A 53,189-nucleotide genomic window follows, 5' to 3' on the forward strand; every position below is an offset into this window, starting at 1 on the left:
TTGGGTTTTTTGGGGGGTTCGGAAGAGGGGGGCGGGGGGGGAAAGGGGCTCGACACCCCTCTCCCCCCCCCACGACCCCTTGGTGGAATTGCCCATTCGGTCGCAAATCGGACATCCGGTCAGTGCCAGGTGTCCACAGTGGACGCCTGGCACTGGTCGGCTCCCATCAGTCAGGGCAACCAAGCATGTGACCTGCGACAATCATCACCAGCGGTGATCAAGATCTGCCCAAGATCAACTTAAGCTACGTGGCATTGGGTTATAATAGAACCGTCCTTACCACTCACGAGAGTGAATCGAAGGACGTCGGTCAGCATTCCGGCGGCGGCGAATCGGTCGGCCACGCGTCGGGGCGCGAATAGTGACCTTGTTGCGTGCCAAGCGCGCGGACCTGTAAATAGCGTGTCAGGGTCAGAGCAGGTCCAGGGCGCGCAACACAAAGAACCCGGCAACGCCCAGGACCAGGACGCCGATCACCACGAGCGCGACGATTCCCGGGCCACGCGAGGGTATCGGCTGGGGGTGCGACAGGCCGGAGGTCTGCCCGGCGTCGGGCGGGACGTCTCCCGGTGGCACGGAGCCACCCGGTTCGAGGCCAGGGACGTCTTGGGGTTCAGGGCCAGGTGCGGTCATGTCTTCCCCTTGCCTGATCGAGCATGGTGGTGGCAATGGGGCCGGCCCCTCCTAAGAGCGACCGGCCACATCTGTGCAGACGGCCTGGGCCGGAAGGACCGGCCGCCGACCTCACCTTTGTCGTCGGGCAACGACCCTGTGGTGGTGAGGCTGTCCGGGGTTCAGGATTGCGGCGACCGGGGGACGTCACCGCGCCAAGCACCGGTCTCGGCACCGTCGCGGTTCTCGAGGAACGTCTTGAACCGGTCCAAATCACCCTGGACTCGACGATCGAGGATGCCGAGCTTGTCGGCGACGTTTTCCACGAAGCCCTCGGGGTCGATGTCCATCTGCGCCGTCACGCGGGTGTGGTGCTCGTCGAGCCGGTGCACCGTGACGACTCCGGCGTGGGTGGGCCCGGTGTCGGAAGTCCAGGCGACGCGTTCGTCCGGGTGCTGTTCGGTGATGGTGGCGTCGAACTCCCGGGTGACCCCGCCGATCTTCACCTTCCAGTGGGTGTGGGTCTCGTCGAGCTGGTCTATCCGCTCGACTCCTTCCATGAACCGGGGGAAGTCGGCGAACTGGGTCCATTGGTTGTAGACGTCGCTGACCGGGGCCTCGACGTCGACGGATTTGGTGATCGTGCTCATCCCTTGCCTCCCTCGTGCGGGTCTACTGCGCGTCCGTCGTCCGGATACCCCGCCTTCCCCTCTTGAAACGACCCACAAGACCCGCTCTGCCTAGCCTTGATCGGAACACTTGACGGACGACATCGGCCGTCCTCACCTGTTCGTGACGGCGCCAGGGCTTGTCTCCAGGGTTTCGCCAAAGACGCGTTCGCACTCTCGGGTACGTCGGACAGGAATCCATGGGGTCACGGCAGCTCGACGGGTATACCGATTTACATTCGTTCCCGAGGAAAGCAGGCTTCCGTGACACGACCAGGAGAACAACACTCAGCATCCGAAACCGGTTCGCTTGGACAGCCTGGGGCGACACAGGGGCGAGGAAAGCTTCGAGCCGGAGGGGCGACCGAGGTAACCGGTACTCGATCAGGGAAGAGTCGCGGCTGGATCTGGTTGGCGCTACTGGCCTTGGTCATCGTCGCGGCCCTCATCTTGGGCCTGACTCAATGCGGGAGCAACCAGACGGCAAGCAACGACCAGAACACCAACGGTGTCATGCCGCCGGCCAAATCGACACCGGCCGCTTCCGAAGGAGCCGGTCGGCTCACCGCCGACGGTCGCGATGTGTTCCCTCTCCCGCAAGGAGATCTCACCTCGTTCGTCGGCAAGCCCATTTCCGGCAACGCCGTACCGGTCCAGTCGGTGCCGGGTCCGGAAGGATTCTGGGCAGGGGACAACACCACCGACCGGGTGTGGGTGAAGCTGCTGCCCTCCGGTGATTCGCCCGTGGACGTCAAACCCGGCCAACTGCTCGATCTGGCAGGCACCGTCGTGGCGAACGGCGACGACTTCGCCGCCAAGGAACGTGTCGACGCGGCCAATGGCGCCGAACAACTCGATCAGCAGAAGGCACACGTCGAATTGCCCCATGACCAGCCACGAGTCGTCGGCACCCGGTGACGGTGCCCGGCCACCCGTACGGAAAGGATGCCGGATGGCGAACGGTGTCGTATGTGACCGTGTTGCCGAGGTATGGGCCACCGGCGATTACGAGCCGGCCGGGTCGGTGCGTGTTCTGATTGAATCGAGCCCTGAGTCACGGTCGCCGCTCTATTTGGCGCGGTGTCAACATGGCTGGCTGTGGGTCAAGGATCGGCGGCATTTGCTTTCGCTGCAGGTCACTCCTTTGTCCTGGCGATGGGCGCTCAGCGCCGACGACAGTGTGATCACCACCGTCCGTCGCCTGACCGAAGACGAAATGCGATTCTGGCTGGCCTGACGGACTCGCGATCATTCGAGAACTCTGCGTGTTCAAGCGAAAAACGTGCGGATGACGTAATCGTGCTGGACCTTGCCGAGGTCGCCTTTCTGAATTTCGCTGGTGTTCAAGTCCTGCATTCCGGCGTCGATCTGGCCGACGCGGATCGGGTCACGCTTCGGATCGCTTTGGGATCGCACGCCATCGTGCAACGCGCGTTGACAGCGACCGGTATGGCGGCGGTCCTGGATGTCTATCCGGACCGGCGCGCCGCGCTCGACGTGCCCGCGACCGGCGATTTCCTGCCGTTCGCATGGCCATTGTGAGCCTGACCTTCCGGTCAAGGAGGAAATGCTCACGGAATAGTCGTTGAAGTGCCGCGAGAATCAAACGCTGCCTTCAAGGCGAATACGCCCGAAAGTGCCTTCGACGGTACGAAAATCACGTTTCGGATTGCCGGTCCTCGGGTCTTGTCCGACACTGGGCGCATGGAAAGCACGGTGTCCGAAACCGAGGAAACGACGGAGTCCGACGTCCGATTCCCGATCGTCTTGCGTGGATACGACCGCCGCCAGGTCGACGAATATGTGCGGATGGCGGAGAAACGCGTGGATCGGCAGGAGAAAGCCCGGAGGACTGCTGAGCGCAGGCTCGCCAAAGCCCAGGTTCCAGCGCCTCGAACCGCCGGACCGGATCAGGCCAGCGGGTTGGGGAGGCGGATCGAGAAGATCCTCGCGGTGGCCAAAACCGAAGCCGGTGAGATCAAGGAACAGGCCCGTAAGGAAAGCGAGGCGCTGCTGGCGGCCGCCGAGAAATCGGCCGCAGACGCCGAGAGTGCCCGCGAGGAGATCGAACGCGGCGCGCATCACGAGGCACGGCTCATCGTCTCCCGTGCGGAAGAAGAAGCCGACGCCATCCGAACGGTCCATCGGGCGGTGCTGGCCGAACTCGGCCAAATCGCCCACTCCATCGATGAAGTGTGCAACCGTTTCGACGGCGAGGCCAAACCCGAAGGCCAGGCCGGGAAGGATCCCGCGACTTCGCCGACCGGCTCGGCCGACGGCGGTTGATTTCGGAATCTGTCGCGACAAGGCGGGCGAGCCGGTCCAGAACGATCTCGGTGGTCCGGCCTTCTCGAGCCTCGCTCGCCGGGATCACATGTGCGAGGTCATGGAACGGGGTAAGCGGTCGTCATAATCGATGTCAACGATGCGGAAGCAGCCGGACTCGATCATGCCCGCTCACGGTGAGGACGGACGGGACGGACTCCTGCTCGCCGCGGGTCCGCTGGAAACGGCCGAAGAACGGCGACCGGTGCCGTTCGCCGAGAAGGTGGAGTTGTTGTCGGGGCATCATCGTATCGTGGTCGAAGCGATGATGGTTCTTGATCAAGCGTTTCGAGGGAGGGGCGCGGGGTACGCGGAGATATGACCGACTACCGCCACACTGCCACGATCGAGATGCCCGCCGCCGAACTGTTCGCCTTCCTGCGCGAGCCGCGGAACCTGCCGCGCTACTTCCCGCAGATGACCCAGGCCGAACCGGAGGGCGGTGACGCCGTCCACGTCGAGGCCGATGTCCACGGTGAACACGTGGAAGGCGAGGCGTGGCTGAAGGTCGACGAGGACAACCACTCCTTGCGTTGGGGAGCCCAAGGGCCGCACGACTACCAGGGCGAATTGTCGATCGCCGACGACGGTCCGGCCGCCTCCCGCCTCACCGTGATCTTGCACAGCGTCCGCGACGCCGACGACGCGGAGGTCCAGCGCGGGCTGGAGGAGACCGTGGCCGCGCTGGCGCACACCGCGACCGCCGAGGCCGATGTCGACGCCGCCGAGCAGCAAGGCGGCTGGGCGGGGAACTGACGGCGGAGCCCGGACGGAGGTGGACGATGGCGAAGACCGGCTGAACGAGTACCGCGCGAAGCGTGACCACCCGGACCCCGGACGTTCGTCGTGCCGTACTCGTTGCGGGCGAAGCCACCCCGATCGAGTGGCGCGAAGCTCGGCAAAGCTTCCCCGGACGGCTGGAACCCGGCGAAGATCCGGCGGCGCCTGTCTCGAAAGGACGATCCTTGGCGGGAGATCAGTACGGATCCCGGATCGGCGGCGACCGCGCTCGCGAAATTCGGTTCGTGACGAAGAGGAGGTTTCATGGCCGGTCGTCCGGCCAGCGCGGTATCCGCCTTCACGGCTGTCGGCACAGCACTGGTCCTACTGGTGGGCCTGGTGGCGCTGATCCGTCATCGTGTTCCCGGCTATTTCGTTCTGGGCGGCTCGTGGTTCAGGGGAGGAGAAGAAATGACGAAACGTTTTCACAAGGGAGACAGGGTTCGCTGGAACAGCCACGGTGGGGAAGCCGTGGGCGAGGTGCTCAAGGAGATCACCTCGGACACCGAAGCAGCCGGTCGCACCGTCCGAGCGTCTCGTGACGAGCCTCAGTATCTTGTGCGCAGCGACAAGAGCGGCGGCGAGGCTGCGCACAAGCCCGAGGCACTGGAGAAGCTCTAGTCTCACTCTTGCAGGGAGCTGCGGGTTCGGTGAGGGCGCGAGGTAGCCGGGTTTGGCTGGAACACCCGGCGAAAGAGCCAGGGCTAGGCCCGACTTCCCGCCTGCTCCGCCGGGTTCACGCGGCGGGCGGACGCCATGGCGATGCCGAGCGAGGCCAGGCCGTGGAGCACGTTGTCGGCCCAGCCGAAGTTCACCGCGTCACCGGCCAAAGTCGTTGCTGCAGAAAGCACTCCGAAGGCCGCCAAGCCGAGAACGCCGGCGAAATTCCTGATGATGTCGAGCGTCCCCGTGGCGCTGAAGATCGTTTCCGCCGTCCGTTCATTCACGGGAAACACCTCCGGTTGTCACATCAGTCGCCGGTGATCTCGTCCGCCAGATCGTTGTCGAGCGCGACCCGGACGAGGTTTGCCGCGAGCGGAGCCAGATCCTTCGCGTCGGTGAGCCGGGCCAGGGCGTCCGCGTCCGCCGGAAGGCCGAGTCGTTTCGCGCCGTCGAGAGCCTTCTTGTCGAGGTAAGGCCGAAGTTCCGGCCACACGAGCTGTGCCTCACGACAGAAGATGTCCGCGCCGACCGGTCCGACTCTGGAGAACTTCCGAAGCCGTTTGGTGATCTCGGCCCGATCGCGGTCCGCTTCATCACGGAGCTTTCGGAGGTCACCGGAGTACTGGTCCAGCAAGGCCTCCGCGCTTTCGGCGAGCGCTGTCGCGGTCTGCTCGTCGTAGCGTTTGTAGTGAGCCCTGCCCAGTGCGTCCACGCGGTCTTGCCAGCGGGTGTCCGCCATGACGCGGGGTGTGGTCATTTTCGCCTTGGACAGCTCTTTCGCGGCGTCGACCGCGATGTCGGACTTGATCCGGGTCGACAGCAGCGTGGAAAGCACGAGCAGCCGAGTAGTCGCACGGGGTACCCGCCAAGGGATTCGGTTACACGACTTGGGTGAAATCGGACAAAGTGGGTAATTGGCGGATATGGCTGATGGTCGAGTGGCGGTGTTCGCGCCGTCTCCGCAGTTGACGGTGACGGTGGAAGAGATCGAGGGAGTGCCCGACGTTCATGTGCACGCCGGCGGGCAGGGGGTGTGGCAATCGCGCATGATCGACGCTCTGGGTGCACGGGCGATGTTGTGCTGCGCGCTCGGCGGTGAGACCGGGCGGGTGCTGCGGCATTTGCTCGGAGTCGACGTCGAGGTCAGGGAGGTCGCCGCGCGCAACGGCGCCTACGTGCACGATCGGCGGGACGGTCACCGCGACGAGGTGGTGCGGATGCCCGCCGACGTGTTGTCGCGGCATGAACTGGACGATCTCTACGAGCTGACCCTGGTGCAGGGGCTACGTGCGGAGGTCGCCATCCTCAGCGGCCCGGACGAGGACGACATGCCGGTGCCTCATTCGATGTACGAACGGCTCGCCCGCGATCTCGGCACCCAGGGCACTGAGGTGGTCGTGGATCTGTCGGGGGAGCGGCTGGCCCGGGCGATCGAGGGCGGGCCTGCGGTGATCAAGGTCAGCCACGAGGAGATGGTCACCGACGGTCTCGCCGATTCGGACTCGTTGCCCGATCTCGCGGCGGGATGTCGTGAGCTGGCTTCGTGCGGTGCGCGCGCGGTCGTCGTGTCCCGCGCGGCCGAGGAAACGCTCGCCCTCATCGAGGGAAAGCTGGTCCTGGTGGAGTCGCCCGACCTGACGCCGGTGGACACTCGCGGCGGCGGCGACTCGATGACCGCCGGACTCGCGACCGGTCTGGCACAGGGCAAGTCGCTGGAGGAGTCGCTCATACTGGGGGCCGCCGCGGGAGCGGTGAACGTGACGAGGCACGGTCTCGGCTCGGGGAGCGACGAGGCGGTGCGGGAACTCGCCGGACGAGTGCGTTTGAAGCCGTGGGAGGCATCCTGATGCGTGCGCTGATCACCAATGACGACGGCATCGACGCGCCGGGGCTGGCCGCGCTCGCGCGCGGCGCCGTGGAACACGGCTGGACCGTGGTCATCGCCGCGCCTGCCGAGGAAGCCAGTGGCACGAGCGCGGGATTGTCCGGCGCCGGTGAGGAAGGCCGCGTCACGGTCGAGCGGCGGGAGTTGCCCGACGTCCCCGGCGTGCAGGCCTACGCCGTCGCCGCGCATCCCGGCCTGATCGCGTTGGCGGCCGCTCAGGGAGCATTCGGTGAACCGCCGGACATCGTGCTGTCCGGGGTGAACCGCGGAGCGAACGTGGGCCGCGCGATCCTGCACTCCGGCACCGTCGGCGCGGCACTCACCGCGGCGATCAACGGCGCGCGGAGCCTCGCGGTCTCCCTTGACGTAGGTCTGGATCCTGCCCCGCGGTCGCACTGGGACACCGCGGTCGCCGTCGCCGCGACGCTGTTCGATCAGCTCGCGGACCTGCCGGAAGGGACGGTCCTGAATCTCAACGTCCCCGACCGCGCCGAGGCGGGCCCGCCGAAGCGCGCGGTGCTGGCCGAGTTCGGCTCCGTGCGCAGCCATGTCCAGAACGACGAGGACAGCACATTCACTCTCACCACCGTGACCGTGGAGGGCGAATTACCGCCGGGAAGCGACGCTCGTCTGCTGGCTGAGGGGCACCCGACCGTGACCGCGCTGCGTTCGGTCACCGAAGACCCCGACCTGGACCTGTGACCGCGCGACGCGCCGCGGCTTCGGCTGTCCGGCCGTGCGTGATTCCTGCGAACGTCGTATCGTTGACGGCAACCCGCTGGGTTCAACCAACCGTGCCCACAGGCCAGCGGTGATCATCCCGGACTGCAGCCGGGAGTCCCGCGCTTCAAGCGCCGCAGGCCAACCCGCTGGGGGAGAACTTCAGCTACGCCAAGGAGTTCGCCAAGCTCGACGTCGAGGCCCTCAAACGTGACATCACCGGGGTGCTCACCACGTCGCAGGACTGGTGGCCCGCGGACTTCGGTCACTACGGCGGGCAGCGATTCGCCCCGCTCAACAGCTGGCCCGACAACGCCAACCTCGACAAGGCGCGCCGTCTTCTGTGGCCGGTCAAGGAAAAGTACGGCCAGCAGGTCTCGTGGGCCGACTCGCTCGTGCTCGCGGGCAATGTCGCCTTGGAGTCGATGGGCTTCAAGACGTTCGGCTTCGGTTTCGGCCGTGAGGATCACCTGGGAACCCGAGGAGATCTTCTGGGGTCCGGAAGACACCTGGCTGGGTGACGAGCTACGCCAGTGATTCCGAGATGGTGCCCGACGTCGGCGCGACCGAAATGGGCCTCATCTACGTCAATCCCGAGGGCTCGCGCGGCAACGCGGATCCGGCCGCGGCGGCCCACTTCATCCGGGAAACCTTCGCCCGGATGGCGATGAACGACGAGGAGACCGTCGCGCTCATCGCCGGCGGCCACACCTTCGGCAAGACCCACGGTGCCGGCATCGCCGACGACCACGTGGGCCCGGAGCCGGAAGCCGCCCCGATCGAGGCACAGGGCCTCGGCTGGCTGAGCAGCCACGGCAGCGGCAAGGGCGGTGACGCGATCACCAGCGGCCTCGAGGTGACGTGGACCGATGTGCCGACGCAGTGGAGCAACCGCTTCTTCGAGATCCTCTTCGGCTACGAGTGGGAGCTCACCGAGAGCCCTGGCGGCGCCAAGCAGTATGTCGCCAAGGACGCCGAGGCGATCATCCCGGACGCTCACGACCCGGCCGAGAAGCACAAGCCGACCATGCTCACGACGGACCTGGCGCTGCGCGTCGACCCGACGTACGAGAAGATTTCGCGCCGTTTCCTGGAGAACCCGGACGAGTTCGCACTGGCGTTCGCCAAGGCCTGGTACAAGCTGCTGCACCGCGACATGGGCCCGGTCAGCCGCTTCCTGGGGCCGTGGGTGCCCGAGCCGCAGCTGTGGCAGGACCCGGTGCCGGACAGCGAACACGAGCTCGTGGGTGAGGCCGACATCGCCGCGCTCAAGGCGAAGGTGCTCGAATCCGGACTTTCGGTCGCCCAGCTGGTCGGCACCGCGTGGGCGTCCGCGGCGAGTTTCCGGTCCACCGACAAGCGCGGTGGCGCGAACGGCGCGCGGATCCGCCTGGAACCCCAGCGCGACTGGGAGGTCAACGAGCCGAAGCGGCTCGCGGGTGTCCTGGAGACCCTGGAAGGCATCCAGCGCGAGTTCAACCACGCCGGCGGCGCGAAGATCTCGCTGGCCGACCTCATCGTGCTGGCCGGTTCGGCCGCCGTCGAGAAGGCGGCGCGCGACGCGGGCACCGAGCCGGACTTCGTCGTTCTCGCCGATCCGGACGGCAACCGCTTCTGCGTCGTCGATCTCAGCAACGCGCCCTCGGGCGGCCGACCGTCGGGCGTGGCAGCGATGTGGCCGGTTCCTGGGCACGGAACCGGCCACATCTGTGCAAACGGCCCGGGTCGGGAGAACCGGCCGCCGACCTCACCCTGTCGTCGGGCAACGACCCTGCTTTGGGTGAGGTGGTCCTAAGGGGTCAGGACTGCCCGGGACGAGGTACGTCGCCGCGCCAGGCGCCCGTCTCGGCGCCGTCGCGGTTCTCGAGGAAGGTCTTGAATCGGTCGAGGTCGGCCTGGACGCGGCGGTCGAGGATGCCGAGCTTGTCGGCGACGTTTTCGACGAAGCCCTCGGGGTCGATGTCCATCTGGACGGTGACCCGGGTGTTGTGCTGGTCGATGCGGTGCACGGTGACGACACCTGCGTGGTTCGGGCCCCCGTCGGACTTCCACGCGACCCGTTCGTCCGGGTGCTGCTCGGTGATGGTGGCGTCGAACTCCTTCGAGACGCCGGCGACGGTGATGGTCCAGTGCGTGTGCGTGTTGTCGCGCTGCTCGACTCGCTCCACGCCTTCCATGAACCGCGGGAACTCGGCGAACTGAGTCCACTGGTTGTAGACGTCGCTGACCGGAGCCTCGACGTCGACGGACTTGGTGATCGTGCTCATCAAGGGCCTCCTGGGCGGGTCACTTTGCTGTCCGCCCGCTGGATACCCGGCGGCTCGCGATCGAAACGAACCATGATCGTCTTGTGGGGTTTGCTGTCGGCAGGGATGGGAAACCGTAGGCGTTCACAGACCGCACGCGGAAAAGAAGGAGCACCATGAAGGCAGTCACCTGGCACGGCAAGCGCGACGTGCGCGTCGACACGGTGCCGGACCCGAAGATCGAGGTTCCCACCGACGCGGTCGTGCGGATCACCTCCACTGGTATTTGCGGTTCCGACCTGCACCTGTACGAGGTGCTCGGTGCTTTCATGACCGAGGGGGACATCTTGGGCCACGAGCCGATGGGTGTGGTCGAAGAAGTCGGGTCCGAGGTGAGCGGGCTCAAACCGGGTGACCGGGTGGTCATACCGTTCAATATCTCCTGCGGCCATTGCTACATGTGCACTCGTGGCCTGCAATCGCAGTGCGAGACCACCCAGGTGACCGATCAGGGCAAGGGCGCGGCTTTGCTGGGCTACACCAAGCTCTACGGGCAGGTGCCCGGTGGGCAGGCCGAATACCTGCGGGTCCCGCAGGCGCAGTACGGGCCGATCAAGGTTCCGGACGGTCCGCCGGACGAGCGGTTCGTCTATCTGTCCGATGTCGTCCCGACGGCTTGGCAGGCCGTCGATTACGCGAACATCCCGGACGACGGCACTGTCGTGGTGTTCGGCCTGGGCCCGATCGGGCAGATGGCTTGCCGGATCGCCCGCCACCACGGTGCGGCCGAGGTCATCGGTGTCGACCTGGTACCCGAGCGGCTGGCGCGTGCCCGGGAACATGGTGTCACCGCGCTCGACACCCGGGACCACAAGGACATCGGCGACGCCATTAGGCAGCTCACCGGCGGCCGCGGGGCCGACTCGGTGATCGACGCGGTGGGCATGGAGGCGCACGGTGCGCCGGTCGGCAGGCTGGCGCAGAACCTGGTCGGGTTGTTGCCGCAGCAGCTGGGCGCCAAGATCACGGAGAAGGCGGGCATCGACCGGCTCAGTGTGCTGTACGCCGCGATCGACAGCGTCCGCCGCGGCGGCACGATCTCGCTGTCCGGAGTGTACGGCGGGATGGTCGACCCGATCCCGATGATGGATTTGTTCGACAAGCAGATCCAGCTGCGGATGGGGCAGGCCAACGTCCGTCGATGGATCGACGACATCATGCCGGTCCTCACCGCCGACGACGACCCGCTCGGCGTCGAAGGGTTCGCCACCCACAAGCTTCCGCTCGCCGACGCACCCCGGGCGTACGAGATCTTCCAGAAGAAGCTCGACGGTGCCCAGAAGATCCTGCTCCAGCCCGCGGCTTGACCCATCCGATTCCCGCCGGACCAAGGAGAACACCATGTCGACCGATGCCATCGTCCTGCTGAAAGATGACCACAAAACCGTCGAAAGACTCTTCAAGGAGTTCGAAAAAGCGGGTCCGAACGCGAACGTCACCAAACGGAAGATCGTTGACTCGATCATCGAGGAACTCACGGTGCACGCCTACATCGAGGAGGAGATCTTCTACCCGGCCGCCCGGGAGGCGGCGCCGGATACCAAGGATCACGTGCTCGAAAGCGTGGAAGAGCACCACGTGGTGGTGTGGATGCTGAGCGAGCTGAAGGAAATGGATCCCGAAGACGAGCGGTTCGACGCGAAGGTCACCGTACTCATCGAGAATGTGCGGCACCACGTCGAGGAGGAAGAAGAGGAGTGGTTCCCCGACGTACGTGAGGCGATGGGACGCAAGAGGCTCCAGGAGCTCGGGCAGCGGATGCTCGACGCGAAGCCGACCGCGCCTCGCGATCCACTTCAGGTGCAAAGCTCGACCGCCTAGAAACGCGACAGCACAAGGAAAGCGCCCTGGCGTTGCCCCCAGCCTCCGGACCGACGGACCACCTCACACGCCGTCGTGTCTGGCGGCCAGGGTTGCCGCCTCGGCGGGCTCGAGCTGCAGCCGGCGGAAACACGCCGACGATCCACGGGTCCTCACAAACGACGGTCTGCTCGTCCGAACGGAATCCTGCCGGCCTCCGCTCGGGTCATGGAATACACCGCTCGGCGTCCATTGAGGGTTTCCATTCGTTCCCTGATTCGAGCACTGCCGACCAGGTCGAGGACGACGATCAGTCCGCCAGAGAACTGAGCCAGTTTCCCCAGCCGGCCCCAGGATTGCAGTGACGTCGATAGCGCGAAGCCCGCCGTCCCGATGGATACCGGGTCGGCGGGCTCGGTCGTGCTGGATGGTGTCAGTGCTCGGTCGCCGTGGTGATGAGATCCGCGATGGCTTCGGGTGCGCCGAGCATGGCCACGTGACCGGTGGGAACCTCGACGACGGTCGCGTTCATCCGCTCGGCCATGAACCGTTGTCCGGCAACGGGAATCATCTGATCCTCGGTGGCGATCGCGTAGTAGCCGGGGTGTCGTTTCCAGGCCGGCACGCCGGCCGGTTCGAGCATCGCGGCCAGCGCGAGCGGACGCTGAGCCGCGGCCATGACGGCGGCGTTCGCCGCTGTGGTGTCGGGGGCGAAGACCTCGTGGAAACGGGCGGGGTCGATGCTCAGCTCGACCTGCGGCGGGCCTTCGGGGTCGGACTGATCGGCTCCCGGCAGCGGCCGTGCGGTGGTGATTTGCTGGGCCGCGCCACCGAAACGCTGGTCGAGCTCGCCTGCGGACTCGTCCTGGTCCGGGGCGAAGGCGGCCACGTAGACCAGCGCGGTGACGTTCTTGGCCTCGGTGGCCGCCTGGGTGATCACCGCGCCGCCGTAGGAATGGCCGACCAGCACGACCGGGCCGGGGGTGGCGGCGAGCATGGTGCGCACGTAGTCCGCGTCGTGGTGGAGGCCGCGCAAGGGGTTGGCGACGGTGGTGACCCGGTGGCCACGGTCGAGCAGGATCCGGGCGACGCCGTCCCAGCTTCCGGTTGCGTCGGCGAACGCGCCGTGGACCAGAACGATGGTGGGTTTGCTCATGGCGGTGGTACCTCTTTCGCTGATGGATATCGGTTCGGGGTGGTTCTCGGGTCAGGGGTGGACCTGGCGCGCGGCGGCTTCGACGACCTCGGCGGTCGCACCCGGCTGGGAGACGGTGACGGCGTGGCTCGCCCAGCGCTCGATGATTCGGGCGTGCATACGCTCGGCCATCCGGCGCTGGCCAGCCGGCGGGATGATGCGGTCTTCGCGGGTGAGCAGGTACCAGCTGGGCAGCGACTTCCACGCCGGCGGGCCGGCGGGCTGCAGCAGCGCGGCCAGGGCCAGTGGGCGCTGCCCGTCGGCCATGTTCGCGGCCTGGTGCTCCGGCACGTCCTGTGCGAAGTAGTGGCGGAACTTGGCCGGGTCGATGGTCAGCTCGACCGGCGGGATCCCTCCCGGCGAGCTGGGCAGTCCGGTGGGCAGCGGGTACGGCCTGGCGGTGGTGATCTGTCCGGTCGGCCCGCCGAAGCGCTGATCCAGTGCCTGGACGGTTTCACCGGCGTCGGGGGCGAACGCGGCGACGTAGACCAGCGCTGCGGCCTTGGTGGAGTCGGCCGCCGCGCCGGAGATGACCGCGCCGCCGTAGGAGTGGCCGACGACGACCGTCTTGCGGGGCATGGATTCCAGCACGCCGTGGACGTAGGCGACGTCGTCGGTGAGGCCGCGCAGGCCGACCGCGGCCATGGTCACCTCGTAGCCGTCTTGGCGCAGCCGGGTCGACACCCCGTTCCAGCTGGAGGCGTCGGCGAAGGCGCCGTGCACCAACAGGATCGCGGGTTTGACCGCCTTGGATGCCGCGCCCGCCCCGCCCGTGGCGGAATCGGCGCCGGCGCTGGTGGTTCCGCTCAGCGCCACCGTTACGGCGGTGGCCAGGAGACCGGCCTTCAGCAGAAGTCTGCGGTGGGTCGTGCTCATCGTGTCCTCTTCCTCGTTCAGTGGTGGTGACGTTCGTGGCGCGCGGCGCGAGCCCGGTGGCGTTCGGCGCGCTCGTCGCGGGGAGACCGGTAGCCGGCGAGGTCGGTGATTTCCAGCCGGCCCCAGGTGACCTGGCCGGTGATCCGCAGCCGAGGCGTACCGGGCTGTGGGTGGCGGCCGAGGGTGGTCCGGATGCCCGAACCACTCGCGGAAACCTCGGAGGTGAGCACCGTCCATTCGTCCGGCACCACCAGGGTGATCCGGCCGGCCTGACAGTTGACGTGCACTTCGACCTCGTCGTGCGGGCAGGTCGCGGTGGTGAAGTCGAGGGTGATCGACCCCATCGTGGAGGTGGCGTTGATGACGGGCGGGACCTGCCACGGGCCGGTCTTGGTGATCGCGCCCCAGGTGCTGTCGAGATTGAGCGGTGTGGTCATGGCTGGTGCTGCCTTTCGGGTGTCGGGACGGAGACGGGACGGGTGCGTTCCTGGACGCTGGTCCGGTGGCGACCGGTGCGGTCGTAGAAGGCGGTGATGGCGAGGCCGACCGCGAGACTGGCCGCCAGCCAGGCCGCGACCACCAGGACGCTGCCGGTCAGGCCGGCGGTGACGGGGAAGATCAGGTCGCGGGCGGCGTCGGTGGTGTGGCGCATCGGCAGCACCTCACCCAGCCAGCGGAAGAGGGTCGGCTGCAACTCGGGTGGAAAGGCGCCACCGGAGGACGGCACTCCGAGCACCACCAGGATCACCGTGGCCAGCAAGGCGCCCGGCGAACCGAACACGGCGAGCAGCACCAGCGGCAGCACACCGGCGGTGGCGACCGCGAGGATCGAGAACAGCCACAGGCCGACGGGATGCTCGGCCGGCATACCGAGGGCGAGTACGGCGACGGCCTCGATCACGGTGGCGGCCACGATCGAACAGCCGACCATGAGTGCCGCCTTGGCCAGCAGCGTCTGCACCCGGTTGATGGGGAACGGCGGGTGGGTGGCCCGTTTGTGCAGAAACTCCCTCGGCGCGAATCCCAGCACGCCGTCGACGGCGGAGTGCAGTACCTGGGCCAGCAGGAATCCGGTCAGGATCAGGACCAGGGTGTAGTAGAAGGCCGCCATCCCGCCCGCGCTGTGCGGAGGAACCGGTCCGACCGGGGCCAGGGTGACCTTGACGGGGTCCGCGAGCAGCAGTCGCGCGGCCCCGGAAACCCCCGCGTCGCCGGGGATCCGGGTGATCAGTTGCCCGCCGAGGGTCTGTGACATCGCCGCGAGGACGGCTTGCGCGGTGCCGGTCGCGGTACCACTGGCCGCCGGACCGGCGATCGGATTGGTCAGCACGGTCACCCGCACCGGGGACGGCGCGGCGCGGGGATCGCTCAACGCGGTGATCCGGGCGGAGAAGTCGGCTGGGACGAGGACTGCCGCGTAAGCCGATCCCTCGGTGAGCAGTCGGCGGGCCGCGTCCTCGTTCTCGGCGGGGATCCAGTGCGCGGCACCTGCGGCCTGCCCGGTGCGGACCTGCTCGGTGAGCGTGGCGCCCAGGTCGTGGCCACCGGCACCGAGATCCGCGTTCACCCAGGCGATGGGCACGCGTTGACCGGGGGTGCCGGTATCCAGCGTTCCACCGAGGTAGCCCACCGTCAGCACGAGGGCCAGCACGGCGCCGAGCAGGGTGAACACCCAGATCTTGGGGCTGCGCAGAAGTGAGATTGCGCGCATGTCGGTCTTCCTTCGTCGTGAGGGGCGGGCTGTCGTGGCCCGAACTCTCACGGAGACCGATAAAGAACGAATTCATCACCTTCGGCGACGAAGCAGCTACGAAAGGTGAAATCGGCGTGTGCCGTTCGCCGTTGTTTATCGAGCGTTTATCCGGTCGGCCGATCTCCGACCGTATGCTCCGCTCGTCATGGTCAACTTCCTGGTGCTGGGCCCGCTGGAGGCCCGCTTCCCCCACGGCTCGGGCGAGTCCGGCCCGGCCCACCTCGGCGGCGCCCGCCACCGCGAGATCCTCGCCCGCCTGCTGGTCGCGCGGGGTCAGGTGGTCGCCATCGACCGGCTGATCACCGACATCTGGGGTGACGATCCTCCCCGACAGGCGGTCGCGACCGTCCGCACCATCGTGTTCCATCTCAGACAGGTACTCGAACCGGACCGGCAGCGACGTACACCGGCCCGGGTGCTGGTCACCGTGGCACCCGGCTACGCGGTGCGCGCCGAGGCCAACGCCGCCGACTCGTGGCAATTCGAGGCTTTCACCGACGAGGCCAAGGACTTGCTCGCCCGCGACCGGGCAGTTGAGGCGCTGCCTCGTTTCCAGCAGGGCCTACGACTGTGGCGGGGCGGCCCCTACTCCGAGTTCGCCGACGCCGAGTGGGCACGCGTGGAGATCACCCGTCTCACCGAACTGCGTGTCACCGCGCAGGAAGGCCTCGCCAACGCCCTGCTCGGCCTCGACCGGGCCGCCGAGGCCCTGCCGGCTCTGCGGGTCCTGGTCGACGAACACCCGCTGCGCGAAGAAGGCCATCGTTTGCTCGCGCTGGCCCTTTACCGCGCGGGCCGCCAAGGCGAAGCGCTGGCCGCGCTACGCGAGGCGCGAGACACCCTGCGGGAGGAACTCGGCGTCGACCCCGGTCTGCCACTGCGCACGCTGGAAGCCGAAGTCCGCACCCAAGCACCCGTTCTCACGTCGTCCTCACCTGTGAGCGCGCCGATCGCGGCACGGGATATCACCACCGGCGAACCGCTCATCGGGCGAATGTCCGAAGTGGACATCTTGACCCGGCTGGCATCGGCCGCCAAGGCAGGCGCCGGGCAGGTGGCACTGCTGGAAGGACCCGCGGGCATCGGCAAGACCGCACTGGCCCGGCACCTGCTCGCCCGGCTGCGCGCCGAAGACTGGTCGACGGCGACCGCCCGGTGCCCCGAGGTCGCCGGTGCGCCCGGCGGCTGGCCGTGGCTGGAAATCGTCGACCTGCTCACCGTCGATCGCGAGCCCGCCCTGGAACTGGTGGAGTTGTTCACCGCGGCCTCCCACCCTGCCGGGACGACGAGCGTGGACACCGCGACCGCGAACAGGTTCCGGTTCTGCCGCCTGCTCGCCACCTATCTGGCGGCGGTGGCAGACGACCGGCCACTGCTGATCGTGCTCGAGGACCTGCATCTCGCGGACGCTGACACCCTCACGCCACTGGTCGAGGTCGCCCGCCTGCTCACCGACCACCCGGTGCTGCTGCTCGGCACCTTCCGCCCCGCCCCGCACCACCCGCTGCTGGCCGGCAGCCTCGCCGACCTGGCCGGGCACCTCCCCGAACGGATCCAGCTCGACGGGCTGGACGCACGAGCCATCGGCTCCCTGATGCGAGCCGCCGGTACCCACCAGGTGGACGATGTGCTCGCCGGTCAAATCGCCCGCCGCACCTCGGGTAATCCTTTCCTGGCGCGCGAACTGGCCAGGCACGTCGCCGCACACGGGCCGGAAGCGGCCCTGCGCAGCATCCCCGCCGGGATACGTGACGTACTCGTTCAGCGACTCGCCGGGCTACCGGAAGACGTGCGCGTCCTGCTGCGCAAAGCCGCGGTGCTCGGTGACGAGTTCGACCTCGACCTCCTGGCGGCGATGGACGACGACCACGGACCGGAGCCGGACTACGACGCGGTCCTCGAACGCGCTGAAACCGGGCTGGCGACAGGAATCCTCGACGACGGAACCACCGAAGGCACCCTGCGGTTCACCCATGCCCTGATGCACGAAGCCGTCTACGCCGAGATCTCCACGCCACGTCGGACACTGTGGCATCGCAAGGCCGCGGCCACCCTCGAACGGCTCCAGCCGCACAACGTCCAAGCGCTCGCCAGACACCACCTGCAAGCACCGAGCGCGCGGACGGCGGCGTCCGCGATCCGCTATACCCGCATGGCCGCGGACCAGGCGACAGCCCGATTCGCCTACCACGAAGCGGTACGGCTGCGCACCGCCGCGCTGACCGTCGCCGACCGCTTCGGCGGCACACCCCGCGACCGGCTGACCATCGTCGGCGAATTGCTCCAGGCGCACGCTTTCCTCAGTGACAAGCCCGCCATGCGTGCCCTGCGCGCCGAGTCGCTCGCGCCGCTGGCCGAGCTTGCCGACCCCGCCTTGACCGCACAGGTCGTCATTTCCCTGGACCCTGGCAACCCGGTGCTCGCTGAACGACGGGTGGCCCCCGAACAAGCCGGTCACCTGCAGCGCGTGGTGGACCTGCTGGCAGAGAACCTGAACCGGCTGACCGACGAGGACAGCGAGCTTCGCGCCCTGTTGCTGACCAAGCTCGCCATCGAGCTCTACGGCCACCCCGACGACCGCGAACGCGACCGGGGCCGCGCGGCCGCCGCGCAAGCCGAGGCGATCGCCCAGCGGATCGACCTCTCCGTCAGTACCAGGGCGGAAGTGCTGATCGCCGCTCATACCCAGGCTTACGCCACTCCGGGCGGTCTGGCCCGGCGAACCCGGCTGGCGGCCGAACTGGTCGCACTGGCCCAAGAACACGAACTCGTGGTGTCCGAACGCCTGGGCCTGCTGTGGCAGCTCTACGCCGCCGAGCAACGCGGCGACCTGGCCGAAGCAGAGCGCGCTCTGTCCAAATTAGACAGACAACTTCGCCGATTCCCTCATCCCGCGAGCGCCGCCAGAGTGCAGTGGCACCGTGCCATGCTGCTCGACCTGGCCAACGCTCCCGACGAGGACGTGACGAAGGCTTATCAGGCCGGTGCACAGGCTCTGGAAGCCGCCGGGGTCCAGCGAGCCGACCTCCTGCTCATGACGGTGCGCTGGTGCCGGGCCTACCGCACCGGCCGCGCAGCAGAACTCCTGCCCGACTACGCGGACCGGTATCCGGCCTGGCCCGCCTCACCCCAACTCTTCGCGCTCACCCTCGCCTTGGCAGGCGACCTCGACCGTGCACGCGAAATACTTCCGGCGGCCCTTCCCCCGTTTCCGGACGCCACCTACGAACTCGACATCGCGCTCGTCGGCTTGACCGCGATCCGCACCGACGACAAGCACATCGCCGAGATGGCCTACCAAGCGCTGCTGCCGTCAGCCGACGAGATCCTCGGACCAGGAGCCTGCGTATTCGTCCCAGCCCGGCAGGTACTCGCCGAACTCACCGATTATCTCGACGCGAGCCGAGCTATCAAGTAGAACCTGATACGGCCCGACAGGACGCGACACTCGGCTATGGCTTAGCGTCCGCGGCGCCGAGTCGGCGGAAGGCATCACTTCCCGCCCGGAGCGACCTCAGGGCTGTCGGTGAGCGGAAAGCCGCTTTCGCCCGGCCCGAGCGGGATCCGGCGGTGCCGCTCCATCTTGTGCCGACGCCCCACCCGCGGGCGGCTGCCACACGTGGCTCGCGGAGCAGCGCCGAACGTCGCCCTGACAGGGCCGGCTTCAGCGTGTGTAGCCCACCGTTCCCAAGGCGATGGGGGCCGGATTCTTCGTGACCCAGACGACGGCGAGTTCACTCAAGCGATCGAGGTGGTCTTCCTCGCCGCGGCCTGACCTGATCTGCTTGACGATCTCCTTGGCCTCATGGAGTTCTTCGTCGCCAAGGGGCTCGCCCCGGGTCAGGAAACCCGGGAACGCATCGGCCATCGCACGGTAAGCGCGGTCCCAGTTCGCCCCGCCGTTCCGGAACATCTCGTCGGCGATCCGGCCGGTGACACGGATGGCCTCACACTGCACTGTCGCGCCCGCGCCGCTCGAGGGCACGAGAAGCTCCCAGAGCGCTTTGTGGCGCTCCTGCCAGGATCCGTCGGGTACGACGATCGGCGCCGACCCGTCGTGCGTCGACCGCCGGGCGACCGCCTCGACCCCGAAGATCCGGTACAGCTCCCCGAGCGCGGCGTCGGTCTCTTCGAGGAAGTCGGGGTTGAAGTTCTCCCGGTGGAACTCGAAACCACGGCCGATCCGTTCGACGTGCTTGCTCATCTCGGCCGTGATGCTCGCTCCGTGTTCGAGGAGCAGCTTCATGATCTCGACGCACTCGGGGAGGTCGGCGTTTCGCGTACCGATCAGGCCGCGCGTCATCAACGCGGTGCCGCGCCTGTCGAGAACCTCGGTCGAGGCCCCGTGCTCGATCAGCACTCGCGTCGCCTCGACCCGCAGCCTTTCCACCGCGGCCTGGAGCGGCGTTCGCCCGGTTTTGTCGGCCGCCTCGATGTCCGCGCCGAGCGAGAGCAACAAGGGGATCTGCGCGACCGGTTTCGGAGTGGCGCGTGAAGCTCGCGCATGAAGCGGGGTCCTGCCGTAGCTGTCCGGGGAGTCGACGGCGAGCCCCTGCCCGATCAACCAGACGACGAGCTCGTCCGGGCACTCCGGGAAACCGATGGCGGTGCCTTTGGCATAGCCTCCCCGCGCGTCGATCTCGCATTTGTCGAAGACGGCTTTGAGTTCCTCCACCGAGGCCGAGGTCAGCATCTCCTCGAAGTCTTCGGGAAGGGTCTTCCGCTTTCGCGCCATCGTGCTCGTCCTTTCAGCCGGACTTCGGACGCAGCTGTTCGCGCGTCTCCCGGAAGTTCTCCGGTTTCACGGCCCAGCGATCCTCGTCGGCGCCCTCGAACATCAACCAAGGCTTCGACCCACGACCCGATGAGACCGACGGTGACGTCATCGGACATGGTTCTTCCTCGGACTCGGTTCCTGGGCGACCGCGAAGATCCTACGATCCGACGCTGCCTTCGGGGTGATCGAGGCCCCGGTCAGGACCAGCGCCCGAGTTCGGTGACGACGTCGCGCGGGGCAAACCCGCACCGGACCCGTACCTCCTCGCGGCGCGCCGCCTCGGCGAGGCCCCGCAACGGTGCCTCGCGGTCGAGGATTCCGGCTCCGGCATTCGCTCGGCACATGCCGCCGGTATGACCGTGCTCGCCATCCCCAACGCCACCACGGCGCTCGACATGGACGTCCACAGCTCTTTTTGGGCGAGCAGCTCGTCGCGCAGCTGCTGAGCAGCGCCGAGGCCGGTGGGCCGAAGCTGACCGGTGAGGGCGGGGTGCTGCAGCATCGGACCAAGCGGCTGCTGGAGTCCGCGCTCGAGGGCGAGATCACCGATCCTCGGCTATGGACAACAGCTTCGAGCCCAAGATCGTCGCGAAGCGGCAGAAGCGTGGCCGGACCTGCCCACCGATGTGCCGGCAGTGCTGCGCACGATGTCGCCTGACTTCACCGGCCGGGCGATCCTGGAGCACGCGTTGGCCGAAGCGTTCGACGGCGCCCGTGCGACCGGACGACGACGGAATCGTCCGCGCCCGCCGGCCCAGCTGAACCACTGCGGACGAACAGGAGACGCGACAACGAAGACCTAGCACTGCTAGACAATCTAGCGACGCTAGTGCTAGCGTCACCTCTCGACCTAGCAACGCTAGATTTCTGGAGAGAACAGACATGCTCACGACACTCGAGATCGTCACCACCGTGATCGTCGGCCTGATGGTGGGCGTGGAGTTTTCCGTCGCGTTCGTCATCAACCCGATCCTCAACGCCCTCCCCGACGACAGCTTGGTGCGCGGCCGTGCCCACGGGGGCCGGATGCTCGGAGCCGTCATGCCGGTCTGGTACATCGGTTCGCTCATCCTCGTCGCGGTCTGGGCGATCGCCGGATGGCAGCACCCCGGCGCCGGACTCGTCGTCACCGCCGGCGCGCTGCTGCTCGTCAGCGTGGTCATGTCGCTCCTGCTGCTCGTCCCGATCAACAACCGGGGCAAGACGTGGACCGCCGAGAACCGGCCCGCCGACTGGAAACAGCAGATGAACCGCTGGGATCGCTTCCACTACATCCGCGTCGCCGTCATCATCGCCGCCTTCGCCCTGCTGGTCGCCGCTCTTGCCTGAGCTCAGATCGACCGGCGATGTCCTTATGCCGGCTTGGCCTGCGGTACCTGCTCGAACAGAGATGGCATGACCAGGGCGGTGAAATCGTCGGTCACCGAATTCGGTGCGGCGAGCGCGGCGAAGGCCGTCAAACCCGGTTTCGCTGTGGTCGCGGCGATTACCAGGTGCCCTTCGTACGCCCGCTACGACGATCGGGCGTCCGGCTGCGATCGCGGGAGTTCGCGAGGGTGTGTGGATGGTCATCGTTCCTCCTTCCGGGTTTTCGACGGCGGTGAAATCCGCAGGAGGGCGATCAGGTGGTCGCATGAAGGCCATGGCCGATGCCCGCAGCGTTGGCAAGTCCGCCGGGAAGTCGTGCCATGCGGCGACATCACGGTGTCCTCGGACCGCTGGAAGTGGATCGAGACCGACATACTTCCGGCATACCAACGGCTCACGCCGGCTCGTCGTCGGCAGCTCGTCAATGCCCCGCTGACCGACCTCGCCGCTCAACGCTGGCCACCCGGCTGAGAAGCGATTCGTATCTGAGTGCCACATCGCCGCTCTTGTCAGACAGGATGAAGGGTTCGTCCTGGTCTAGGGGGCTGCGTGAGCGGCATTTCGCACGGCGTCGACTTCCGGGTGCTCGGTCCGTTCGAGGTCGCGGTCGGCGGCACGGTGCTCGACCTCGGCGGTCCGCGACTGCGGGCCCTGCTCGTCCTGCTCGGGATCGCGGGTGGCCGCGCGGTGAGTGTCGCCGCGCTGGTCGGGCAACTGTGGGGCCCGCATGCCCCGCACGACGCCGATCGGACCGTGCGCACCTACGTTTCCCGGCTGCGCAAGTATCTCCGGCCCGCGGAGGAGGCACTCGGCGGCGATCTGATCGTGACCCGTGCGCCCGGGTACCTTCTGCGGCTGGATCCCGAAGTGATCGACTCGGTGCGGTTCGAGGGTTTGGCGGCTGCGGGGCGCCAAGCGCTCGACGCCGGGCAGGCTGTCGTCGCGGCTGAACGGCTTGTCGCGGCACTGAATCTGTGGCGTGGCCTCGCCTACGGCGAATTCTCCGACATCGCCTCTCTCGACGCAGAGTCGATTCGATTGGCACAACTGCGCCAGAACGCTGTGGAAGACCGGATCGCCGCGAACCTGGCCGCCGGGGGCGGGAGGGAACTGGTCGCGGAACTGGAGGCGTTGACCTCCGCTCATCCCGGGTACGAGCGGTTGTGGGGACAGCTGATGCTGGCCCTGTACCGGGCGGGCAGGCAGGCCGACGCCCTACGGACGTTCCAGCGGGCGCGGCTACTCCTGCTCGAGGAGTCCGGAGTCGAACCTTCGGCCGCACTGACCGTGATTCAACGGCGAATCCTCGCTCAGGACAAGGAATTGCTGGCTCCGGAAACCGGTGAGACCGGTCCGGTCGCCGCCGGTGAAGACGCTCTTCTCGGAAAAGGCGATCTGCGGACCAGCAGGCAGCATTTCGAAGCCGCCTACAACCTGGCGGAGCAGGCGGGCGACGGAGAGAGCTTGGCGCGCGCGATGCTGGGGCTGTCCGGCCTGTGGGTGCACGAACATCGCACGGCCACCGGCACCCACCAGATGCAGACCCGGTTGAGAAACGCGCTTTCCGCGGTCAGTACGGAATCCCCGCTGGCACTACGGCTGCGGGTGCGGCTCGCGGGAGAGGTCGACTACCGCGCGTCTCGCCACACGGAAATCCTTGCCGTGCTGGAGGAAACCCGGCTTGCGGACGATCCGGTGGCACACGCGGAGGCGCTGAGCGTCGCCCACCACTGTCTGCTCGGCCCGGACCACGGACAGCTGAGACAGACGCTGGCCTGGGAGCTGATCGGTGAAAGCACCCGCACGGGTCGTCGCGGCGACCGCCTGATGGGCCTGGTGTGGCACACCGTCGACCTGTTCCTCGCCGGCCATCCGCACGCCGAACGGCGGCTGGGTGAACTGAGGCAAGCCCTCGCCGAGGACGATTTCCTCGCGGCTCATTTCGTGGCGAACGCCCTCGAGGTGATGCTGACGATCCGGGCAGGCCGGTTCGACGAGGCGGAGAAACAAGCACAGGCCTGTGCCGAACTCGGGGAGACCGTGGGCGACGCCGACGCCATGGGCTGGTACGGCGCGCATCTGGTCGCGATCCGGTGGTATCAGGGCAGGCTGGAGGAGGTGCTGCCACTGCTCGACCAGATCGTACATTCGTCGACGCTGTCCACCGTCGACAATTCGTACTTCGCGGCACGGGCCGCGGCCGCCGCGGTGGCAGGTGACCGGCGGAAAGCGGCGAGCTCACTCGCCAGACTGGTCGGCTCCGACCTGGCGGAACTACCCCGATCGAGCACCTGGATGGTCTCGATGAACGGCGTCGCGGAAGCCGCCTACCGACTGGGTGACGTCGATACGGCGGCGCGGGCGTATGAACTACTCACACCGTTCGCCGACCTACCGGTGATGGCCAGCCTCGCCGTCGCATGCTTCGGCTCGGCCCACTACCCACTCGGCGTGGCCGCGATGGCCATGGGCGCCCCGGAACGGGCCGTGCGGCACCTGCACACCGCGATCCAGCACAACCTCGCCTTGGCGCACTGGCCGGCCGTCGCCGTGTGCGAAGAGCGCTATGCGGAGGCAACGGCTCTGCTGCGCTAAAGGGGCTCGCAGGTACATCATCGATGGTCGATCAGTGGCAACGCGGAGAAGGTGTGGTCGTGCCAGATCAGCCGGGAGGCTTCTTCTGGATAGGTGGCGACGGCCGGTCGGGTGTCGAAGAGCTGCGTGAGCCGTTGTCCGGTGTCGTAGGCGGGCCAGCCGGGGTCGCCGTGGGTGGCGAACGCTGTCCAGGCTGTGCGCATTCGGGCGGACAGTGCTTCTGCCTCGGCTGAGGGGGTTTCGCCGATCAGCATGGCGGGCTGGCCGCGGGTGAGGTTGCCGAAGACGAGTGGCACGTCGAGGCCGTGGCAGGCGCCGAACACGCCGCCCATGCCGGGCGCGGGCCAGTTCAGTTCATAGAAGTGGGCGTGGCCGCCTGCCGTGGTGTGGGCTTGGGCGAGGTGGAGCGTCGGTATCCGGAACAGCCAGTCGGAGTTGACCAGTTCGTACAGTTCGTCTGCGCCGGCGGCAGGAAAGCCGTCGCGGTACCGTCGTGCGCCGTCCGGGCCGGGCGCGAAGACTTCCAGCGCGGTCGCCGCCTGCTCGGGCGTCACCTGGCCGAGCGTGCCGTCGAGTGCGGTGAACAGCCGCTGCTCGTCGCGGGTGTGGCCGGAGAGGAGTTCGATGTCCCGGCCCGCTCCGTCGGTCAAGGCCTGCCATGGGGTGACGGGCAGGATTTCCCCGTCGACGACAGGCGCGAACGGGATCGTCCTGTGCGCGGCCTTGCCCCAGGCAAGCGCCCATTGTCCGATCTTGGCGGTGACCGCGTCGCCGGCTGTGGTCAGCAGGGCCGGGTCCACTGTGGACAGGTCGGCTACGGTGGGACGCAGCCCGAGTTCGGCGGCACAGGCGGCGGCGATGTCGGCGGCGAGTGCCGTCGTGAAGAACGTGCCCGGCACGCTCTGCGCGATGGCCCGGTGGAAGAGCCCGGCCGCGGAAGGCATCGCCAGCAGTGCGGCGACCGAGCCGCCGCCCGCGGACTGGCCGAAGACCGTGACCCGGTCGGGGTCGCCGCCGAAGGCCCGGATGTTGTCGCGCACCCACTCCAACGCGGCGACCTGGTCGAGCAGGCCCCGATTGGCGGGCGCCCCTTCGATCTGGGCGAAACCCTCGATCCCCACACGGTAGTTGAAGGTCACCACGACGACGCCACCGTCTCGAGCGAGCCGCCCGCCGTCGTATTCGGAGAGGCCGGATGTGCCGATCGCGTAGGCGCCGCCCTGGATCCACACCATCACCGGCAGTCCCGCGCCCGGGCGGTGTTCGGGCGTCCAGACGTTGAGCGTCAGCCAGTCTTCGCCCGGTGTGTCCCGCGAGAGCGCGTCCATGCCGAACGCGCCGGCCTGCGGGGGCGGCGGTCCGTACGACACGGCCTCTCGCACCCCGTCCCAGTGTCGTACCGGCCGCGGTGCGGCGAACCGCAGGGCGCCGACCGGAGGCTCGGCGAACGGGATACCACGGAAGACCGCAGTGTCCGGCTCCCAGCCGCCACGTAGTTTTCCCGCTGACAAGTGGACTTCCGGTCTGGACGCGGCAACGGCCATCAGACTTCCTTCCTCGGCGCAGTGCCGTGAATCATCCTCGCCGTGGCAAGGCCCCAACCAGTCATCGAGGCCCAGATACGTCGACTCGTCCGATCGGCCAGGTCCGATGCTCAGGCGAAGGACTGTCGACCAGTTGTCGACGGCTTGTCGACAGTCCCTGCCACGGTGAACGCCGGTCAGCCTGGAACCTCCAGCGAAGGAGCAGATCATGAAATATGGGATGGGCAACGGGAACGCCGTCCTCGATCGGCGAACTGTGGAAATCAGGCCCCGGGGGCGCGTCAGACGTCGGCTCGTGCCGATGCTGGTCGCGGTGACCGGGATCTTCGGTGCCATCGGCCTGACGGCGGCGCCGGCGTCCGCGGAACAGACGTGCAACTTTCCGGGGAACAGCACCGTGTGCTTCTCGATCGACCGGATCAGCAACGGGAATTTCGCCGTTCACGTCGGCATCGATGTGCACGTCGGCCTGGAAGAAGCCCAGGAGTACATCGACGATTTCGGTGACCCGTTCGTTGTCTGGATTCGCGGCGACGACGATGGAAAGCTCGTCGAGTTCCTCTTCACCGTCCCGCTCACCAAAATGGGGGCGAGCGCCGGATTCGGGCTCAGCGGGGACTTCGACGCGGTCGTGCCCGGCGTCCGGCTCGACGAAGACAAAGGGAGCCGAGACGAGGTGCGCGCGACGGTCGCCTTGATCGACACCGATACCAACAAAATCGACGCGACCTATGTCTCGAACCGGATCGACGGAAACTGGCCCTAGCCCGTCCGGCACCAGACCCGTATCGGGTCACGAAGACGAAATTCCGGTAAGGAAACAGGGATAAAGGGGAGAATGCCATGCGAAAGTCAGTGATCGGTATCGGTGCGATGGCGGCCGTCGTCGGATTGTCCGTCGCGCCTGCCGCTGTCGCGGCACCCGGCTCGGCGGGGCCAGGGGGAGCCGGTGCGCTCGCGTCGGTGGTGATCCAGGCCAAGCGGATCCCGGTGGACAACCGCTACATCCCGCCGCGGGTCGGGGGCGACGCCGACTTCAACGGGCACGGTCCGGACGTCTTCGCCAGCGCGACGCTGGTGGGGGTCGGGACGAATCGGTTGCGGGTCCGGATTTTCATGGACGCGATCGAAACGAGGTCGGACTTCACGCATGCGCGCGGAACATCGCCCGATTTCCTGATCTATGTCGCGCCGCCGGGCCAGTGCGTCCAGAGCGTCAGCCGGGGCGGCTATGAAGAGATCCGCTACCGCGACACCGACCACGCGGTCGACGCGTTCGGAGGTCAGGTCACGGACAGCTTCGTCAGTGGCTGGTCCTTCGTCGGGGACACCGACGGCTCGGAAGCGGGCACCAGAACGGGCGTGGCCTTGACCACCTTCAGTTTCGTCGCCAACGTACAGCCGTGCTGAGGCCGGGACCATTCGGCTGAGCGCGGTGTTTCGCAGCTGGGGGTACGCCCGAACCGGGCGTGCCCCCGCTGCCGTGTCACACGTATCCGTAGCCCGGCTTCCCGCCTTCCCTCGCGCTCCTCGGTCTCGTCCGGCCCTGTTCAGTCGCATCTCGCAGGTCTACGCTGAGGACGCGCGTCCTCCTGACGAATCCCAGGGCGCACCGGACATCCGCTCCGGACCTCGGCGGCGCTGGCAGTGTTCCGCCGACGCCCAAGGAGGCAGCGGATATGTCATCCGCTTCGCTCGACATGAAGACCGAGCGGCCGATCCGCGCCGCGAGTATCACGGCCGGGGCCGGGCTGCTGCTCATGTCCGTGCTGGCCGGTTTCGGCAAGTTCGTCGCGGTGGACGGGCTGGTGACACCAGGAGACGCGGCACAGACGGCACGGGACATCACCGAGTCCGCGGGGTTGTTCCGGCTCGGTATCGTCAGTCTTGTCATGGTGATCGCGCTCGACGTCGTCGTGGCATGGGGCCTGTACCGCGTGTTCAGCCCGGTGAACCGGAATCTCTCGATGGTCGCGGCCGCGTTCAGGCTCGTGTACTCGGGCGTTTTCCTCGTCGCGATCGGACAGCTCTTCAAGCCACTCCGCCTGCTCGCGGACGATGCCTACCTCGGGGTGTTCAGTACGGACCAGCGCAATGCCCAGGCGCTGCTGGACATCACCGCGTTCAACGACCTGTGGATGGCTTCCCTCGGCCTGTTCGGTGCTCACCTGCTCGTCCTGGGCTACCTGGCGTACCGATCAAGTTATGTGCCGAGGGTGCTGGGTGCCCTGCTGGCCATCGCGGGTCTCGGCTACGTGATCGACAGCTTCGGCGTGATGCTTTCCCCGGGTACTTGGACCGATGTCTCCACGTTCACCTTCCTCGGCGAGTTCCTCCTGGCGCTGTGGCTCGTGATCCGGGGCCCCCGGGTCACCTCGACCGGTTCCTCCAACTGAATAGAGAGTGTGAATTCCCATGGCGGCACCCGAAAGATCGATCGCTCCTCCGGTCGCCGGCCCACTCGCCCGGCCGGGCGAGCCGACGACGGCGTCCACCCGCAAGACCGCGGTCCTCATCGGACTGTTGTTCCTCGCCGCCACGGTCGCGTTCATCTTCGCCGACTCGCTCACCACCGAGGTGCTGAACAGCCCGGACTTCCTGACCGAAGCTTCCACGCACACCGCCGCGCTGGCCACCGGTGCCCTTCTGCTGGCCGGGCAGTTCGGGGTGGTGGGCATCGCCGTTCTCCTCTTCCCACTGGTGAAACACCACGGCGAAGCACTGGCGTTGGCGCACGTCGGCTTCAGAGTCACCGAACTCGCCGCGAGCCTGTTCTACCTGGCCGTCCCGCTGATGGTGATCGAACTCGGAGCAGGTCTGCGTGACGGCACGATCGACGCCTCGACGTCGGCGAGTCTCGGCGCTTCGCTGAAAGCGCAACAGGGCGTCGCCACCTTGTTGATCTATCTGGTCGTCACCGCGGCGGGCCTGTGCATGTCCATTCTGCTCTATCGATCGAGGCTCGTCCCGCGCTGGCTCGCGGTCCTCGGCATCGTCAGCTACCCGACACTGCTGGCCGGCTGCATCCTCGACCTGTTCGGCGTCGTGGACGTGACGCAGGGCGTCGGGCTCGTCGCGCTGGTTCCGGGTGGCGTCTTCGAGGTGGTCTTGCCGATCTGGTTGTTCGTCAAGGGATTCACCTTCCCCAGCCCCGGCTGACAGTGGATTGCTTCACTGCCGCAAAGGGGACCGGACCGTGAAGGTGGGGGAGGTGTAGAGAGGCGCCGTCGATTTCGAGGCGGATCACCGGTTGCCACCTGTTCGGCGTCCTGGACGGCGGTCTTCCGTAGGTGCGCCAGCCGGACCTGCACCCGTGTTTCGTGTCGGTGCGCGCGGTTCTCCCCTCAGCGGTGTTGCTGTTCGGGTGGTTTCGCACCCCTGGAGACGTCGCCGGGCTCGACGGCGGTGGTTCGATGCCGGGATCAGTGATCCTCAGGGGTCCGGATCGGGTGCCGGCTCGATCTTTCCCTGTTCTGGTGCCGTTTCGTCGGATCGCCACAGTGGTGGCGGGAGATCGTTGCCGGGCCCGTGTTCCATGTTCCAGCCGCCCTCGACACGGGTCCACACTCCGGCGGACACCAGCTCGGCGACTCCTGCGGACGGTTCTCTGTGGGCGACCGCGTCGAGGGCGTGATCGGGCACGAATCCGGGGGTGTGGCTTGCCGATGTCCAGGCTCCCGATCGCATCCACAGGGCGAACGCCTCGTTGCTCAATTCCCGGAAAACAGGGTGGTCGACAAGGTCGGCCTGAAAGCTAAAGCTCATTTGGCAACGGTAGTGGTGAAACGGCCGGATTCGGGGAAACGCACCCAGATGAGGAAAGGTCTCGGTATCGCACGGAGTTCGAATTCCGGTGCCACGCCAATTTTGAGCACGGCCTCGGCGACAACGAAGTCACGTTCAGTGGTAGGCATCGGAGCCACCCGTCAACTGGGCTCCCGAACCACGACGGTGCCGAAGATCCCGGGCACCGGCTGGCTCAGGAGAAAATCAACCCACAGGGGAGCGCGGCATGCCCGCTGGCAGGTATACGGCTCGCCTCGATGTCGGGTGGCCCGCCTGAGACCACATCCCGACCGACTTCCGGACGGTCTGCACAGCCTCACGATTCACCACCCATCGTAGCGCGTTCCCCCACGGAAATCGGAAACACGCACACCCGTTCGCCGAGGATCGGTGCCGATGCCGCGGGAGTACACTGGAGAGACCGCCGGTGTTGAGACACGTATTCGTGACGACCTCACCGGCGTTGCCCCAGCCCCCGGCCGATTTCCCACGGAACAGCCGATTCGGGAGTGTGGCGCGATGCCGATCATGAAAGACGCAGAAACGCAGGTTCCGCCGTGGTGATGCGGCCTGTGAGAAGTCTCGACAGCGTCAGAGCGAATCCCTACGAGGTCGATCACGACCAGCGTTACCGCGGCGTGCGCCGGGTGGCGTCGTCGGCTAAGGACGTCGAGGACTGCGCGCTCCTGCTCGCCATCCTCGGCCTCGAACCCGCCGACGGACTGCAGCGCTGACGTTCGCCTGGCCGAACAAGATCACGAATCGGTGGACGAACCCGATGCCTTGGGGAGAGGTCTGCCGCACGTTCCTCACCGATTCCGCGATGTGACACTGACACGATCGGGTTAACCCGATCTATCTGACGTGACCCGGCCCCGGCTTGCCATGGCCGAGGGAACCCTTGATGTCTAAGGGAATTCAGGCACTCCTGAACGACTACGGGCTCCGCGCGGGCAACGAACGATGGTTGCGTTCCCGCGCGAGCGGTGCAACGGTACGCGCCGACAGTCGACCGGCCCCGGTTCCAACACCGGTACCGGGGCCGTCACCGCTCCAGACCGTGGCGGGTCACACCCGAACCCGTCTCGTCAGGAGCCTCGCCATGGACAAAGCCCGCCTAGCGAAACTGTCGATCTCCCTGGATATACGGCGCATCCGCGCCCTTCACCTGATGCGGTCGGTGCGGTTCTACCTCGCCGTGGGCTGCGAAGTCCGCCGGTCCGGCGACGGGTGGGTGCAGCTGCGCAACGGCGACATCCTGTTCCTGCTCGAACAGAGCGACACCAGCACCCATTCTGGAATCAGCGCCCCTGAGTTGAGCGCCGGCAATCTCCTGCATCTGTGCCGCCGCCTCTGGTCGGCCAGTATCGACACCAGTCCGATCAGCTACCCGGCCTGCGCGCCAGGCGGCCGGATCACCACCCGCGATCCCGACCTGCATCCGGTGTCGATCAGCCAAGCGGAGAGCCGCTAGCAACCACCCGCCACCGACCTGTGAGCTGATGCCGCAGCTCTGTCGACGTCGGCCGCCGACTCAGGTTTCCCTTGTCCGGCATCAGCTGCCACAACCGCTCCACGTGCGCGAAGAGCTCACCGAGCCGGCCCGGAGGCAGTGCGGCACCGCCCGTTGCCGCGGTGCGCACGATCCGCGGCAGCATGTCGTCCCAGATGGCCGTCCGGGGCAGGATCGCGACGACTCGGCACTCCACCGCCAGCAACAACTCGTCGTCCTTGAGGTCATCGATGATCAGCACGACAGGCCGGCCGATCTCACTGGCCACCCGGCGCGGCGCGGCGACCACATCCGCGGACAGGGTGGTCGAACGCCGCGGCCGGCGCCTGGGCGGACCTGTGACCAGGTTGGCGGCGGTGGTGGGCGAACTCGTCGAGTCCGGGCATGCCCGTGTCATCGCCCACAGTTCCTTTGCCGTTGCCGAATTCGGCGTGCCCCTTCAGTCCCGCACCGGAGATCGGAGACATCCGGGACAGCCCCTCGCTGCCCCGGGTCTTGTGCCACCGGGATTGACGCGTGGCTGGTGACTCGAGCGGATGACAGGCGTGCACTGAACCTCAGCGGGCCCTGCCGATGTTTCGGTCCGCGTCGGAGCCTTGGAGCATGAGCGTGGTTTCCTCGATACGGCTGAAGCGCCCGTCGGGCGCGAACTCGCCGAGAACGTAGACCTCCGTGCGTACGGTCGATCCGTCGGTCTTGGTGACCTCGACGGTATGGCGATCGGCGTAGAGGGCGCCGTCGTACAGTTCGTCATGGACCTCGATGGACCCCGCGGTCACGATCGTGCGCAGGTGGGCGATGTGCTCGACAAACCCCTCGCGGTCGGCCCACTCACCGTCGGTGCGTTGGCGGTAGTCGGGGGCGAAATGCCGGTCGGTGGCCTCGTGCAGGTCGAGATCGGGGGTGAACAGCAGGTCGGTGAGGGCGGTACGGATATCGGTCCGATTCATGGAGATCCTTCATGCTGGAGGTAATATGCGTGCGCCACGCACGCACTACGAGGAAGCTAGCACATGATGCGTGCGCGGCGCACGGTAGTCTGCGGAAATGCAAAATGAGGTGGGAGGCGAGATCGCCGACGTGCTGGGTGTGTTGCTCAGGCGCGCTACGCGGGTCCAGCTGTACAAGAAGCTGACCGCCGACATGGGCGAGGCGCTGGACGAACTGACCTACCCGGTCTTGAGCGCGGTGGCCAGGGTCGGCCCCCGAAGCGCGGCCGACCTGGCCTCAGAGGTGGGGCTCGATCGCTCCGGCGTCACCCGTCACGCCTCCAGGCTGGAGCAGGCCGGGTTGCTCTGCCGCGAGCCCGACCCCCTCGACCGGCGAGCGACCCTACTGGTCCTCACTGAGCACGGTGAACGAGCGGTGGACGAGCTACGCCGCCGTCTGGCCGCTCATATCACCGCAAGCATGAACACCTGGCCGCCGGGCGAAGCCCAGACGTTCGCCCGCGGCCTGCGCCGGTTCGTCACCGAAGGCCCCTTTACGTGAGCCGTCGAGCAGCCCTCGGCCAGAACGAATTACCGCGAGAACGGCTGGTCGACGAGCACGCCGCCACGATCGCCTATCGCACAGTGTCGCCCTGCCGGAGAAATCCGTTACGAAAACCTCTCTTCCGCGGTGCGACGAGTCTGCTTCGGACGGTCACTTCGGTGATGATCGCCTTCGTCCTCTCCGGCCGGTCGTTCTTCGATCCTGTAACCGGGTGTGATCATCGGCGGCGTAGCGAGCCCAGGTTCATCCAGCGTCGGTGACCAGGCGACAGGTGCGGTCGGTCGGGTAGCCGATCGGGATGCTGATCCCACTGTCCTCGACCAAGCCGTCCTCTTCGGTGAGCTGCCGCGGGGATTGGCCGATCGCCGTCCTGGGGTGGCCGTGTCCACCCGCTCCGGCTTCGGCTGGGACGACCCGAACCCGGCGTTCGACCCGGACCAGCAGAACGCGTTGATCTGCAACGAATCAAGCGGTCCCCGCGACTTCGAAGCGCACTGGCGCAACCACCTCGCGCTGTCCGCCGAACTCCCGGTCGCCGGCAGTCACGGCTCCTACGACGGCTACTGCGTCGGCTGGCCGTTGCCCGCCACCACGTGGCACTTCAAGGCGGGTAAGAGCCCACTGCAGCTCGTGGGTCACGCCTACGAGTCGGTCACGCCGCTACCGTGGGCCCACGACATGCGCGCCCACATCGGCGGCTCGCTCCTCACCGTCGAGGACGACATGCACGGCTCACTGTCAATCCTGCCGTGCGCCTCGAAAGCGGTCGAGTTCTTCGACACCGGCAAGACCTCCGACGCCATCTGCCCAGGTGCTCCGATCCCCCCCCCCCCCCCGGCGGCCTAGGACTCCACCAGCCGTGGCTGGACCACCGCGGCGCAGCCCTGTGCCCGGGCGTCGGGGCCGAGCACTGGGCCCGGCCCCGACGGACTCGGGCATCAGACAGTGGGCGCGGCGCCCGCCGTGATCGCTCCGGTGCGGATGGTGTGGCTCTCGGGGGTGGCGTTGACCGCGCCGAAGTCCCAGGGCAGGGTGATCCGCGGGTCGCTGGTGTCGCCGCGCGGGCTGGTCTCCTGGGGCGCGGTGATCGTGATCGCCAGCGGTGTTTCCTGCCGCGGCGCACCGATCGCGCTCCAGTGCAGGGGGATGTAGGCCGAGGAGCCGTTGCCGATTTCCACCGACGGGGCGTCCGGCGCGGCGTCAGAGGAGAGCAGCACGTCGCGTGCCCCGACGAGGTCGATCGGCAGCGTTCCGGGCAGGGTGCAGGTTTCGCCCTGCTTGGCGGTGAACTGGATGGCCGCGTCCCGGCCGCCCGCGCCGGCCCCGCCGTAGACGAGCCGAGTGGTGACCTGACCGGACGTGCAGTGGAAGTCGGTAGGCATCGCGCCGGCGGTACCGGCGGCCAAGACGGTGGCCCCGGCCGCCGCTCCGGCGACCAGCAGGACCGCGGCGCTCCGACGGATGTTCGTGTGAGTGGTCATCGTTCTTTCCCTTCTGCCGTAATCGCTCTCGCCACAGAAGATGCCCACGCCACAACCTGGAAATGCGCCGAAGTGAGATTGATCAGCCGGAAGCAACCTGGATCGGGCCGGTGCGTCTACACGATTACCGGCGCGATTTTGCCCGGGCTTGAAGAAATCTCGACCGGACCGTGACTGCCGGCTCCGGCTGGGCACGTCCACACCCGCGGCGGGCAGAAAGAAGAACGACTTCTGTCTACGGTTGCGTGCCTTGGATGTCTTCTTCCCAGGGGACGCACCGCACAGCATCCGCGTGTTCGGGCGAGCGGCTGCCCGTGCTGATGGGCACGCCAGCGATCGGCGCCTGGCTGCGCGGTCTTCCCGGTGCCCTGCTCAGGACGCAGGGGTGAAGGTGAGCCCGAGTTGGAGGGCGAGACCGAAGTGGTCCTCCAGGTGCCTGCTCCACACGATCCGGCCGTGTTCCAGCCGGTGGACGTCGATGGCCTGGAATTCGACCTTCCTTCCCGTCCCGGCCACGCCCAGCAGTTCGCCTGTGTGGACCCCGCGGCACGTGCTGCTCACGGCGACCCGGTCGCCGTCCACGACGACGTCCTCGATGACGAGTTCGAGGTCGCTGAGCGCCGTGCGCAGATAGGTGACGGTAGCCTTCCAGCCCTCGGGGCCGCCGGTGCTCAGCGCGGGCACGGCTTCCCAGTCGGGCGCGAGCACGGCGTCGACGAGCGTCAGATCGCCGGTGCTCAGTGTGGCGTAGAACTGCCTGACTACGGTGGCGGCTTCGGACATGGTGGTGTCGGACATGCTGAGGAAACTCCTTGAGTGGTCTATAAGTTCAGTCGATCAGTGAATTCTAGTGTGCCGTTCACTTATGAGGCTGCAAGGCGAGATGACACACACAGACGGAGCGCCCGCCCGCGGGAAGCAGCACCGCGGAAAGGAACTGTGCCGCCACACCTTGGTCGCGGTTTCCCGACTTCCCGAACTCGGTGAGCGGCGGGCGCACGTCGTAGGTGTGCGGATCGTCGAGTTTGCCGGACCACGTGCCCATGAGCCGATGCACAATTCGGAGAGAAACCTTCAGGTCTTCGAAACGGCCCGATCACACATCGAGGTCAGCTTCGAGCCTGAACAGCGATCTCCTCGGCGAAGGCACGCGCTCTGCCGCCGTCCTCCGCATGCCAAACCACGCCGAGCACCGATTCCGGCAGCCCGGTGAGCGGTACGAAGACGACCGAATCCCGCCGTCCTTGGTGTTCGGCTGTCGAGCGGCACAGCACCATGCCGCCCTGGCCTGCCGCGGCGAGACCCATGCCTTCCTGCAGTGTGCCGACGGTCGGGCCGCGCGGTATCCGGCGGCCGCCGGGGGTGATTTCGGGGGCTTGGGCGTGGCGCCAGTATTCCGGGGCCGGACCGCGGAGCCCGATCAGAGGGCATTCCGCCAGCTCCTCGACGGTGACGGACTCCCTGTGGGCGAACCGATGCCGAGGCGAGATGGCGAGCATCTGCGGCTGACGAGAGAAAACCGGGCCGAGGATGAGATCCGGTTCCTCCACCGGAAGCAGCACCACCGCGGCGTCGATCTCTCGACGGCGGAGCGAGCCGAACGGATCGGCCAGCGGGATTTCGGTGAGCTCCACCGCGCAGTCCGGGTGGTGCTGCTCAAATCCGCCGATGGCGTTCGCGAGGTGGTCGTCGATGATGCCCTGGAAGCCGATTCGCAGCACGCCGCCGATCCCTCGCGCGGTGGACCGGGTGTGATCCACGGCGGCCCGCAGCGCCTCATAGGCCGGACGCAGGTCGGCGAGGAACTTCTCTCCCAGCGGAGTCAGTTCCACCCGGCGGCTCGTGCGCTCGACGAGCGTCGCGCCGATCCGTCCCTCCAGTGAGCGGAGCAGCTGACTGACCCGGCTCTGAGAGACGTACAGGCGTTCGCCTGCCCGGCCGAAGTGCAGCTCCTCGGCGAGTACCAGGAACGCCTCCAGTTCACGGATCTCCAGGCCGCTCATCGGTCTTCTCCTTCCGCGGATCCAGTAGTCCTGCTCATGGAAGGATGAGACATCGGCCGTTGTTCCCGGCAGCGGGCGACGGTTGCCTGGAACACGTGACGACAAAGGAAACCGAACAGAGGAAAAAGGGCTGGCCGGCGGTGATCTCGCTCGCCGGGGCGACCTTCACCGTGGTCACCTCGGAAATGCTGCCGGTGGGCTTGCTGACCCCCATCAGTCGCGACCTCCAGGTCACCGAGGGTATGGCGGGTCTGACACTCACGGTCACCGGTCTGGTCGCCGCCGTCTCCGCACCCCTGCTGATCCCGGCGCTCGGGAATCTCGACCGGCGGGCCGTTTTGTGCGCGTTGATGGCGCTGCTGGCGGTAGGGAATCTCCTGGCGGCGTGGTCGCCCGGCTTCGGCGTCATGCTGGTCGCCCGAGTCCTCGTCGGGATCGGCATGGGCGGAGTGTGGGCGATCGCCGCGAGCCTGGCCGTGCGGCTGGTTCCACCGCGGTCGATCGGATCCGCGACTTCACTGATCTTCAGCGGAATCGCCGTGGCGTCCGTGCTGGGTGTACCGGCAGGCACCTGTCTCGGGGAACTGGTCGGCTGGCGGATGGCCTTCGTAGGTGCCGGCGGCCTTTCGCTGGTGGTAGTGGCCGCCCTGGTGATGTCACTGCCGTCGTTGCCGACGGAAGGGGCCGTTCGCCTGGGCGCGATGCTGCGGCTGGCCGGTGTGCCGCGGGTGCGCCTCGGGCTGATCGTGGTGGCGCTGATCGTCATCGGGCATTTCACCGCGTACACCTATGTCCGGCCGGTCCTGGAAAAGGTGTCCGGGGTCAGCGCGGGGCAGATCGGAACGCTTCTCCTGGTCTACGGGATCTTCGGGGTCGCGGGCAATTTCGCCTCGGGCGCCGGAGCGGCGCGATCACCACGGGTGACCTTGCTGGTGCTCGGCGGGACTTTGTCGGCCACGATGGCGCTGGTTCCGCTCCTGGGGCTGACCACACTGGCAGCCGTGGCGCTCTTGGTGGTCTGGGGCCTGGCGTACGGCGGTGTCTCGGTGGCCGCGCAAGCTTGGATGCTGGCGGCCGCCCCGGAGGCTCGTGAGGCGACGTCGGGTCTGTTCGCCGGAGTGTTCAACGCGGCGATCGCGGTGGGAGCGTTGGTCGGCGGGCTGGCCACGGACGCGGCCGGGACCACCGCGGTGATGTGGCTCGGTGGGGTGTTCGCGGCCGGGGCGGTGCTGGTTCTCGCCACCGCCGGTGGCCGGTCCGCCTAGCAGGTCATGCGGGTTCGCGGACGTCGCGCAGGAACGCGAAGCGGCCCGAGGTGGCGACCGTCCTGAGTGGACAGTGCTGCCCGGCCTTGGTCGGACACATCTTCAGCCCGGGCGAAGGCAGGGGAACCGCGCCGGTCCCGCACGCGTCACAGTGACACTGAATGCTACGATGTCACATCGATCTGAGGGAGTGTGTCACATGTCGACTCGGTTCTTGCCCGTGCTCGCCGCGGGACTCGTTCTGCTGGTCACCGCGTGTTCCGGTGACGGCGGCGGCACCGACCCGGCGGCGACCACCGGCGATACACCGTCCGATAACTCGGCCACGGCCCAGTCCGGCCCGAAATACACGCAGTTCGCCGACTTCCCCGGTCAGGCCCTCGTCACCACGGAACCGGGCCTGGACCTGGCGATACAGGTCAAGGCCGTCGACGTCGTCTGGACGCCCGAACTGGCAGGCGTGTCGGCGAAGGCGGGAAAGCACTACGTCGCGGTGTATGTGGCTGCGACCGGAGAGCTTGCCGATCGTGGCGTGCAGCGAGCCAAGATCAAGTATCTGCAGCTCCGTCACCTCAACACGGCCGGGAAAACGTGCGACCCGTATCAGCCGAAAGAGGTCCCTCAGTACTGCTTCACCGAGGCATACCCCGCCAGCGACCTCAAAACCAAAGTCGCGGACAAGACGTGGCGCGACGCCAGTTGGTCGGCGGACTCCCTGATGGGCAGGAACATCGACCGGGGCGAAACCGTGATCGGCGTGGTCGGCTTCAGTCTGGAGGACGGCGCGAACACCGAAGGCCTCCAGCTCTGCGGGCCGACCAAGGGGACGACGGTCGACACCGATCGTTTCCCGTGTGTCCCGATCCCGAAGCCGGAAAGCGTGTGAAGTCGACAAGTCGAGGCGGCCAGAACGGACCCACCCCTGTTCTCCGGATACGACACGAGCGGTGAGACCCTGAAAACCGTGTAGGTTCTTCCCCGTCTCATGGATGGCTTCATGGCAATCTCATTCGTCGTCGGGGCGCAGCAGGCCCGTGGCGCGGGCGCACAGTTCGTCCACGACGAGACGAAGTCGGTGGATGCCTCCAGGTCCGGGGTCGACCAGGTCAGCGCGAAGTTCTCCATGATCGCGCGGTGGCGCGCGTAGCCGGTCAGGGCCTGCTGGTAGAAGTCGGTCAGTGCCGCTGATCTTGGTGCACCACGCCGGGGCCAAGACAGGGCGCGAGCGGATTTGGGCGAAAGAGGTAGCGCTCGTCCCGAAGCGCGGGTCCTTCTGATCGGTCGATGTCCGGCGTGGAAGCGGTTGCTGGAGTCCGCATTGGACGGCGAGATCGCCGATCACCTGGGCTACGACAAGCACGACCCAGCCGGTCGGGCGATCGCCCGACACTGAGGATGGCCGAGTACCAGTCGTCGCCGACCAGCACCACGCGGCCTCGACGATCTGCCCGCCGCGGCGGGCGACCGCACCATGCGTGTCGCCCGCAACGGCATCGAGCCCTCAGGCCGGGTCGGCCGGGACACTTGCTTCACCGTGTCCACGTGAGACATGGTCGAAGGTGGATGGATCAGTACGGCAGGACGTACGCGTGGCTCATGTCGGAGTCGTGCGTGGTGGTCGAGTTGCGTGAGTCGGGGAGTCCGGTGGCCGTTCCCTGGATGCCGGCGGTCTCGCCGTCCAGCCATTCGGCTTTGACGTAGGCGTTGAACCGGGGGATGCAGCCTGGTTCCTTGCTCACGGTGAAGTCCGCTTTGTTGAGTGGCACGTATTTGTGGTGTACCCAGTACGGCACTTCGTGTGTGGCCTGGATGCTGCTGTCGGTTTTGCAGAGTGTGCCGTCGGACTTCCATTGGTTGATGAAGAGCGTGAACTTCACTTGGGACGTCTTGTACTTGTCGCATGGCGTGTTCGGCCAGCAGATCATCAGTTCGACGTCGCCGACCACGTTGAGGCCCTGCACGGTCGTGGGGAGGGTGAAGTAGTCGAGCGCGGGCAGTCGCACCACCGGGGTGCCGGAGTTGAGGCCGTGCACTCCCGCGCCGACGCTGGATTGCACCGGTTGCCCGTCGGTGGCGTTGGTGACCGAGGTGTCGGCGAACGTGAGGTACCCGCTGTCCAACCGGTAGGTGGCGTCGTTGGCGCCGAGCGAGTTGCCCCGCACGTTCGCGGTGCAGGTGACCGTGCCGGCGACGCCGGGGTGGATGAGGAAACGGGTGTAGAGCGTCACGTCCTGCAACGGCGAGCCCGAGTTCGTGTCGTACACGTTCTGCCCGATCACCATGTTCTTGCTCCAGCCGCCCGGGCCCCGGCAGACGACCTCGTTGTCGAAGAGGCTGCGGATGGTGGCGTTGTTGACCCGCATCTTCGAGACCACGTATGCGGTCTGCGTGGCGGTCATGTTCAGCGAGACGGTGCCCACGGGAGTGACGTTCTGGTCGACCCCGCCACCCGGTGGTAGCCCGGGCGCCAGGATCGTTCGCGGGGTGAAGGTCACGGATGTCGCCGCCTGTGCGGGCGTGGCGACCAGCAGACAGGCGACCAGTGCCAACACCCCCATCACGGCCAGGGAACGGAATTTCACGTCGGATCTCCTTGTCGGTATTTCCTATTCAGGACCCGGTGGATACCGCATCGGCGCATACCGAAATGATGTCCGATCGTCGATACGCGCCACCCGCTGGAATCGCGCATGCTTCCGGTTCATGACGAAGATGCAGGACGCATGTGCGGTGATCGACCGGTACTGCGGCAGAGGGCCACGCTTCCCCGAAAGCGCACCCAGATACAGAAGGCTTCCTCGCGACGCCCGACGGTCGGGCAGTCACTCATACTGCGTGGTGTCCTTTTACCGGACCATCCGCCGTTCGAGTGGATCAGGAACAACCTCGACCTGCCACGGAGGCCCGGACCGTTGATCGACCTTCTCGCGCCCCGGTCAGCTGTTCGGCGGCAATCCCGCGAAAGGGCCGGCGCATCGGCTGACGCCGCGGTAGCAGGTGACGTACTGGAGGCCTTCGGCTGGATTTCCGGTGGTCATCCAGACACGGGCTCTGGTGGCCCCGCCGACGACGTCGGCATCGAGGGGAAGGGACGCCGGCCCGGACCTGTTGTACCAGGTGCTGGAGCTCTCGGTGTCCAGTTTGGTGGTGGTGCCCACCCAGGCATCTGCGTAAATCCGCCGGTACCCGCTGGCTTTGAACGCTCCATCGACTCCGACCGACCGGTTGTACCAGGTGACCGTGCCTTTGTAATAGCTCGCCCCGTACACGATCTCGAAGGTGCTGGTGGGGTAGCCGGCGGCGGTGGCCGGTGTCGCCGCGAAGACCATGCCGCCCACCGACGCGACCGCGGCCACGACCGCACCTACCTTCCTCGTGCGGCTTTTCGTCTTCGTAGTGTCCTTCGAACTCGGCATGACGACCACTCCCCAATTCTTCGAGTATCCGTTGTTCGGCGACACCACTCAACCGCGTGCAGGCCTTGCGGCGGAAAGCATTCGAGCCCGTTCAAATCCATCGCGACAACTGCTACCGTCGGCGCAGTGCTCACCTTGCGTGTAGACGCCGACACGGTGTCCAGGACGCGGTGGTCGCCTTCCCCCGCATCGGAGTCCATGGCGTGGCTGAAACTCACCGCCGCTTCGGGACGGCACCCGGTGTTCGGAGACCCCGGGCCACTTGCCCGTGCGTCCCTTGCCCATCCTGACGTCGCCCTGCTCGCGGACCTGTTGCCGCAGAACGGCGACACCTACACGCCTGACCTGCTCACCCCGCAACCAGGGACGGGCGGGCGGCGTCGTGACCTGCTCGACGAGCAGATCGCGCAGATCGAGGCGGCGGCGCAGGACGACTTGGAAAACCAGGTCTTCACCTACACCCAGATCCACTGGAGCAGGCCGCTGCGGGACACGACCCGCCGGATCGCGGAGTCGGGGAGGATGCAGCGACGTCTCGCCAACGGTCTCGCCCGGTTCTGGCGGGACACCCTCTCCGACGGCTGGCCCGAACTGCGCTCGATCATCGACCAGGACATCGCCCATCGCGCGACGGCCGCCGCCACCCACGGCGTCGGCCGGACGCTCGGAGCGCTCCACCCCGCCATCGATTGGGCCGGCGACGCGGTCACCATCGCCAAGCCGTGGGACGGCGAAATCGACGTCATCGGCCGGGACCTGGTCCTCGCCCCCAGCGTGCTCAGCTGGCCCGACGTCATCATCCAGGTCGATACACCCGGGCAGTTCGTCCTCTATTACCCGGCCCAACGGATCGGAACCAGCCAGGATCGCGGGGCCGGAAGTATCGCGCACGTGGTCGGCAATGCCCGAGCGGCTCTGCTGGCGGACCTCGAAACCGCCCGATCCACCACAGAACTCGCCACCCGGAACGGATACGCCCCAGGCACCGTCTCCTACCACCTCAGCGCACTGCATCGCGCGGGCCTCGTCACCAAAGCCAGAGCCGGGCGCTCCGTGTTGTATCAGCGGACCGCGCAAGCAGCACGTCTGCTGGAAGAAGCCCGCGACTGACCGGCCCACCGCGAGTCGCTTGGCGCATGACCTGAACCGGTCGCGGCCCTTATCGGTGCCCGTGTTCTTGAGACTCTTGTCGAGCCGGCTTGTTCGGCGGGCGTAGGGAGGGTGTGGCGATGTCGGAGGGGTGGGGTTCGCGGCATCACTTGATCGTGGTGGCCGATGTCGAGGGGTTCGGCGATCGGCGGCGGACAGGGCCACATCAGCGCGCGGTGCGCGATGCCGCTGGAAGTCCTGGCGACCTGCCTCCACCAACTCGGCCACACCAGCGAAGCCGTCACCTGCTGGCAGGAAGCCGCCGCCGTCTACGACGACAACGGCCGCGCCCGCGAGGCCACAGAAATCCGCCGACGTGTCCACGACGCTCTGACCCCGTTCTGACACCCACGCCGATCCACCCCTGCGCCTCAAGTTGGGTCTCACGAGGTGACGCGCGCCTACCGCCCGGCGGGCGAACTGCTAGCTTCCGCGTCATGGTGGACCACAGCGACAGCGCGGCTTTCCGGACGCTGGTGACCAACGCCGAGAGCGGCATTCTCCTGTTCGGCATCACGCCGCCTCGCCTGAGCGCCACTCCTGAACGGATCCGCGAGATCACCGCGGCCACCCTGGGACGCTTGGCCGCTCTCAATGTGGACGGTCTGGCGCTCTACGACATCGACGACGAAAGCGACCGCAATCCGGCGGAGCGGCCGTTTCCCTACCTGCCGACCATGGATCCCGCCGTCTATCATTCGGACTACCTCGACGGGTGGAACCGCCCCGCGATCGTCTACCGGTGCGTCGGCAAGTACGCCGAGGCCGAACTGCGGACCTGGCTCCGGACCGCGGATCCTGAGCGCGTGCACGGTGTCTTCGTCGGTGCGTCCTCGAAAGGCAAGCCGGTGCTGACCCGCTTGTCCGAGGCGCAGGACCTGCGCCGGGACATCCGTCCGGACATGCTGCTCGGCGGCGTCGCCATCACCGAGCGCCCCGAGGAGCACCTGCGGCTGGTCGCCAAGCAGGAGGCGGGATGTTCGTACTTCATCTCGCAGGTCGTCTACAACGCTGACGCGGCGAAGAGCATGGTCTCGGACTACTTCTACGCCTGCCGCGAGAGGCGACTCACGCCCAAGCCCGTCCTCTTCACGCTCTCGGTGTGCGGGTCGGTGAAGACACTGGCGTTCCTCAAGTGGCTCGGCGTCGATGTCCCGCGCTGGCTCGAGAACTCCCTGCGCCACGCGGACGACACGCTGGCCGAATCGTACGAACACTGTGTGGCGACCGCGCGTGACTTGGTCGCCTTCTGCCGCAAGCTCGGCATGCCGTTCGGCTTTCTCGTCGAAAGCGTGTCCATTCGCAGGGTCGAGATCGAGGCATCGGTCGCCCTCGCAGACGAACTGGGCCGGCTGCTCGAACGTGGCAGGCCATCCGAGTAAGCGGCGGTGACCGGCGAATGGATGCGCAGCCAGGTCGTGATCAACTTTTGTCAGTGTGCTGAGCCAGCTGGTCGCGGTCGCCCCGCATCAGTGATCCCGCCCTCACTCACGCCCGGGACCTGCGCGGCCCGACGATCTCTGCTCTAACGTGAGGTGAGAGTTGTCGACGGTGGTCGTGACCTGCCCACCATCCCACTGGGCACCGACTCCCCGTCTTTCGAGCCGAGGATCTTTCAGCACGCGTGATGGCGTGAGAGTGTTCCGCGCCCCTGTCTGGCGCCCGAGAAAGTCAGGTTGTCTTTCTGTGTCGAGTCTTGTGTCCCAGGTGTCGACGCGCCTGCGCGGTTCGCGTCCGTCGTGGCTGTCGCCCAAGGTCGCTCGCACCGAGATCCTCGCCGGGCTGGTGGTCGCGCTCGCGCTGATCCCGGAGGCGATCTCCTTCTCCATCATCGCGGGCGTGGACCCGAGTGTCGGGTTGTTCGCCTCGTTCACCATGGCGGTCGTGATCTCGATCGTGGGCGGTCGCTCGGCGATGATCTCCGCCGCGACCGGCGCGATCGCGCTCGTGGTCGCGCCGTTGGTGCGTGAACATGGGTTGAACTATCTGATCGCCACGGTGATCCTGGGTGGTCTGTTCCAGATCGTGCTCGGTTCGCTGGGTGTGGCGCGGTTGATGCGGTTCGTGCCGCGCAGTGTGATGGTCGGGTTCGTCAACGCGCTGGCGATCCTGATCTTCCTGGCGCAGGTGCCGGAGCTGATCGACGTGCCGTGGCCGGTGTACCCGTTGTTCGCGGGCGGGCTCGTGCTGATGGTGCTGTTTCCGAAGCTGACCAAGGTGATTCCGGCACCGCTGGTGTCCATTGTGGCCTTGACGGCGCTGACGATCGCCGCGGGCATCGCGGTCCCGACCGTGGGGGACAAGGGTGTCTTGCCTTCCTCTCTGCCGTCACTCGGTGTTCCGGATGTGCCGTTCACCTTCGCCACGCTCGGCATGCTCGCGCCGTACGCGCTCGCGTTCGCGTTGGTGGGGCTGATGGAGTCGCTGATGACCGCGAAGCTCGTCGACGACATCACCGACACCCACTCCAACAAGACCCGCGAGGCGATCGGCCAAGGTGTCGCCAACATCGTCACCGGCTTCTTCGGTGGCATGGGCGGCTGCGCGATGATCGGGCAGACCATGATCAACGTGAAGACCGCCGGCGCCAGGACCCGCCTGTCCACGTTCTTGGCCGGGACGTTCCTCATGGTGCTGTGCATCGTCTTCGGCCCGCTGGTATCGCAGATCCCGATGGCCGCGCTGGTCGCGGTGATGGTGCTCGTCGCGTTCGGCACCTTCGACTGGCACAGTGTCGCTCCGGGCACGCTCAAGCGGATGCCGTGGGGCGAGACGATCGTCATGGTCGTCACCGTGGCCGTCGTGGTGGCCACCGACAACCTCGCGATCGGCGTGGTCGTCGGCTCGATCACCGCGATGGTGATCTTCGCGCGCAGGGTCGCGCACCTGGTCGAGGTCACCGCCGTGGTCGACCCGGACGGCACCCAGGTCGACTACGCCGTCACCGGCGAACTGTTCTTCGCCTCCAGCAACGACTTGGTCTACCAGTTCGACTACGCGAACGACCCGGACAAGGTCGTCATCGATCTCACCGGCGCCCACATCTGGGACGCCTCCACCGTCGCGGCCCTCGACGCGATCACCACCAAATACGCGTCACGAGGCAAAACCGTCGAGATCGTCGGCCTGAACAAGCACAGCGCCCGGATGCACGGAAGGCTGTCCGGCGAACTCGCCGGCAGCCACTGACGCAGGCTGGACAGTGGCCACGGCTGAGGCCGTGATCAGCGCGACCAGGACGACGATGACGACAGCCACAGGTCGAGGTTGAGGGCGAAATCGATGCCCGCCCGGGTGGCGCGGTCGGTCACCGGGCGCGCGAGCCGATCGCGAAGCCGTTGCGGGTCGAGGAAAGTCCACACCGGAGCGGTCGGTGTCGCCGCCAGGTCACCTGCCTGGTCGCGGATCGCGCGGTCGTAGGCGACGTCCTGGGTAATGGGGTACGGGGCTTTGGTCCTGTTCACGACACTGGCGGGGAGCAGGCCGGCGGTGGCCGCGCGGAGGAGGGATTTCTCCTGGCCGTCGAAGGTGTGGTGTGCCCAAGGGGTGTTGAAGGCGTATTCGACGAGGCGGTGGTCGCAGAACGGGACTCGTACTTCCAGGCCGACGGCCATGCTCAGCCGGTCCTTGCGATCGAGCAGGTCGGGCAGCCACCGGGTCAGGTGCAGGTGGAACACCTCCCGCATGCGCCTCTGGATTCCGGTTTCCCCTGGCAGCACGGGAACTTCGGCCAGGGCCTGCCGATAGTGGTTTTCGCGATGGGTGGCGACGTCGAGTGCGGCGGCGACGTCCTCTCGCAGCAGAGCCTGATACGTGCCGCTGCGGCCGGTGAGATATCGCCAGGGGTAGTCGCCGGTGGTCAGTGCGGCCGGATCGTGGAACCACGGGTAGCCGCCGAAGACTTCGTCGGCGCTTTCCCCGGAGATCACCACTGTCGCGTGGTCCCGGACGGCTTGGAACAGCAGGTACAGCGAGGTGTCCATGTCGCCGGTCGCCGGTGCGTCCCGGGCGGTGACCACGGCCTGCCGGGTGGCGGGATCGGTCAGCGCCGCCGAGTCGAGGACGATGTCGCGGTGGTCGAGTCCGCAGTGGCTGACCATGTCCCGCACATAGGGGGCGTCGGGAGTGGCACGGAGCCGGTCCGGGACGAACCGGCCGTCGAAGTCGACCGAGAAAGTGCGTAACCGTCCGTGTGTGGAGCGACGGCCCAGCGCGGCCAGCGCGCTGGAGTCCAGCCCGCCGGACAACAGCGCGCCGAGCGGGACATCGGCGCGCACGTGCCGGTTTGCGATGTCTCCCAACAGGTCTCGCACGTGGTCCACAGTGCCGGGTACGTCGGCGGTGTGCGGGCGAGCCCGCAGTGCCCAGTAACGGTGTTCACGGATTCCCCGGTCGTCGACCACCACCATGGTGCCGGGCCGGACCTCGTGCACGCCTCGGAAGAGGCTGCCGCCGGGAGTCCTGACGGACGCCAGGAAGTCGCGCAACCCGTCGTCGTCGACGGCCGGGGTGATCAATCCACTGGCGAACAAGGCTTTCGGCTCGGAGGCGAAGAGGACGCCGTGGCCGTGAGGAGCGTAGAACAAGGGCTTGACACCGAGCCGGTCGCGGACGAGCAGAAGCCGTCCTCGCCGCGCGTCCCAGACCGCGAAGGCGAACATCCCGTTCAGATGTTCGGCGACCCCGGTTCCCCATTCCCGGCAGGCGTGCAGGACGACTTCGGTGTCGGTGTCCGTGCGGAACTTGTGGCCGAGCAGTTCCAGCTCCGCGCGGAGTTCGAGGTGGTTGAACACCTCGCCGGAGTAGCTGATGACCGTGAGCGGCTGATCCCGGTCATCGCTGAGCAGCATGGGCTGCTCGCCGTGCTCGGGATCCATCACCGCGAGCCTGCGGTGGCCGAGTACCGCGTTCGCGCCTGCCCACACACCCTCGCTGTCCGGTCCTCTGGCGGCCAGCGTGTCGGCCATCGCCCGGACCACGCGGCCCTTGTCCCTCAATGAGCGGGTCGGATCGACCCAGCCCGCGATACCGCACATTGCCGAAGTCCTCCGGGACCCACCATGAGACGCCGACCGGCGGCGACCAAAACGACCCCGAGTGACTACCCGAACGGCACGAATGATCACATAGAGTGCAAAGATTCCGGGTATCCGGGCCTGTCACCAACGAGTGGAAGTCAGGTCGTAACCAGCTACGGCACACGCGAGGCGGGACAGATGTCGTACGACCCGATCGCGATCATCGGGATGGGGTGCCGGTTTCCCGGCGCGCCTACCTATGGTCGGCTCTGGGAACTGCTCGGTGAGCGGGGTGACGCGGTCGCGCCGTCGGCTCCCGACGGCCGGATCGACACGGCGGATCTCTACGACCCGGCCCCACGCCGGTCGGGTCGCTTGGTCAGTCGCGCGGGCGGTTTCGTCGACTACGCCGGTGATTTCGATCCCGCGCTCTTCGGGATCAGCGAGCGCGAAGCCGCCGTCCTCGATCCACAGCATCAGGTCCTGCTGACCACCACGCACGACGCCCTCCGCGATGCGGGTCTCGCCGCGGAATCGCTTGCAGGGCAAGACATCGGCGTCTTCATGGGACAGAGCACCGGGGAACACTGGGACGCGCTCCGTGCGAACGTGACGGTGGACATGTACGCCATCGCCGGCGCCGCCGCGCGCAGCATGGCTTCGGGACGCATCAGTCACGCCTGGGATCTGCGTGGTCCCTGCGCCACAGTGGACGCCGCGTGCTCCTCGGGCACCTTGGCCGTGCATCTGGCCTGCCAGAGCCTGCGCACCGGCGAGTGCGACACCGCCGTGGCCGGCGGGGTCAGCCTCGTGCTGGGCACCGACCACACGGTCGGCTACTCCGCGGCGGGCATGTTGTCGGCCACCGGCCGCTGCAGCTTCGCCGACGAGAACGCCGACGGCTTCATCCGCAGTGACGGCGCGGGCGTGGTCGTCCTCAAACGACTGGATCAGGCGCGGTCCGACGGCGACACGATCCACGCGGTGATCCTCGGTAGCGCGCAGGCCAGCAAAGGACGGACGGCGAAGGCGATCATCGCGCCGTCGATACCGGGCTACCTCCAAGTCATCGACCGGGCCTGCGCCAACGCCGGCATCGCGCCCGAACGCCTCGGTTACGTCGAGGCACACGGCAACGCCGCTCCCACCGGGGACACCCTTGAACTGCAGGCGATCGGCACCGCCATCGGACGCCATCGGGAACCGGGGCAGCCCTGTCTGGTCGGCTCGGTCAAGACGAACATCGGGCATCCGGAGGCGGCCGGGGGAATCGCCGGTCTGATCAAGGCCGCCCTCATCGTGCGGCACCGCAGCATTCCCGCCAGCCTGCACTGTGACCAGCCCACCTCCGGCGTCGACTGGACCGGGCTGAACATCGCCGGTGTCCCCGACCAGCTCGACTGGCCCTACCCCGGCGCGGCCGTGGCCGGAGTCAGTACGTACGGGCTGTCCGGCATCTTCGTCCACATCGTGATCGGTGAACCGCCCGGCATCACAGAGCGGTCTACGGCACATCAGCCGAAGCAGCGTACAAACGATCAGGGGAGGCGTGACCGCCAGCGATCGTGAGCGTGAAGCGTCGCCTTCAACCTCGTGGTGGACTCGAGGTTTTCCCGGGGACGCCGATGGCGAGCAGGGCCGCGTCGTCACCGAGGCCGTCACCGAAGCTGCCGAGCAGTTCGGTGAGGTCGGTGATCAGCTTTTCCGGCGATACCGGCGCGAGCTCGCCGACGCGGTAGCGGAGGGCATCTTCTCCGTAAAGGGTACGGCCAGGGCCGGTGCGGGCTTCGGTGAGGCCGTCGGTGTAGAGCAGCATCGTGTCGCCCGGCCGCAGTATCGTTTCGGCCGGGGTGAACGCCGGGTTGGCCAGGAAGCCGAGCAGCATCCCGCCCGGCGTCTGGAGGTAGTCGGCGCCGCCGTCTGCGCGGGTGATGAGTGCCGGCGGGTGCCCGCCCGTGGCGAGCCGGACCCGCATGGCGCCGTTTTCGGGTTCGAGGGTGCCGAAGATCGCGGTGCAGAAACGGGTGTCACCGCCGGTGTAGCGCTGGTACAGCACGGAGTTCAGTGTGGTCAGCGTGGCGATCGGGTCGGGGTCGTGCATCGCGGCGGCGCGCAGGGTGTAGCGGGTCAGCGAGGTCACCGCCGCCGCCTCGGGTCCCTTGCCGCAGACGTCGCCGAGGAAGAACGCCCACCGGTCGTCCGCGAGCGGGAACAGGTCGTAGAAATCGCCGCCGAGCTGGTCGGGGGAGGCCGTGTGGTAGTGGGCGGCGGTCCGTAGGTTCGGCACCTGCGGCAGGGTTTCGGGTAGCAGGCTCTTCTGCAGGACCGCCAGCGCGTGTTGCAGTCGTTCCCGGTCGGCGTCCGCTTGCTTGCGCGCCTCTTCGGCGCTTCGCTGTCCGCGAAGCAGTTCTTGTTCGTACGAGCGTCGCTCGCGGGCGTCGAAGATCGTGGTACGGATCAGCAGCGGCTCGCCTCCGCCACCCCGTTTGACCACCGAGGTGACCAGCACCGGCAGCTTTTCGCGGGTGGCGGTGCGTAGTTCCAGCGCGATGCCTTTCGCTTCACCGTGCAGGTGCAGAAGCGGCGCGAAATGCGTTTCGTGGTAAAGCTTCCCGCCCACGGTGAGCAGATCGGAGAACCGCATCCGGCCGACGACCTCGTCGCGCCGGTGGCCAAGCCACTCCAGCAGGGTGCTGTTGATCTTCGCGATCGTGCCGTCCATCAGGGTGGACAGGTATCCGCAGGGCGCGTTCTCGTAAAGATCTTCGGCGCTGTCCTCCAACAAGGCGGAGAAGGCCACGTCCGTGCCCGCGTCATCGGGCTGATGTGGCGGGCAGTGCCCGCGGCGGGTCATCAACGCCGGTGTTCCAGGAACTCGAGGATGGCGTCGGTGGTCGCTTGCGGAGCGCTCAGCTGCGGGCAGTGCCCGACCGCGTCGAGGGTGCGCAACCGGCTGCTCGGCATGGACGCGTGCACGAAGGCACCGACCTCCGGCGGGGAAATCGCGTCCTGCGTGCAGTCCAGGATCATCGTCGGGAGGTCCACTCCGGCCAGATCGGCACGCGAGTCGGAGAGGAAAGTCGTGCGGGCGAACACTCTGGCGACCGCCGGATCGGTGGCGCAGAAGCTGGCGGTCAGCTCTTCGCCCAGCTCTGGCCGGTCGGGGTTGCCCATGATCACCGGAGCCATGGCCGACGACCAGCCGAGATAGTTGGATTCCAGTGATTCCAAGAGTTCCTCGATGTCCTCGGCGCTGAACCCGCCACGGTAGTCCCCGTCGTCGATGTAGCGGGGTGACGGTACGAGCAAGACCAGCGACGCGAACCGTTCGCGCGCCGCCTTCGCCGCGAGTACGCCCACCATCGCGCTCACCGAGTGCCCGACGAAAGTGACCTCGCGCAGGTCGAGCTCCTCGCAGATGTCCAGAACGTCGCGCGCGTAACCGTCCAAAGACGAATACCGCCGTTCGTCCCAAGCGGACATTTCCGATCGTCCCGAACCGACGTAGTCGAACGACACCACCCGATGGCGCTCGGCCAGTGCCGGCGCCACCAGGCGCCACATGTTCTGATCACAACCGAATCCGTGCGCGAGCATCACCACCGGCCCAACGGGCGGCCCGGCGACGACGACGTTGTTCCGTCGACTTACGTCCATACGCGCATCCTCGCATCCCGATCTGCCATGATCGAACGTAGCAACCTGCGAGCGATGCCGCCGTCTGGTTGCGGCGGCCGTGGTTTCCTGCAAGGCGGGCCGGTTTGATCGGTGCGATCCTGGCGGTATGACCGATCGGCCAGGGCCACGACGAGAACTGGAGCGGATCCGGGAGGGCTCGGGGCCGGGCGCGGGTCATTCCCGGGTCGCGTTGGGTGCCGGACCGCTTCGAGAACGGCTGCGGGCCGCGATCCTCGCCTTGGCTTTCGCGCGAGGCGCGGACAGCAGCACCTGTCCTTCTGACGCGGCCAGGGCGCTGGCGGACGACTGGCGTCCGCTGCTGCCGCGGGCTCGGGAACTGGCGCGTGAACTCGCACGGTCTGGAGAGGTGCGGCTGACCCAGCGTGGCCGGTCGGTCGATCCGGATGGAGTGTGGGAGGGGCCGGTCAGGATCCGGCTGTCTGGGCACGCGGATGGCTGAGCCGGATCGCACGCCTGACGGGCACTTCGTGGTGATCGATGGCAGGCGTTGGCGGGCCACTGATCCGGAGGTCCCGGAGGAAGCGGCGGCTCGGTTGCGCAGTCTGCTGATGCGGGCTCGCCGGGATGTGGGTGCGGCCTGCCGTGCTCAGGACGTCGAAGCGGAGCGGGACGCTCGGGCGCGGGTGCATACCGCCAAGGTCGCTTTGGGCGAGCGCGGTACTCCTTGGTGGGATCAGGATTCCGCGGAGCGGCGGCAACGGTGGCGACACGGCCTGGACCTCTTGAGCTGAACGCTGCCGTTTCCGACTGGACCGCGGTCGACAGCGCCGGCTCGGTGCGACCCTAATTCTGGACATGTAGTATCCAGAATTATGAGGATGGGTGAAGGTGTGGAGTGGGCTCTGCACTGCTGTCTGAACCTGAGCTGGCTCGATCCCGGAGCCGCGGTACCCGTGGCCAGATTGGCCGCGTTCCACGGCCTGCCGACGGCCTATCTCAACAAACAGCTGCAGGCGCTGGCCAGGGACGGGATCGTCGACTCGACCCGTGGCCCCCGGGGCGGCTTCCGGCTCGCCCGTGGACCCGAGCAGATCACGCTGATGGACGTGGTCACCGCGATCGAAGGTGCCGAGCGGGCCTTCCTCTGCACCGAGATCCGCAGACAGGGACCGAAAGGCGCGGCGCGGGACGACTACCGGAAGCCTTGCCTGATCGACCAGGCCATGCGCAAGGCGGAACTCGCGTGGCGGACCGAGCTCGCCGGGCAGACCGTCGCCGATATCAAGGTGCGGGTGGAACGAGATGCCCCCGGTGTACCCGAACGCACCCGCCGCTGGTTCACGGGCGTCCAGGACTGAATCCCAGTAAACGACACTCAGCGAAAGGCAATTCCATGGCGCACGACATCATCAACCCGGCAGGGCTGCACGATCCGGTGGGGTTCGGATACAGCCACATCGCCACCACCTCCGGTGAGCTCGTCTTCATCGCAGGGCAGTACGCCTCCGACGGCAGCGGCCAGGTCACGTCGAGCGACTTCGCCGAACAGGTCGAACAGTCGCTGGCGAACCTGCGCACCGCCCTGGCGGAGGTGGGTCTCGACTTCAGCCACGTCGTCCAGCTCCGTACCTACATCGTCGAGCATGACGCCGCCAAGCTCGAGACCATCGGCAGGCTCATCGGCCAGATCTGGGGCAAGCGGCCGCCCACGCAGACTCTCCTCGGGGTGGCGGCCCTCGCCTTCCCGGACATGCTCTTCGAAGTGGACGCCGTCGCGGTCCGGCCATAGCACTCGGCCTGCTGCGGACGATCGTCCTGGTCATCTACAACAAGGTGACCGGCCGCAAGAGCCGTCCGCGCGGGTGAGCAGGGTGTCGCCGAGTACCAGGACTCCATCCGGGTGATCACGCTTGTCGGCGGCAACGCCCTCGTCGGCAGGTGCGTGAAGCCGGTGGTGAGTCCGGATCCGCTGGACCTCGCCACCGTGAGGGAGGACTTGATGAGCATTCGGCCGACAGTGCGAGCAGGAGTCGCGACCAGGGCGGCCACGGCGGCGGTGATGGCGATGGTCGCGGGCCTGTTGATGACCGCGGCGCCAGCCGTGTCCGCGTCGACCCAGGCCATCCCACCCGACTGCAAGGTGTGGCGGAGTACGGGCTCTTGGGCGGTTTCGTCGAAGTGCACCCAGCGCGCGCACCGGGCCGCGGCGGAGTGCCGTACGCACACCCAACCTACATACCGGTGGTACTTCGGCGCTTGGGCGAACAAGAACGAGGAATCGAAGGTGAACTGCCCGCAGGACACCACGGGGCTGCGGGGGATGAGCGTGGACTACCCGGACTGATCACGCGTCACAGGGACCAGCCGGTCGAATGTCCACGGTCGACGTTCATCGACCGTGGACATTCGACCGGCTTTCCCCATTCAGGCTGCGCGACGGCAAGTCGATGTCTGCCCGGATCGCCGCGCGCGGCGTGTTGTTAGGCCGATCGTGATCAGGGTTCACTCGTCCTGGTCACCCTCCCCGAACGGGGTTCCGGAAGAGGTGTGACTGCGAG

The 53,189-nt window shown here is 67.3% G+C and carries 62 protein-coding genes and 3 pseudogenes; 40 read left to right on the plus strand and 25 right to left on the minus strand.

Annotated elements, in window-relative coordinates:
- Positions 1-411: 411 nt before the first annotated feature.
- Both ACZ5IK_RS30300 and ACZ5IK_RS30305 read right to left on the minus strand, forming a co-directional pair.
- On the minus strand, positions 412-633 hold the full coding sequence (locus ACZ5IK_RS30300) for a DUF6480 family protein (RefSeq protein ID WP_410663502.1): 222 nt from the start codon (positions 631-633) through the stop codon (positions 412-414).
- Positions 634-794: 161 nt separating this feature from the next.
- Positions 795-1,262 (minus strand): SRPBCC family protein, encoded by a 468-nt coding sequence (locus ACZ5IK_RS30305; protein ID WP_465490817.1) that lies wholly within the window; start codon positions 1,260-1,262, stop codon positions 795-797.
- 444 nt (positions 1,263-1,706) lie between these two features.
- Here ACZ5IK_RS30305 and ACZ5IK_RS30310 point away from each other — a divergent pair, with 444 nt between their 5' ends.
- The 4 genes from ACZ5IK_RS30310 to ACZ5IK_RS30325 all read left to right on the plus strand — a co-directional run bounded on the left by ACZ5IK_RS30310 (position 1,707) and on the right by ACZ5IK_RS30325 (position 3,566).
- The gene (locus ACZ5IK_RS30310) at positions 1,707-2,198 is read left to right on the plus strand and encodes a hypothetical protein (RefSeq protein WP_465490818.1); all 492 of its coding nucleotides are present in this window, start codon (positions 1,707-1,709) and stop codon (positions 2,196-2,198) included.
- A 34-nt stretch (positions 2,199-2,232) separates the two neighbouring features.
- Positions 2,233-2,517: a hypothetical protein gene (locus tag ACZ5IK_RS30315; RefSeq protein WP_465490819.1), complete on the plus strand. Its 285-nt coding sequence runs from the start codon at positions 2,233-2,235 to the stop codon at positions 2,515-2,517.
- Between the two features lie 62 nt (positions 2,518-2,579).
- Positions 2,580-2,822 (plus strand): STAS domain-containing protein, encoded by a 243-nt coding sequence (locus ACZ5IK_RS30320; protein WP_465490820.1) that lies wholly within the window; start codon positions 2,580-2,582, stop codon positions 2,820-2,822.
- Between the two features lie 48 nt (positions 2,823-2,870).
- On the plus strand, positions 2,871-3,566 hold the full coding sequence (locus ACZ5IK_RS30325) for a DivIVA domain-containing protein (RefSeq protein WP_465490821.1): 696 nt from the start codon (positions 2,871-2,873) through the stop codon (positions 3,564-3,566).
- A gap of 133 nt (positions 3,567-3,699) precedes the next feature.
- Here ACZ5IK_RS30325 and ACZ5IK_RS30330 read toward each other — a convergent pair whose 3' ends face one another.
- A complete protein-coding gene (locus ACZ5IK_RS30330) occupies positions 3,700-3,849 on the minus strand; it encodes a hypothetical protein (RefSeq protein WP_465490822.1) in 150 nt (49 codons plus the stop codon).
- Positions 3,850-3,923: 74 nt separating this feature from the next.
- Here ACZ5IK_RS30330 and ACZ5IK_RS30335 point away from each other — a divergent pair, with 74 nt between their 5' ends.
- From ACZ5IK_RS30335 to ACZ5IK_RS30345, 3 genes are all read left to right on the plus strand, one after another.
- Positions 3,924-4,361, plus strand: coding sequence for an SRPBCC family protein (locus ACZ5IK_RS30335; RefSeq protein WP_465490823.1), 438 nt, complete (start codon positions 3,924-3,926; stop codon positions 4,359-4,361).
- A 90-nt stretch (positions 4,362-4,451) separates the two neighbouring features.
- Positions 4,452-4,634 (plus strand): hypothetical protein, encoded by a 183-nt coding sequence (locus tag ACZ5IK_RS30340; RefSeq protein ID WP_465490824.1) that lies wholly within the window; start codon positions 4,452-4,454, stop codon positions 4,632-4,634.
- 162 nt (positions 4,635-4,796) lie between these two features.
- The gene (locus ACZ5IK_RS30345) at positions 4,797-5,006 is read left to right on the plus strand and encodes a hypervirulence associated TUDOR domain-containing protein (RefSeq protein WP_465491011.1); all 210 of its coding nucleotides are present in this window, start codon (positions 4,797-4,799) and stop codon (positions 5,004-5,006) included.
- A gap of 83 nt (positions 5,007-5,089) precedes the next feature.
- Here the strand turns inward: ACZ5IK_RS30345 and ACZ5IK_RS30350 are convergent, their stop codons facing one another.
- Complete coding sequence (locus ACZ5IK_RS30350; RefSeq protein WP_465490825.1) at positions 5,090-5,332, minus strand: hypothetical protein; 243 nt, start codon at positions 5,330-5,332, stop codon at positions 5,090-5,092.
- Between the two features lie 23 nt (positions 5,333-5,355).
- A complete protein-coding gene (locus tag ACZ5IK_RS30355) occupies positions 5,356-5,883 on the minus strand; it encodes an endonuclease (RefSeq protein ID WP_465490826.1) in 528 nt (175 codons plus the stop codon).
- An 88-nt stretch (positions 5,884-5,971) separates the two neighbouring features.
- On the opposite strand from ACZ5IK_RS30355, the gene ACZ5IK_RS30360 reads away from it, so the two are divergent.
- The 3 genes and pseudogenes from ACZ5IK_RS30360 to ACZ5IK_RS30370 form a co-directional block, all read left to right on the plus strand.
- Positions 5,972-6,895 carry a 1-phosphofructokinase family hexose kinase gene (locus tag ACZ5IK_RS30360; RefSeq protein ID WP_465490827.1) on the plus strand — a complete coding sequence of 308 codons (924 nt, stop codon included), beginning with the start codon at positions 5,972-5,974 and terminating at the stop codon, positions 6,893-6,895.
- Complete coding sequence (surE, locus tag ACZ5IK_RS30365) at positions 6,895-7,635, plus strand: 5'/3'-nucleotidase SurE (RefSeq protein ID WP_465490828.1); 741 nt, start codon at positions 6,895-6,897, stop codon at positions 7,633-7,635. Before ACZ5IK_RS30360 ends, surE begins: the two co-directional genes overlap by 1 nt.
- Positions 7,636-7,790: 155 nt before the next feature.
- Positions 7,791-9,332: pseudogene (locus tag ACZ5IK_RS30370) on the plus strand (peroxidase family protein); the annotation flags it as partial.
- 120 nt (positions 9,333-9,452) lie between these two features.
- Here ACZ5IK_RS30370 and ACZ5IK_RS30375 read toward each other — a convergent pair.
- On the minus strand, positions 9,453-9,920 hold the full coding sequence (locus tag ACZ5IK_RS30375) for an SRPBCC family protein (RefSeq protein ID WP_465490829.1): 468 nt from the start codon (positions 9,918-9,920) through the stop codon (positions 9,453-9,455).
- Positions 9,921-10,075: 155 nt separating this feature from the next.
- On the opposite strand from ACZ5IK_RS30375, the gene ACZ5IK_RS30380 reads away from it, so the two are divergent.
- On the plus strand, positions 10,076-11,266 hold the full coding sequence (locus ACZ5IK_RS30380) for a zinc-dependent alcohol dehydrogenase (protein ID WP_465490830.1): 1,191 nt from the start codon (positions 10,076-10,078) through the stop codon (positions 11,264-11,266).
- 34 nt (positions 11,267-11,300) lie between these two features.
- The gene (locus ACZ5IK_RS30385; protein WP_465490831.1) at positions 11,301-11,780 is read left to right on the plus strand and encodes a hemerythrin domain-containing protein; all 480 of its coding nucleotides are present in this window, start codon (positions 11,301-11,303) and stop codon (positions 11,778-11,780) included.
- A gap of 412 nt (positions 11,781-12,192) precedes the next feature.
- Here the strand turns inward: ACZ5IK_RS30385 and ACZ5IK_RS30390 are convergent, their stop codons facing one another.
- Genes ACZ5IK_RS30390 through ACZ5IK_RS30405 form a run of 4 tightly spaced genes read right to left on the minus strand, consistent with a single transcriptional unit; the run spans position 12,193 to position 15,541 of the window.
- Positions 12,193-12,915 carry an alpha/beta fold hydrolase gene (locus ACZ5IK_RS30390; protein ID WP_465490832.1) on the minus strand — a complete coding sequence of 241 codons (723 nt, stop codon included), beginning with the start codon at positions 12,913-12,915 and terminating at the stop codon, positions 12,193-12,195.
- 51 nt (positions 12,916-12,966) lie between these two features.
- Positions 12,967-13,830 carry an alpha/beta hydrolase gene (locus tag ACZ5IK_RS30395; protein ID WP_465490833.1) on the minus strand — a complete coding sequence of 288 codons (864 nt, stop codon included), beginning with the start codon at positions 13,828-13,830 and terminating at the stop codon, positions 12,967-12,969.
- Positions 13,831-13,847: 17 nt separating this feature from the next.
- The gene (locus ACZ5IK_RS30400; protein WP_465490834.1) at positions 13,848-14,267 is read right to left on the minus strand and encodes a LiaF domain-containing protein; all 420 of its coding nucleotides are present in this window, start codon (positions 14,265-14,267) and stop codon (positions 13,848-13,850) included.
- Positions 14,264-15,541 carry a YhgE/Pip domain-containing protein gene (locus ACZ5IK_RS30405; RefSeq protein WP_465490835.1) on the minus strand — a complete coding sequence of 426 codons (1,278 nt, stop codon included), beginning with the start codon at positions 15,539-15,541 and terminating at the stop codon, positions 14,264-14,266. Before ACZ5IK_RS30405 ends, ACZ5IK_RS30400 begins: the two co-directional genes overlap by 4 nt.
- A gap of 187 nt (positions 15,542-15,728) precedes the next feature.
- Here ACZ5IK_RS30405 and ACZ5IK_RS30410 point away from each other — a divergent pair, with 187 nt between their 5' ends.
- A complete protein-coding gene (locus tag ACZ5IK_RS30410; protein ID WP_465490836.1) occupies positions 15,729-19,001 on the plus strand; it encodes a BTAD domain-containing putative transcriptional regulator in 3,273 nt (1,090 codons plus the stop codon).
- A 246-nt stretch (positions 19,002-19,247) separates the two neighbouring features.
- Here the strand turns inward: ACZ5IK_RS30410 and ACZ5IK_RS30415 are convergent, their stop codons facing one another.
- Both ACZ5IK_RS30415 and ACZ5IK_RS30420 read right to left on the minus strand, forming a co-directional pair.
- On the minus strand, positions 19,248-20,318 hold the full coding sequence (locus ACZ5IK_RS30415; RefSeq protein WP_465490837.1) for an ankyrin repeat domain-containing protein: 1,071 nt from the start codon (positions 20,316-20,318) through the stop codon (positions 19,248-19,250).
- 239 nt (positions 20,319-20,557) lie between these two features.
- On the minus strand, positions 20,558-20,704 hold the full coding sequence (locus tag ACZ5IK_RS30420) for a hypothetical protein (RefSeq protein WP_465490838.1): 147 nt from the start codon (positions 20,702-20,704) through the stop codon (positions 20,558-20,560).
- Between ACZ5IK_RS30420 and ACZ5IK_RS30425 the strand changes: the two are divergent.
- The 5 genes and pseudogenes from ACZ5IK_RS30425 to ACZ5IK_RS30445 form a co-directional block, all read left to right on the plus strand.
- Positions 20,636-20,806: pseudogene (locus ACZ5IK_RS30425) on the plus strand (HAD-IA family hydrolase); the annotation flags it as partial. The gene ACZ5IK_RS30420 and the pseudogene ACZ5IK_RS30425 overlap by 69 nt on opposite strands.
- Positions 20,776-20,966 (plus strand): annotated as a pseudogene (locus tag ACZ5IK_RS30430) (IS256 family transposase); the annotation flags it as partial. The pseudogenes ACZ5IK_RS30425 and ACZ5IK_RS30430, both read left to right, overlap by 31 nt.
- Before the next feature lie 276 nt (positions 20,967-21,242).
- Positions 21,243-21,689 (plus strand): anthrone oxygenase family protein, encoded by a 447-nt coding sequence (locus ACZ5IK_RS30435; RefSeq protein ID WP_465490839.1) that lies wholly within the window; start codon positions 21,243-21,245, stop codon positions 21,687-21,689.
- A 66-nt stretch (positions 21,690-21,755) separates the two neighbouring features.
- Entirely contained in the window at positions 21,756-22,199 is a 444-nt protein-coding gene (locus ACZ5IK_RS30440; protein ID WP_465490840.1) for a hypothetical protein, read from the plus strand.
- Positions 22,200-22,277: 78 nt separating this feature from the next.
- The gene (locus tag ACZ5IK_RS30445) at positions 22,278-24,323 is read left to right on the plus strand and encodes an AfsR/SARP family transcriptional regulator (RefSeq protein WP_465490841.1); all 2,046 of its coding nucleotides are present in this window, start codon (positions 22,278-22,280) and stop codon (positions 24,321-24,323) included.
- A gap of 17 nt (positions 24,324-24,340) precedes the next feature.
- Here ACZ5IK_RS30445 and ACZ5IK_RS30450 read toward each other — a convergent pair whose 3' ends face one another.
- Positions 24,341-25,867 (minus strand): carboxylesterase/lipase family protein, encoded by a 1,527-nt coding sequence (locus tag ACZ5IK_RS30450; protein WP_465490842.1) that lies wholly within the window; start codon positions 25,865-25,867, stop codon positions 24,341-24,343.
- A gap of 208 nt (positions 25,868-26,075) precedes the next feature.
- On the opposite strand from ACZ5IK_RS30450, the gene ACZ5IK_RS30455 reads away from it, so the two are divergent.
- From ACZ5IK_RS30455 to ACZ5IK_RS30470, 4 genes are all read left to right on the plus strand, one after another.
- Positions 26,076-26,633, plus strand: a complete 558-nt coding sequence (locus tag ACZ5IK_RS30455) for a hypothetical protein (protein ID WP_465490843.1) — start codon at positions 26,076-26,078, stop codon at positions 26,631-26,633.
- Positions 26,634-26,710: 77 nt separating this feature from the next.
- Complete coding sequence (locus tag ACZ5IK_RS30460; protein ID WP_465490844.1) at positions 26,711-27,277, plus strand: hypothetical protein; 567 nt, start codon at positions 26,711-26,713, stop codon at positions 27,275-27,277.
- 269 nt (positions 27,278-27,546) lie between these two features.
- Positions 27,547-28,263: a DUF4386 domain-containing protein gene (locus ACZ5IK_RS30465; protein WP_465490845.1), complete on the plus strand. Its 717-nt coding sequence runs from the start codon at positions 27,547-27,549 to the stop codon at positions 28,261-28,263.
- A gap of 19 nt (positions 28,264-28,282) precedes the next feature.
- Positions 28,283-29,026 carry a DUF4386 domain-containing protein gene (locus ACZ5IK_RS30470; protein ID WP_465490846.1) on the plus strand — a complete coding sequence of 248 codons (744 nt, stop codon included), beginning with the start codon at positions 28,283-28,285 and terminating at the stop codon, positions 29,024-29,026.
- A gap of 273 nt (positions 29,027-29,299) precedes the next feature.
- Here the strand turns inward: ACZ5IK_RS30470 and ACZ5IK_RS30475 are convergent, their stop codons facing one another.
- Positions 29,300-29,632 (minus strand): hypothetical protein, encoded by a 333-nt coding sequence (locus ACZ5IK_RS30475; RefSeq protein WP_465490847.1) that lies wholly within the window; start codon positions 29,630-29,632, stop codon positions 29,300-29,302.
- Between the two features lie 593 nt (positions 29,633-30,225).
- Between ACZ5IK_RS30475 and ACZ5IK_RS30480 the strand changes: the two genes are divergently transcribed.
- On the plus strand, positions 30,226-30,387 hold the full coding sequence (locus tag ACZ5IK_RS30480; protein ID WP_465490848.1) for a hypothetical protein: 162 nt from the start codon (positions 30,226-30,228) through the stop codon (positions 30,385-30,387).
- A 368-nt stretch (positions 30,388-30,755) separates the two neighbouring features.
- Positions 30,756-31,127 (plus strand): hypothetical protein, encoded by a 372-nt coding sequence (locus tag ACZ5IK_RS30485; RefSeq protein ID WP_465490849.1) that lies wholly within the window; start codon positions 30,756-30,758, stop codon positions 31,125-31,127.
- Here ACZ5IK_RS30485 and ACZ5IK_RS30490 read toward each other — a convergent pair.
- Positions 31,105-31,563, minus strand: coding sequence for a hypothetical protein (locus ACZ5IK_RS30490; RefSeq protein ID WP_465490850.1), 459 nt, complete (start codon positions 31,561-31,563; stop codon positions 31,105-31,107). The genes ACZ5IK_RS30485 and ACZ5IK_RS30490 overlap by 23 nt on opposite strands.
- A 160-nt stretch (positions 31,564-31,723) precedes the next feature.
- Complete coding sequence (locus ACZ5IK_RS30495) at positions 31,724-32,116, minus strand: nuclear transport factor 2 family protein (protein ID WP_465490851.1); 393 nt, start codon at positions 32,114-32,116, stop codon at positions 31,724-31,726.
- Positions 32,117-32,213: 97 nt separating this feature from the next.
- Between ACZ5IK_RS30495 and ACZ5IK_RS30500 the strand changes: the two genes are divergently transcribed.
- Together ACZ5IK_RS30500 and ACZ5IK_RS30505 are read left to right on the plus strand one after the other, a co-directional pair.
- Entirely contained in the window at positions 32,214-32,657 is a 444-nt protein-coding gene (locus ACZ5IK_RS30500; protein WP_465490852.1) for a MarR family winged helix-turn-helix transcriptional regulator, read from the plus strand.
- Positions 32,658-33,035: 378 nt separating this feature from the next.
- Positions 33,036-33,506, plus strand: coding sequence for an alpha/beta hydrolase (locus ACZ5IK_RS30505; RefSeq protein ID WP_465490853.1), 471 nt, complete (start codon positions 33,036-33,038; stop codon positions 33,504-33,506).
- Positions 33,507-33,598: 92 nt separating this feature from the next.
- On the opposite strand, the gene ACZ5IK_RS30510 is transcribed toward ACZ5IK_RS30505, so the two are convergent.
- Positions 33,599-34,141 (minus strand): DUF4232 domain-containing protein, encoded by a 543-nt coding sequence (locus tag ACZ5IK_RS30510; protein ID WP_465490854.1) that lies wholly within the window; start codon positions 34,139-34,141, stop codon positions 33,599-33,601.
- Between the two features lie 254 nt (positions 34,142-34,395).
- On the opposite strand from ACZ5IK_RS30510, the gene ACZ5IK_RS30515 reads away from it, so the two are divergent.
- Positions 34,396-34,530, plus strand: coding sequence for a hypothetical protein (locus ACZ5IK_RS30515; protein ID WP_465490855.1), 135 nt, complete (start codon positions 34,396-34,398; stop codon positions 34,528-34,530).
- On the opposite strand, the gene ACZ5IK_RS30520 is transcribed toward ACZ5IK_RS30515, so the two are convergent.
- The 3 genes from ACZ5IK_RS30520 to ACZ5IK_RS30530 all read right to left on the minus strand — a co-directional run bounded on the left by ACZ5IK_RS30520 (position 34,514) and on the right by ACZ5IK_RS30530 (position 36,144).
- Entirely contained in the window at positions 34,514-34,939 is a 426-nt protein-coding gene (locus ACZ5IK_RS30520) for an ester cyclase (protein WP_465490856.1), read from the minus strand. The two genes, ACZ5IK_RS30515 and ACZ5IK_RS30520, sit on opposite strands and share 17 nt — an antisense overlap.
- 61 nt (positions 34,940-35,000) lie before the next feature.
- A complete protein-coding gene (locus ACZ5IK_RS30525; RefSeq protein WP_465490857.1) occupies positions 35,001-35,186 on the minus strand; it encodes a hypothetical protein in 186 nt (61 codons plus the stop codon).
- 64 nt (positions 35,187-35,250) lie between these two features.
- Positions 35,251-36,144 (minus strand): LysR family transcriptional regulator, encoded by an 894-nt coding sequence (locus ACZ5IK_RS30530; RefSeq protein WP_465490858.1) that lies wholly within the window; start codon positions 36,142-36,144, stop codon positions 35,251-35,253.
- Between the two features lie 95 nt (positions 36,145-36,239).
- On the opposite strand from ACZ5IK_RS30530, the gene ACZ5IK_RS30535 reads away from it, so the two are divergent.
- The 3 genes from ACZ5IK_RS30535 (at position 36,240) to ACZ5IK_RS30545 (ending at position 38,556) form a co-directional block, all read left to right on the plus strand.
- Complete coding sequence (locus ACZ5IK_RS30535) at positions 36,240-37,409, plus strand: MFS transporter (protein ID WP_465490859.1); 1,170 nt, start codon at positions 36,240-36,242, stop codon at positions 37,407-37,409.
- 199 nt (positions 37,410-37,608) lie between these two features.
- The gene (locus ACZ5IK_RS30540) at positions 37,609-38,295 is read left to right on the plus strand and encodes a hypothetical protein (RefSeq protein ID WP_465490860.1); all 687 of its coding nucleotides are present in this window, start codon (positions 37,609-37,611) and stop codon (positions 38,293-38,295) included.
- Positions 38,296-38,406: 111 nt separating this feature from the next.
- Entirely contained in the window at positions 38,407-38,556 is a 150-nt protein-coding gene (locus ACZ5IK_RS30545) for a hypothetical protein (RefSeq protein WP_465490861.1), read from the plus strand.
- 421 nt (positions 38,557-38,977) lie between these two features.
- Here the strand turns inward: ACZ5IK_RS30545 and ACZ5IK_RS30550 are convergent, their stop codons facing one another.
- Together ACZ5IK_RS30550 and ACZ5IK_RS30555 are read right to left on the minus strand one after the other, a co-directional pair.
- Positions 38,978-39,991 (minus strand): hypothetical protein, encoded by a 1,014-nt coding sequence (locus ACZ5IK_RS30550; protein ID WP_465490862.1) that lies wholly within the window; start codon positions 39,989-39,991, stop codon positions 38,978-38,980.
- Between the two features lie 354 nt (positions 39,992-40,345).
- A complete protein-coding gene (locus ACZ5IK_RS30555) occupies positions 40,346-40,765 on the minus strand; it encodes a hypothetical protein (RefSeq protein WP_465490863.1) in 420 nt (139 codons plus the stop codon).
- A 186-nt stretch (positions 40,766-40,951) separates the two neighbouring features.
- Between ACZ5IK_RS30555 and ACZ5IK_RS30560 the strand changes: the two genes are divergently transcribed.
- The 4 genes from ACZ5IK_RS30560 to ACZ5IK_RS30575 all read left to right on the plus strand — a co-directional run bounded on the left by ACZ5IK_RS30560 (position 40,952) and on the right by ACZ5IK_RS30575 (position 45,163).
- Positions 40,952-41,935, plus strand: a complete 984-nt coding sequence (locus ACZ5IK_RS30560; RefSeq protein ID WP_465490864.1) for an ArsR/SmtB family transcription factor — start codon at positions 40,952-40,954, stop codon at positions 41,933-41,935.
- A gap of 165 nt (positions 41,936-42,100) precedes the next feature.
- A complete protein-coding gene (locus tag ACZ5IK_RS30565; RefSeq protein ID WP_465490865.1) occupies positions 42,101-42,319 on the plus strand; it encodes a hypothetical protein in 219 nt (72 codons plus the stop codon).
- Positions 42,320-42,411: 92 nt separating this feature from the next.
- Positions 42,412-43,356 (plus strand): methylenetetrahydrofolate reductase, encoded by a 945-nt coding sequence (locus ACZ5IK_RS30570; protein WP_465490866.1) that lies wholly within the window; start codon positions 42,412-42,414, stop codon positions 43,354-43,356.
- Positions 43,357-43,672: 316 nt separating this feature from the next.
- A complete protein-coding gene (locus tag ACZ5IK_RS30575; protein ID WP_465491012.1) occupies positions 43,673-45,163 on the plus strand; it encodes a SulP family inorganic anion transporter in 1,491 nt (496 codons plus the stop codon).
- Positions 45,164-45,198: 35 nt separating this feature from the next.
- Here ACZ5IK_RS30575 and asnB read toward each other — a convergent pair whose 3' ends face one another.
- Complete coding sequence (gene asnB, locus ACZ5IK_RS30580) at positions 45,199-47,010, minus strand: asparagine synthase (glutamine-hydrolyzing) (RefSeq protein ID WP_465490867.1); 1,812 nt, start codon at positions 47,008-47,010, stop codon at positions 45,199-45,201.
- A gap of 180 nt (positions 47,011-47,190) precedes the next feature.
- On the opposite strand from asnB, the gene ACZ5IK_RS30585 reads away from it, so the two are divergent.
- On the plus strand, positions 47,191-48,561 hold the full coding sequence (locus ACZ5IK_RS30585) for a beta-ketoacyl [acyl carrier protein] synthase domain-containing protein (protein ID WP_465490868.1): 1,371 nt from the start codon (positions 47,191-47,193) through the stop codon (positions 48,559-48,561).
- Between the two features lie 16 nt (positions 48,562-48,577).
- On the opposite strand, the gene ACZ5IK_RS30590 is transcribed toward ACZ5IK_RS30585, so the two are convergent.
- Together ACZ5IK_RS30590 and ACZ5IK_RS30595 are read right to left on the minus strand one after the other, a co-directional pair.
- Positions 48,578-49,846 carry a PP2C family protein-serine/threonine phosphatase gene (locus ACZ5IK_RS30590; protein WP_465490869.1) on the minus strand — a complete coding sequence of 423 codons (1,269 nt, stop codon included), beginning with the start codon at positions 49,844-49,846 and terminating at the stop codon, positions 48,578-48,580.
- The gene (locus ACZ5IK_RS30595; protein WP_465490870.1) at positions 49,846-50,649 is read right to left on the minus strand and encodes an alpha/beta fold hydrolase; all 804 of its coding nucleotides are present in this window, start codon (positions 50,647-50,649) and stop codon (positions 49,846-49,848) included. The genes ACZ5IK_RS30590 and ACZ5IK_RS30595 overlap by 1 nt, the downstream gene beginning before the upstream one ends.
- Before the next feature lie 127 nt (positions 50,650-50,776).
- Between ACZ5IK_RS30595 and ACZ5IK_RS30600 the strand changes: the two genes are divergently transcribed.
- From ACZ5IK_RS30600 to ACZ5IK_RS30620, 5 genes are all read left to right on the plus strand, one after another.
- Entirely contained in the window at positions 50,777-51,130 is a 354-nt protein-coding gene (locus ACZ5IK_RS30600; protein ID WP_465490871.1) for a DUF3253 domain-containing protein, read from the plus strand.
- Positions 51,123-51,422 (plus strand): hypothetical protein, encoded by a 300-nt coding sequence (locus ACZ5IK_RS30605; protein WP_465490872.1) that lies wholly within the window; start codon positions 51,123-51,125, stop codon positions 51,420-51,422. The genes ACZ5IK_RS30600 and ACZ5IK_RS30605 overlap by 8 nt, the downstream gene beginning before the upstream one ends.
- 87 nt (positions 51,423-51,509) lie before the next feature.
- A complete protein-coding gene (locus ACZ5IK_RS30610) occupies positions 51,510-51,989 on the plus strand; it encodes an RrF2 family transcriptional regulator (protein WP_465490873.1) in 480 nt (159 codons plus the stop codon).
- Between the two features lie 35 nt (positions 51,990-52,024).
- The gene (locus tag ACZ5IK_RS30615; protein WP_465490874.1) at positions 52,025-52,420 is read left to right on the plus strand and encodes a RidA family protein; all 396 of its coding nucleotides are present in this window, start codon (positions 52,025-52,027) and stop codon (positions 52,418-52,420) included.
- Positions 52,421-52,531: 111 nt separating this feature from the next.
- The gene (locus ACZ5IK_RS30620; protein ID WP_465490875.1) at positions 52,532-52,975 is read left to right on the plus strand and encodes a hypothetical protein; all 444 of its coding nucleotides are present in this window, start codon (positions 52,532-52,534) and stop codon (positions 52,973-52,975) included.
- Positions 52,976-53,189 lie beyond the last annotated feature (214 nt).

It is taken from the genome of Amycolatopsis sp. NPDC031561 (assembly GCF_055580625.1).

Coding starts and splice junctions, on each gene's coding strand:
- ACZ5IK_RS30300 (WP_410663502.1), bottom strand. CDS start 633: ATGACCGCACCTGGCCCTGAACCCCAAGACGTCCCTGGCCTCGAACCG.
- ACZ5IK_RS30305 (WP_465490817.1), bottom strand. CDS start 1,262: ATGAGCACGATCACCAAATCCGTCGACGTCGAGGCCCCGGTCAGCGAC.
- ACZ5IK_RS30315 (WP_465490819.1), top strand. CDS start 2,233: ATGGCGAACGGTGTCGTATGTGACCGTGTTGCCGAGGTATGGGCCACC.
- ACZ5IK_RS30330 (WP_465490822.1), bottom strand. CDS start 3,849: ATGCCCCGACAACAACTCCACCTTCTCGGCGAACGGCACCGGTCGCCG.
- ACZ5IK_RS30335 (WP_465490823.1), top strand. CDS start 3,924: ATGACCGACTACCGCCACACTGCCACGATCGAGATGCCCGCCGCCGAA.
- ACZ5IK_RS30345 (WP_465491011.1), top strand. CDS start 4,797: ATGACGAAACGTTTTCACAAGGGAGACAGGGTTCGCTGGAACAGCCAC.
- ACZ5IK_RS30360 (WP_465490827.1), top strand. CDS start 5,972: ATGGCTGATGGTCGAGTGGCGGTGTTCGCGCCGTCTCCGCAGTTGACG.
- surE (WP_465490828.1), top strand. CDS start 6,895: ATGCGTGCGCTGATCACCAATGACGACGGCATCGACGCGCCGGGGCTG.
- ACZ5IK_RS30375 (WP_465490829.1), bottom strand. CDS start 9,920: ATGAGCACGATCACCAAGTCCGTCGACGTCGAGGCTCCGGTCAGCGAC.
- ACZ5IK_RS30380 (WP_465490830.1), top strand. CDS start 10,076: ATGAAGGCAGTCACCTGGCACGGCAAGCGCGACGTGCGCGTCGACACG.
- ACZ5IK_RS30385 (WP_465490831.1), top strand. CDS start 11,301: ATGTCGACCGATGCCATCGTCCTGCTGAAAGATGACCACAAAACCGTC.
- ACZ5IK_RS30390 (WP_465490832.1), bottom strand. CDS start 12,915: ATGAGCAAACCCACCATCGTTCTGGTCCACGGCGCGTTCGCCGACGCA.
- ACZ5IK_RS30395 (WP_465490833.1), bottom strand. CDS start 13,830: ATGAGCACGACCCACCGCAGACTTCTGCTGAAGGCCGGTCTCCTGGCC.
- ACZ5IK_RS30400 (WP_465490834.1), bottom strand. CDS start 14,267: ATGACCACACCGCTCAATCTCGACAGCACCTGGGGCGCGATCACCAAG.
- ACZ5IK_RS30405 (WP_465490835.1), bottom strand. CDS start 15,541: ATGCGCGCAATCTCACTTCTGCGCAGCCCCAAGATCTGGGTGTTCACC.
- ACZ5IK_RS30410 (WP_465490836.1), top strand. CDS start 15,729: ATGGTCAACTTCCTGGTGCTGGGCCCGCTGGAGGCCCGCTTCCCCCAC.
- ACZ5IK_RS30415 (WP_465490837.1), bottom strand. CDS start 20,318: ATGGCGCGAAAGCGGAAGACCCTTCCCGAAGACTTCGAGGAGATGCTG.
- ACZ5IK_RS30420 (WP_465490838.1), bottom strand. CDS start 20,704: ATGTGCCGAGCGAATGCCGGAGCCGGAATCCTCGACCGCGAGGCACCG.
- ACZ5IK_RS30435 (WP_465490839.1), top strand. CDS start 21,243: ATGCTCACGACACTCGAGATCGTCACCACCGTGATCGTCGGCCTGATG.
- ACZ5IK_RS30440 (WP_465490840.1), top strand. CDS start 21,756: ATGACCAGGGCGGTGAAATCGTCGGTCACCGAATTCGGTGCGGCGAGC.
- ACZ5IK_RS30450 (WP_465490842.1), bottom strand. CDS start 25,867: ATGGCCGTTGCCGCGTCCAGACCGGAAGTCCACTTGTCAGCGGGAAAA.
- ACZ5IK_RS30455 (WP_465490843.1), top strand. CDS start 26,076: ATGAAATATGGGATGGGCAACGGGAACGCCGTCCTCGATCGGCGAACT.
- ACZ5IK_RS30460 (WP_465490844.1), top strand. CDS start 26,711: ATGCGAAAGTCAGTGATCGGTATCGGTGCGATGGCGGCCGTCGTCGGA.
- ACZ5IK_RS30465 (WP_465490845.1), top strand. CDS start 27,547: ATGTCATCCGCTTCGCTCGACATGAAGACCGAGCGGCCGATCCGCGCC.
- ACZ5IK_RS30470 (WP_465490846.1), top strand. CDS start 28,283: ATGGCGGCACCCGAAAGATCGATCGCTCCTCCGGTCGCCGGCCCACTC.
- ACZ5IK_RS30475 (WP_465490847.1), bottom strand. CDS start 29,632: ATGAGCTTTAGCTTTCAGGCCGACCTTGTCGACCACCCTGTTTTCCGG.
- ACZ5IK_RS30485 (WP_465490849.1), top strand. CDS start 30,756: ATGGACAAAGCCCGCCTAGCGAAACTGTCGATCTCCCTGGATATACGG.
- ACZ5IK_RS30490 (WP_465490850.1), bottom strand. CDS start 31,563: ATGACACGGGCATGCCCGGACTCGACGAGTTCGCCCACCACCGCCGCC.
- ACZ5IK_RS30495 (WP_465490851.1), bottom strand. CDS start 32,116: ATGAATCGGACCGATATCCGTACCGCCCTCACCGACCTGCTGTTCACC.
- ACZ5IK_RS30500 (WP_465490852.1), top strand. CDS start 32,214: ATGCAAAATGAGGTGGGAGGCGAGATCGCCGACGTGCTGGGTGTGTTG.
- ACZ5IK_RS30510 (WP_465490854.1), bottom strand. CDS start 34,141: ATGACCACTCACACGAACATCCGTCGGAGCGCCGCGGTCCTGCTGGTC.
- ACZ5IK_RS30515 (WP_465490855.1), top strand. CDS start 34,396: ATGTCTTCTTCCCAGGGGACGCACCGCACAGCATCCGCGTGTTCGGGC.
- ACZ5IK_RS30520 (WP_465490856.1), bottom strand. CDS start 34,939: ATGTCCGACACCACCATGTCCGAAGCCGCCACCGTAGTCAGGCAGTTC.
- ACZ5IK_RS30525 (WP_465490857.1), bottom strand. CDS start 35,186: ATGGGCACGTGGTCCGGCAAACTCGACGATCCGCACACCTACGACGTG.
- ACZ5IK_RS30530 (WP_465490858.1), bottom strand. CDS start 36,144: ATGAGCGGCCTGGAGATCCGTGAACTGGAGGCGTTCCTGGTACTCGCC.
- ACZ5IK_RS30540 (WP_465490860.1), top strand. CDS start 37,609: ATGTCGACTCGGTTCTTGCCCGTGCTCGCCGCGGGACTCGTTCTGCTG.
- ACZ5IK_RS30545 (WP_465490861.1), top strand. CDS start 38,407: ATGGCAATCTCATTCGTCGTCGGGGCGCAGCAGGCCCGTGGCGCGGGC.
- ACZ5IK_RS30565 (WP_465490865.1), top strand. CDS start 42,101: ATGTCGAGGGGTTCGGCGATCGGCGGCGGACAGGGCCACATCAGCGCG.
- ACZ5IK_RS30570 (WP_465490866.1), top strand. CDS start 42,412: ATGGTGGACCACAGCGACAGCGCGGCTTTCCGGACGCTGGTGACCAAC.
- asnB (WP_465490867.1), bottom strand. CDS start 47,010: ATGTGCGGTATCGCGGGCTGGGTCGATCCGACCCGCTCATTGAGGGAC.
- ACZ5IK_RS30585 (WP_465490868.1), top strand. CDS start 47,191: ATGTCGTACGACCCGATCGCGATCATCGGGATGGGGTGCCGGTTTCCC.
- ACZ5IK_RS30590 (WP_465490869.1), bottom strand. CDS start 49,846: ATGACCCGCCGCGGGCACTGCCCGCCACATCAGCCCGATGACGCGGGC.
- ACZ5IK_RS30595 (WP_465490870.1), bottom strand. CDS start 50,649: ATGGACGTAAGTCGACGGAACAACGTCGTCGTCGCCGGGCCGCCCGTT.
- ACZ5IK_RS30600 (WP_465490871.1), top strand. CDS start 50,777: ATGACCGATCGGCCAGGGCCACGACGAGAACTGGAGCGGATCCGGGAG.
- ACZ5IK_RS30605 (WP_465490872.1), top strand. CDS start 51,123: ATGGCTGAGCCGGATCGCACGCCTGACGGGCACTTCGTGGTGATCGAT.
- ACZ5IK_RS30610 (WP_465490873.1), top strand. CDS start 51,510: ATGGGTGAAGGTGTGGAGTGGGCTCTGCACTGCTGTCTGAACCTGAGC.
- ACZ5IK_RS30615 (WP_465490874.1), top strand. CDS start 52,025: ATGGCGCACGACATCATCAACCCGGCAGGGCTGCACGATCCGGTGGGG.